Below are 42,841 nucleotides of genomic sequence, written 5' to 3' on the forward strand. Positions count from 1 at the left end.
CGGGGCGCCGACCTAGGGGTGGTCTTCTTTTTGGCTACTTTTTCTTGGCCACGCAAGAAAAAGTACGCCCGCGCGTCAGGCGCGGAACACAGCGCTCAAACAACCAAAGCCGCCCGCATCAAACCAAATACACACCCGTAAAAAAACCAACAAATCCTCAGGAGACAAACCAAAAATGCCCTTCCAAGCCCTGGAAATCGAACTAACCGGCCCGGTCGCCACGATCTGGATGAACCGGCCCGACCTGCACAATGCCTTCGACGAAACCCTGATCGCCGAACTGACCGCCGCCTGCATCGCGCTGGATGAAGACCAGGACGTCCGCATCGTCGTCCTCGCCGGGCGCGGCAAGAGCTTCTCGGCCGGCGCCGACCTCAACTGGATGCGCCGCGCCGCCAACAACGGCATCGATGACAACCTCAACGACGCCCGCGCCCTGGCCGGCATGCTGCGCACGCTGGCCGAGATGCAGAAGCCGACCATCGCCCGCGTGCAGGGCGCCGCGCTCGGCGGCGGCATGGGGCTGGCGGCGGCCTGCGACATCGCCGTGGCCTCGACCAAGGCGGTGTTCGCCACCTCCGAGGTCAAGTTCGGCATCATCCCCTCGGCAATTTCGCCCTACGTGCTGCGCGCCATCGGCGCCCGCCAGGCGACGCGCTATTTCCAGACCGCCGAGCGCATAGCCGCCGACCGCGCCCGCGAGATCGGGCTGGTGCATGAAGTCGCCGAGCCGGAAGCACTGGACGACAAGGTCGCCGAGATCGTCGCTGCACTGCTCGCCGGCGGCCCCAACGCGCAGGCCGCCGCCAAGGACCTGATCCGCGCCGTCGATCACCAGCCGGTCAACCACACGCTGGTCGAGGAAACCGCCCACCGCATTGCCCATTTGCGGGCGACGCCGGAGGCGCGCGAGGGTATTGCGGCGTTTCTCGAAAAGCGCCAACCGAACTGGATGGGGGAATAAGCGATGTTCACCAAGATTCTGATCGCCAACCGCGGGGAAATCGCCTGCCGCGTCATCAAGACCGCCCGCCGCATGGGCATCCGTACCGTCGCCGTCTATTCCGAGGCCGACGCTAATGCCCGCCACGTGCGTCTGGCCGATGAAGCCGTGCTGCTCGGGCCGGCGGCGGCGCGCGAGTCCTACCTGGTCGCCGACAAGATCATCGAGGCCTGCCAGCGTACCGGCGCCCAGGCGGTGCATCCGGGCTATGGTTTTCTCTCTGAAAACGAGGAATTTGCCGAGGCGCTGACCGCCGCCGGCCTGGTGTTCATCGGCCCGCCGGCGTCGGCGATCCGCGCCATGGGCTCGAAGTCAGAAGCCAAGAAGCTGATGGGCACCGCGAACGTACCGCTGACGCCGGGCTACCACGGCGACGACCAGCGCCCGACGCTGCTGCATGCCGAGGCCGAGAAGATCGGCTACCCGGTGCTGATCAAGGCGGCAGCCGGCGGTGGCGGCAAGGGCATGCGCCTGGTCGAGAAGTCCGAGGATTTCCCCGACGCGCTGGCTTCCTGCAAGCGCGAGGCGCTGTCGAGCTTCGGCGACGACCACGTGCTGATCGAGAAATACATCACCAAGCCGCGCCACGTCGAAATCCAGGTCTTCGCCGACACGCTGGGCAACTGCGTCTATCTGTTCGAGCGCGACTGCTCGGTGCAGCGCCGCCACCAGAAGGTGCTGGAAGAAGCCCCGGCGCCGGGCATGAGCGAGGCGCGCCGCCGCGAGATGGGCGAGGCCGCCGTGGCCGCCGCCAAGGCCGTCGGCTACGTCGGCGCCGGCACCGTCGAGTTCATCGCCAACCAGGACGGCAGCTTCTTCTTCATGGAGATGAACACCCGCCTGCAGGTCGAGCACCCGGTCACCGAAATGATCACCGGCCAGGATCTGGTCGAATGGCAGTTGCGCGTCGCCGCCGGCCAGCCGTTGCCGTTGAAGCAGGAACAACTGGAAATCCGCGGTCACGCGCTGGAAGCTCGCATCTACGCCGAGGACGCCAGCAAGGGCTTCCTGCCCGCCACCGGCAAGCTGGTGCGCCTGGTGCCGCCGGCCGAATCCATCAACGTCCGCGTCGATACCGGCGTCGAGGAGGGCGACGAGATCACGCCCTTCTACGATCCGATGATCGCCAAGCTGATCGTCTGGGACGAAACCCGCGACGGCGCGCTGGCGCGCATGCGCAAGGCGCTGGCCGACTACCGCGTCGCCGGCCTGACCACCAACATCGACTTTCTCTCCCGCTTGGTCGCCTGTCCGGCCTTCGCCAAGGCCGACCTCGACACCGGCCTGATCGAGCGACAGAAGGACTTCCTCTTCCCCGCCGCTCAGCCGGTGCCGCGCGACGCGCTGCTCGTCGCCACGGTCGGCGAACTGCTCTGGGAGCAGCACGCCGCCAAACAGGCCGCGCAGACCGGCGGCGACCCCTGGTCGCCCTGGCACGCCCGCGACGGTTGGCGCATGAACCTCTCGGCGGCGCGCACGATCAGCTTCCGGGATGGCGAAACGCTGGTCGACGTGCAGGTGCGTTATCACGGTCAACGCTGGGAAATTGCCCTTTTTGGCGAGTCGACCGTCGCATCCGGCAAGAAGCTCGACGGCGACCGCTTTGCCGTCGAACTCGACGACCGCCGGCTGATCGCCAGCGTTGTGGCGGTCGACGACAAGCGCACGGTATTCCTGCAGGGGAGCACGTACTCACTCCTGCGCGACGACCCGTTGCACCGCGTCGATGCTGGCGACAGCCACGGCGGCGGCCTGACCGCGCCGATGCCCGGCAAGGTCGTCGCCCTGCTCGCCCAGCCCGGCCAGAAGGTGGACAAGGGCACGCCGCTGCTGATCCTCGAAGCCATGAAAATGGAACACACCATCACCGCCCCCGCCGCCGGCACCCTCAAGGCCTTCTGCTACGCGGCCGGTGAACAGGTAAGTGACGGCGCGGCACTGGTCGAGTTTGAAGGAGATTAACCTCCTAAAAATAACCGAAAGGAATAAATAACTTCGCATTTTGTCCAAATAGCATCCGCCCCTACACTGAAACCTCTGTTTCGCTGTACCCAATTTCACAGGAGATTCAGATGGACGACAGGTATATGCAATTTGGCGGGCAATTTGCAGTTCCACCATCAAGCTTTCAGCGCTATCACGTCTATTCATTTCACCATTTGGACGATCTAGCATTTATGAGATTTTGCAACGAAGCGTTTTCCTACTTTCCTGATCTGCAAAATTATCTCGACTCAATTAGGTCGTTATTTCGGAATCATGGCTGGGAAGGAGACGGAAGAATTCAGCTATTTTGGCTGCCACCATTTGTCGTCAATTCCCACGATACTCACGGAATTTATTGTTTTCACGTAAAGCAAAACAACAATGGCACCTCTTGGATCGCATCCCCTATTGCGCTGCGTTTCAAAGGTTTGAATCACCTATCAGAAGAAATCTATCCATGATTCTCCCAGCTCGCGTCAAGATCGTCGAAGTCGGCCCGCGCGACGGCCTGCAGAACGAAAAACAGGTCGTCCCGACCGGGATCAAGATCGAACTGATCGAGCGCCTGGCCGAGGCCGGCTTGTCGGTGATCGAGGCGACTTCCTTCGTCTCGCCGAAGTGGGTGCCGCAGATGGGCGACAACGCCGCCGTGCTGGCCGGCATCAAGCGTCGGCCGGGCGTCACCTACACCGCGCTGACGCCCAACCTGCAAGGTTTTGACGGTGCGGTCGCGGCCCAGGCCGATGAAGTGGCGATCTTCGCCGCTGCCTCCGAAGCCTTTTCGCAGAAGAACATCAACTGTTCGATCGCCGAGAGCCTGAAGCGCTTCGAGCCGGTGGTTTCCGCCGCCTCGGCGCTGGAGATCCCGGTGCGCGGCTATGTTTCCTGCGTCGTCGGCTGCCCCTACTCGGGCACGGTCGACCCGCAAAAAACCGCAGAAATCGCCGCCGCGCTCTACGCCATGGGCTGCTACGAAGTCTCGCTCGGCGACACCATCGGCGTCGGTACCCCGGCCTCGGTCGGCCGCATGATCGAAGCCTGCACCCGTGTCGTGCCGATCGCCAAGCTGGCCGGCCACTATCACGACACCTACGGCATGGCCATCGCCAACATCCACGCCTCGCTGCAAGCCGGAATGACGGTGTTCGATGCCTCGGTCGCCGGGCTGGGCGGCTGTCCGTACGCCAAAGGCGCATCCGGCAACGTCGCCAGCGAGGACGTGGTCTACCTGCTCGACGGGCTGGGCATTGAAAGCGGCATCGATCTGGCTAAACTGGCGCAAGTCGGACACTGGATCTCCAGCGTCCTCGACCGCCCGAACGGCGCCAAGGCCGGCCGGGCAATCTGCGCCGGAACCGCCACTTGAGCCTGCTCGCCACCCTCGCCGAACTACTGAAACCCCAGGCCCCGCCCGATCCCGCCGTCGCCGCCGCGCTCGAGCGGGTGGTCGGGATGGTCGATCCGCTGGTCCGCGCCGCCCCGCGCCTGGAAAAGCACCTGCTCGGCGCCGTCGACCACGCCCTCGGCTACTGCCAGGGTCTGGTCGCCGCGCTGCCCGGGCCGATCGAGATCAACCGCCACAGCTTCGCCAGCGACATGCTGGTGCATGCGCTGTTCGCGACGCCGGCCGACATCGACGAGATGCTCGGTCGCAGCCAGGCCGTGCGCGATTTTCTCGAGCGCAGCGAATCCTGGGCCTGCGACAGCTTCTGCGCACTGCTGGCGGCCCGTCGGCAGCAGAAACGGCAGTTCGGGATGGCCCAGCAGGGCAACATCATCCGCGCCGATGTGCCGCAGGAAATCCTCTATTTTTCCGACCAGACGCTGATCGAACCGAGCTGCGATCCGGCGATGACCCGTCAGCGACTGCAGGCGCGGGCGCTGGAAAGCCTGCTGCAAAGCTTCAACGCCCACGTCGAGGCGCTGCGCCACGAGCGCCAGGCCTTGCGCGCCGATCTCTCGGTCGAGCAGGCGCAACTCGCGCAACGCCAGCAACGGCACGATCCCGACGGCGAAGCCGAGCACAGCCGGCACCTGATCGAACTCGACATGCGCCTGCGCGCCAACGGCGAATCGCTGATGCCGGAAAACCTGGTCGAACTGCTCGCCGATTTCCTGCGCCATCCGGAAAGTGCGCTCAGCCTGACGCCGGTCAGCATCCGCATCGACCGCCTCGGCATCGTGCACCAGGCCGGCGACGGCGACGATGACGCCGAGCTCATCCGTTTTCCGGAACTTTCCAGCCGCGACCGGCGTCAGCACGTAGCGACCCTGGTCCGCATCTCCCGCGCGGAGGCGCGCGCCGCCGTCGAACAAGCCCGCGACCGCCAGCAACGCTACATCCTCATCTAATGAACGAACTGCCCGCTTCCCCCTGCATCAAAGTCTGCCGCATGGAGCCGGACAGCGGCCTGTGCGCCGGCTGCCTGCGCAGCCTGCCCGAAATTGCCGGCTGGTCAGCCGCCGATGCCGCGACCCGCAACGCGATCCTGGCCGCCGTCGCCCGCCGCCGCCAGGCCCGGCCCGCGCAGGACAAGCCATGAACGAAAACCAGGAAAGCCGTTACCAATGTGTCGGCATCTGCATGACCGACCCCGATTCGGGCTACTGCCTCGGCTGCGGCCGGCCGCCCGAGGACAGTCCGACGGTGGTTGCCGAAATCGCCGTGCCCACCCCGGAAGCACCGCACCCCGGGCGTGACCCGGACACGCCGGCATGACACCGGCGCTGCCCGCCGGCCTGCAGGTACTCGAGCGCGGCTGGCTATCGGCCAACAACATCCTGGCCTTCGATGGCGACACGGCAACGCTGATCGACAGCGGCTACGTCACCCACGCCACGCAGACCGTCGCCCTGGTCGGCGAAGCCCTCGCCGGCCGCCGCCTGGAGCGCCTGATCAACACCCATGCGCACTCCGACCACATCGGCGGCAATGCCGCGCTGCAAGCCACCTTTGGTTGCGACGTGGTGGTCCCGGCCGGACTGCACGCAACCATCGCCGACTGGGACGAAGCGGCCCTGCTGCTCTCGCCGCTCGGCCAGCAGGCTGCGCGTTTCCAGCACGACCGGACGCTGGCCGCCGGCGACCAGTTCGCGATGGCCGGCCTCAACTGGCAGGCGCTGGCGGTCCCCGGCCACGACATGGAAGCACTCGCCTACTACAACCCGGAACGACGCCTGCTGATTTCCGGCGACGCCCTGTGGGAAAACGGCTTCGGCGTGGTCTTCCCGGAATTGCTGGGCGAGGCCGACGGTCTGGCGGCCACCAGGGCAACGCTGGAGATGCTCGCCCGGCTGCCGATCGACCTGGTCATTCCCGGCCACGGCGCTCCATTCGCCACGGTAGACCGGGCCCTGACGCTGGCCTTCTCCCGCCTCGACGCCTTCGCCGCCAACATCGAGCGGCTGGCCTGGCACGCGATCAAGGTTGTCGTCGCCTTCGCGGTGATGGAGAGACAACCGCTGCCGGCTGCAGATTTCGACGACTTCGTCCGCGCGCTGCCCTTCGCCATCGACCTCAACCAGCGCTACCTCGGGCTCGCCGACGACGAACTGTTGCGCCGGCTGCACGACGATTTCCGGCGCAGCGGTGCGTTGCGCATCGATGCCGGGGTGATGACGGCGCGCTGACAAAAGTCATAACTCCCTTATAGAATGAAATACTGATAAAAAGAGGGGGAGTCCATGAGTTTCCGCAATCGACTATTGCTCGGCATGACGCTGATCATCGCCGCCTTCATCGCCGCCGTGGTCATCGCCTACAGCGGTCTGCGCGCGACATCGAACAGCTTCGGCGAGTTTCTCGACGGCACCGGCGCCCTGCGCCAGGACTATGGCGAAATGTATGCCCAGGGCTTGCAGATGGGCCAGGCGCTGCGCAACATCACGCTCGACCCGGACAATCCGAAGGCCTACCAGAACCTGGAAAAGGCTCGCGAGGATTTCGCCGCGGCGCGTCAGTCGGCGCTTTCCCACGCGACCACGGTGGACGGCTTCGCCGCCTCGCTGAAAACCCTGGAAACGCTGGCCGCGGCACAGTCCGCTGCCCAGCAGGAAGTGCTCGCGGCGCTCAAGGAAGGACGCCTCGAAGATGCCAAGAAGCTGATCAACGCCAAGGAAACGCCGGCCTGGCGCAAGCTCAAGCAGGCGCTGCTCGACGACCTGACGAACCTCACCGAAAGGACCCAGGCCGAGCGCCATAGGGTGATCGAGGCGGCCGAACGCCGGCAGTTGATCACCCTGCTGCTGACCTTGCTGGCGATCGTCATCAGCGCCATCAGCGCCTTCACCACCCTCGCCTACGTCCGCCGCGAACTCGGCGGCGAACCGGCCTACGCGCGCGCAGTCGCCAACGCGATCGCTACCGGCGATCTCGGCCGGCCGATCGAGGCCGGCGACGGCAACAGCCTGCTCGGCGCGCTGGCCAGCATGCAGCAACAACTGCGGCAACTGGTCGGCACCCTGGCCGAACATGCCCGTGCCGTCGAACAGGCGGCCGCGCTGGTCGACAGCGCCACCCGCCAGGTTGCCGACGGCAGCCGGCAGCAACTCGGCTACGCCCAGGAAATGGTCGGCAACGTGCACCAGGTGTCGAGCGGGCTGCGCGACGTCATGCAGGCGGTGCATGACGCCGAGCGCATCGTCGGCGAATCGAGTGCCACTTCCGGCAGCGGTGCCGCGCTGGCCAGCCGGGCGGCCGGCGAAACGGCGGCAATGGCGGATTCGGTCAAGGCCACCGCCGCGCATATCGAAGCCCTTGGCGAGCAGTCGGCGAAGATCAGTTCGATTCTCGGCGTCATTTCCGACATCGCCGGCCAGACCAACCTGCTCGCCCTCAACGCCGCCATCGAGGCGGCCCGGGCCGGCGAGCAGGGACGCGGCTTCGCCGTCGTCGCCGACGAGGTGCGCAAGCTGGCCGAGCGGACCGCGCACTCGACCGCCGAAATCTCGGCGATGGTCGAAAGCATCCAGTCGGGTACCCAGCGCGCCGTCGACGGCATGGAATCAGGCTTGCGCCAGGTCGCCGACAGTGTCGAGCTCTCGAACCAGTCGCGTCAGGCCTTCGACCGGATGAACGAGAGTTCGCAGCAGGTGCATGCGGTAGTCCGCCAGATCGCCCAGGCGATCAGCACCGAGAACGACAATGAACAGGCGATCGAGGCGCACGTCGAGCAGGTACGCAACCTGATCGAGCAGAACGACCGGAGCCTGAACGAGGTCGTGGCCAACGCCGGCCGGCTGAACACGGTTTCCGCCGCGCTCAACCAGGCGATCGCCCGCTTCCGGCTCTAGGCGGCGCTGGGCAGGGCGCGGCGGACCAGCTGCGCCCAGTAGGCAACGCCCAGCGTCAGCAGTTCGTCGTTGAAATCGTAGTGCGGGTTGTGCAGCGTGCAGCCGCCGGTGCCCGGGCCGTTGCCCAACCAGACGTAGCAACCGGGCTTCTCGCGCAGCATGTAGGCGAAATCCTCGGCACCCATCGACGGCAGGATGTCGGTCAACACCCGCTCGGCACCGAAAACCTCGGCAGCGACCTGCTGGCAGAATTTTGCCTCGGCCGGGCTGTTGACCGTCGGCGGATAGCGGTGATCGAAGCTCACCGAGATCTGCGCCCCGTTGGCGGCGGCGATGCCGCTGCACAGCCGCTCGATGGCGCGCTCGATGCTCTCCTGGACCTCCGGCTTGAAGCTGCGGATGGTGCCGCGCATCACCACCTCTTCCGGGATGATGTTCCAGGCCTCGCCGGCGTGGAACTGGGTGACGCTGACCACCGCGGCATCGCAGGGATGCAAGGTGCGGCTGACCACCGTCTGCAGCGCCTGCACCAGCTGCGCGCCGGTGACGATGGCGTCGATGCCCTGATGCGGCATTGCCGCGTGGCAGCCGTGGCCGCGTACATGAATCTCGAAGCCGCAGGTGCCGGCCATCACCGGCCCCGGCATCGCCATCATCTCGCCGACCGGGATGCCCGGCCAGTTGTGCAGGCCGAACACCGCCTCGACCGGAAATTTCTCGAACAGGCCGTCCTCGATCATCACCGCGGCGCCGCCTTCCGACTCCTCGGCCGGCTGGAAGATGAAGACCACCGTGCCGTCGAAATCGGGGTTTTCCGCCAGGTAGCGGGCGGCGCCGAGCAGCATCGCGGTATGGCCGTCGTGGCCACAGGCATGCATCTTCCCCGGATGCTTCGAGTGATGCGGGAATTCGTTCAGCTCGGCGAGCGGCAAGGCATCCATGTCGGCGCGCAGACCGATCATGCGCGGCGAACTGCCGGCCTTGAGGACGCCGACGACACCGGTTCTGGCCAGGCCGCGATGGACCTGCAGGCCGTAGCGTTCAAGCTCGCGGGCGACGATGTCGGATGTCCGCTTTTCGTCGAAAGCCAGTTCCGGATGGGCGTGGATATCGCGCCGCAGCGCGGTCAGCTCGGCCAGAAAAGGCAATTCTGGGCGCGGAATCGTCGGGGTCATGGCTTGTCTCCTTTTTTCCTATTATGCCGTGGCTTGCGGCGGGGCTGACCCTTGATTATGCTCCGTCCACATGGAACTCGTTCTCATCAGCGGCCTCTCCGGCTCAGGCAAGTCCGTCGCCCTGCACCTTCTCGAAGACGCCGGCTACTACTGCGTGGACAACCTGCCGGTGGTGATGCTGACGGTCCTCGTCGGCATGCTCGCGGAAGAAAAAGTGCGCAAGGTCGCCGTCGCCATCGACGCCCGCTCCGGCGGCGGCATCGAGTTGCTGCCGGAAAAGCTCAAGCGCCTCGCCGACGAGGGCGTCCGTCACAACTTCCTGTTCCTGCATGCCAGCGCGGAAACCCTGCTCAAGCGCTATTCGGAAACCCGCCGGCGGCATCCGCTGGGCGGCGACGAGCGCACGCTGGCCGAGGCCATCGAACTGGAAAATGCGCTGCTGGCGCCGATTTCCGACCTCGGCCACCGGATCGACACGAGCAACCTGAAAGCCAACGCCCTGCGCGAGTGGATTCGCCAGTTCATTGCCGACGAACCCGGCCAGGGGCTGACGCTGATGTTCCAGTCCTTCGGCTTCAAGCACGGCATCCCGCTCGACGCCGACCTCGTCTTCGACGTCCGCTGCCTGCCCAATCCGCACTACGAGCCGGCACTACGACCGCTGACCGGGCGCGACCGGCCGGTTGCCGAGTTTCTCGAGGGCGAGCCGGAAGTCCTGCGCATGCGCGAGGATATCGCCCGTTTCGTCGCCGACTGGCTGCCCAGCTACGTGCGCGACAACCGCAATTACCTGACGGTGGCGATCGGCTGCACCGGCGGCCAGCATCGCTCGGTGTACCTGGCCGAGGCGCTCGGCCGCCGCTTCGCCGGCCAGGCCCGCGTGCTCGTCCGCCACCGCACGCTGGCCGGCTGACATGCGCTGGCTGGCGCTGCTGCGGCCAGGCGACTGGCTGACCCTCGCCGCCGGCGCGGCACTGGTCGGCGCCAGCGTACCGATGTTCTGGCAAGGCGGCCTCGCCGACCGCGCGATCGTCCGCCAGGAAGGCCGGGTTTTCGCCGAACTCGACCTCCGGGCGCGCAAGCAGCTGGAAGTCCCCGGGCCGCTCGGCATCACGCTGATCGCCGTCGAACCCGGGCGCGCCCGCGTCGTCTCCGACCCCGGGCCGCGCCAGTACTGCGTCCGCCAGGGCTGGCTGATGCGCCCCGGCGAGATCGCGATCTGCGCCCCCAACCGTGTCAGCCTGCAGATCGCCGGCCGGACCAAGGTCTATGACTCGATCAGCTACTGAACTGGCAATCACCGCCGAGGACCGCCGCGTCGCCTGGCTGGCGACCGCCGCCGTCGGCCTGTCGCTGGTCGATGCGGCGATCCCCTCGCCGCTGCCCGGGGTCAAGCCGGGGCTGGCCAACATCGTCACCCTGGTCGTGCTCCTGCGCTACGGCTGGGCTACGGCGGTCTGGGTCAGCGTCCTGCGCGTGCTGGCCGGCAGCCTGCTGCTCGGCTACTTCCTCGCGCCCGGCTTCTTCCTGTCGCTGACCGGGACCACCCTCAGCCTGCTCACCCTCGGCCTGGCCCGGCACCTGCCGGCACGCTGGTTCGGCCCGGTCAGCCTGTCCATCCTCGCCGCCTTCGCCCACATCGGCGGCCAGTTGCTGCTCGCCCGCGCCTGGCTGATCCCGCACGACGGCGTTTTCCTGCTGACCCCGGTGTTTGCCGGCGCGGCCCTGGTCTTCGGCACCATCAACGGGCTGATCGCGGCTAAACTTCTGGCTGACACGCCCGCCACGGATTCCCCTCGATGAGCAAAACCGTCTGCCTCGCCCTGACCGGCGCCTCCGGCATGCCTTACGGCCTGCGCCTGCTCGAATGCCTGCTCGGCGCAGGCTGCCGCGTGCAGTTGCTGTACTCGCAGGCGGCGCAGATCGTCGCCCGTCAGGAAATGGATTTCGAACTGCCGTCGCGACCGGCTGATGCCAGGGCCGCCCTGATTTCGCGTTATCCGACGGTCGACCGTGAAAATCTGCAGGTTTTCGGCCGCGAGGAATGGTTCGCGCCGGTTGCCTCCGGCTCCAATCCGCCCGACGCGATGATCATCTGCCCCTGTTCGATGGGCACGCTGGCGGCGATCGCCCAGGGGCTTTCCGACAACCTGATCGAGCGCGCCGCCGACGTCGTCCTCAAGGAAGGCCGCAAGCTGGTGCTGGTTCCACGTGAAACCCCGTTTTCGGCGATTCACCTCGAAAACATGCTGCGCCTGGCGCGCGCCGGCGCCGTCATCCTGCCGCCCAGCCCCGGCTTCTACCAGCATCCGCAGAGCGTCCAGGACATCGTCGATTTCGTCGTCGCCCGCGTCCTCGACCAGGTCGGGGTCAGCCACAGCCTGATGCAACGCTGGGGCGAGGCGCGCTGAGATGGGCTGGTTCGACTTCATCCGGGCGCCGGCCGGCGGCGGTGTCGAAACCCTGACGATTCCGCTGTTTCCGCTCAACACCGTGCTCTTTCCCGGCGGCGTGCAGCCGCTGAAGATCTTCGAGCAGCGCTACCTGGACATGGCTGCCGCCTGCCTCAAGGCCGACACGCCCTTCGGCATCTGCCTGATCGACGCCGGCGGCGAAGTCGGCGAGGCGGCGGTACCGCACACCGTCGGTACGCTGGCCAGCATCGCCAACTGGGAAATGGAGCAGCTCGGCATCCTGATGATCGACGCCGTCGGCGGTCGCCGCTTCCGCATCCTCGACCACGAGGTCGGCGCCGACAAGCTGCTGCTCGCCACCGTCGAGCTGATCGCCGAGCCGGAAGTGCCGCTGCCGCAGCACCGCGAACGCCTGCTGCCGCTGTTGCAGAAGGTCATCGGCGACCTCGGCCCGCAACGCATGCCGGAACCGCATCGCTACGCCGACGCAGCCTGGGTCGGCTACCGCCTGACCGAGGTGCTGCCGGTGCAGAACCTGGCCAAGCAGAAGCTCCTCGAACTCGAGGACCCGCTGGCCCGGCTCGACATCCTCGAGCGCTTCCTCGACCAGCGCAAGCTGCTCGGCTAGAACTTCTCCGCCCGCAGCACCTGGACGTCGGAGAGGAAGACGACCAGCTGGTAGCTGCTGAAATACTGCGCTTCGAGGTGGCGGACGACGGCTTCGGCGACCGCCTCGTCGCACAGCACCTCGACCCGGATGTTGGCGCTCGCCGGCCAGGCCGCGTCGCGGCGGCCATGGGCGCCGCTGCCGCGGGCATCGGAAATCGTGTAGCCGTGCGCGCCGAAGCCTGGCAATTCCTTTTCCAGGCGCTTTTCCAACGCCGCCTCGCAGACGATGGTCAGCAGCTTGCGGGTTTGCAGCGGGCGATTCATGCGAAGACTCCATGCAGGGTGACGGCCGCCCAATGATAGGCCGGAATGCCGAGCAGCAGGTTGAACGGGAAGGTGATGCCGAGCGCGGCGCCGATCGACAGGCCGGGATTGGCTTCCGGCACGGCGATGCGCATCGCCGCCGGGGCCGCGATGTAGGAAGCGCTGGCGTAGAGCGTCGCGAGCAGCGTCATGCCGCCGACCGACAGGCCGAGCAGCAGACCGGTGGCAATGCCGAGGGCGGCACCGACCAGCGGCATGGCGACGGCGAAGCCGGCGAGGAACCAGCCGGCCCGGCGCAGGTCGCCGATGCGGCTGGCGGCAACCAGGCCCATCTCGAGCAGGAAGATCGCCAGCATCCCCTTGAACAGGTCGAAGAACAGCTTGTCGAGCGGCTTCAGCCCCTCGCTGCCGGCAATCCAGCCGATCGCCAGGCCGCCGAGCAGGAGCACGATGCTCTTGCCGGCGAAGACCTCGTGCAGGACCTTGCTCCAGTCGCCCGAACCGGCGCCGCGGCGGGCCAGCCAGATGCCGATCATCAGCGCCGGGAATTCGAGCAGGACGAGGAAGACGGTCATGTAGCCCTCGGCGCTTTCGCCGCGGCCGAGCAGGAAGGTCGAGGCGACGGCGAAGGTGACCACGCTGACCGAGCCGTAGTGGGCGGCGATCGACGCCGCGTCGGCGCGCGGCAGTTTGCCCAGGCGAGCCAGCACCGGAAAGGCGATCAGCGGGATCAAGGCACCGGCAGCGACGACAACGCCGGCGGCAAACAGCAATTCGCCGACCGGGTAGCGCGCCAGTTCGACGCCGCCCTTGAGACCGATGGCGAGCAGCAGGAAGATGCTCAGCGATTCGTAGAGGACGGCAGGGATGCGCAGGTCGGAACGGATCAGCCCGGCCAGCGCGCCGAGCAGGAAGAAGAGGATGACGGGTTCGAAGGGCATGAAGGCAATCCGGCAGGCGGCAAGGCCGCGACGGCGTGACTATCCCTTTTGCCATCGATTAAATCCAATTAAACTTTCACAAAAATCCATTTGCTTCAACTTATATGAATCGCCGCCACATCACCCAGCGCCAGCTCGAGACCTTTGCCACGGTCGCCCGTCTCGGCAGCTTCTCGCGTGCTGCCGAGACGCTGCACCTGACGCAGCCGGCGGTGTCGATCCAGATCAAGCAGCTGAGCGAGACGATCGGCCTGCCGCTGTTCGAACAGATCGGCCGCGACATCCGCCTGACCGCCGCCGGCGAGGAACTGCAGGCGACCGTGCGCGCCCTTGACGACGAATGGGCGCGCTTCGACTCGGCGATCGGCGCCCTCTGGGGCATGCACAGCGGCCGCCTGCGGGTGGCGCTGGTGACTACTGCCAAGTACTTCCTGCCGCGCATGCTCGGTGCCTTCTGCCGACGCTACCCGCACATCGACGTGCAACTCGAGATCACCAACCGCGCCGGCGTCGTCGCCCGCATGCGCGGCAACGAGGACGATCTCTACATCATGTCGCTGCCGCCGGCCGACATGGACATCGTCGTCCGCCCCTTCCTCGACAACCCGCTGGTCGTCGTCGCCCCCCTTGGGCATGCGGCGGCCGGCCGCCGCTGCACGCTCGACGAACTGGCCGGCGAATCCTTTCTGCTGCGCGAACCCGGTTCCGGGTCGCGGGCGGCCGTCGACCGTCACCTGCAGAAGCTGGAAAAATCGCTGCGGGTACGGTTGACCGTGGCCAGCAACGAAGCCATCCGCGACCTCGTCGCCAGCGGCCTCGGCCTGTCCATCCTCTCGCGCCACTCACTGGCCGCCGACCCGGCCGACGACGGCATCTGCATCCTCGACGTCGAGCATTTCCCGATCCAGCAGCCATGGTCGATCGTTCATCTCAAGGGCAAGGTACTGTCGCTGCCGGCCCAGGCCTTCATCGGCGAACTGGTGCAGACCAGCCAGGCCTGAGCGCGGGTTTATTTGTCGCCGATCGCCCCGCCGCTGCCGATTCGGCACTAAACTCCCGGCCGCGGGCCGGCGTTGCCATGCCCGCCCATCCACCCACGGCAAAGGCACACCATGTCCCCACTGCACGACGTCGACGTCCTCCTCCTGCTCGCCACCTCGCTGGCGGCCAAGCGCCGCCCGGCCGAAACCGGCGAAATCGTCGCCGCCATCGACCTGGTCAACGGCAACGTCCCGGGCGAGGAAAAACTGGCCGAAGCCTTCGCCCGCCTCGGCACGGCCGGCCTGCTGGTGGCTGCCGCCGGCGGCATCGGGCTCAGCCCGGCTGCCGAAGGGCTGATCGAGATCCTGCCGCGCAAGGGCGATCACGCCCAGCGCCTGTTCGAATTGCGCGGCCTGCTCGGTGCCTACCGGCCAGCCGAGGAAGCCCCGGCGATCTCCGTCGCCGCCGCCGACCTGCGTGCCGCCATCCTCGCCCACCGGGCCGCGGCGGCCGGACCGGCCAAGAACCTGCTGGTCCCGAAGCCGAAGCCGGAAACCAGCCAGGCCCGCCCCGGACAACGTCAGCGCAAGCCGCTGGCCAAGGGCAAGCCCCGCCCGCGCTGAAAACCGGCCGGCGAAAAAGCGAAAGCCAACCCGAGCGGTTGGCTTTTTTACTGGCAAATCGGGGACGGCCGAAATTTCTGGAGCGGGCGAAGGGAATCGAACCCTCCTCATGAGCTTGGGAAGCTCAGGTAATGCCACTATACGACGCCCGCCCGGGCGGCAAGGACGCGATTCTATGCCGAGTCGACCGGCAATTCAATGTCGGCCTGAGGATTGCGCGCGCATCTTTCGGTTGCGCTTTGTAACACTGCTGGCCCAGCGCGTAGCAGTCGGTATCAGCCGGGAACCCCTGGTGGCAGCGGCGGACCAACGCCTTGCCAGCCCCGCCGGGGCGGTCATCGACAACCACTGGAACAGGAGTCCGGAATGCGCCCTTACCCGCCCAACAGCCCCCGCGCGATTGCCCGCGTCGTCGCCCTCGGCATGCTCATCGACGGCGTCGCCGACCAGGCCGAATACGCACTGATCGAGCAGGATGACTGCCTGCAGGCACTGGGCATCGACAGCACGCTGATCGATGCGGTGATTCACGAGCTTTACCAGGATCTCGACCTAGGCGGTTCGATGACGCGGACGCTCGACCAGCGGCTGACCGCCGGCGACCTGGCCAAGGTGCTCGCCGAGATCAGCCTGCCTTTCCTGCAGCAGACGCTGCTGCGCGGCATGATGCGGGTCGTCCTGGCCAACGATGAACTGAGTACCGGCGAAGCGCGCCTGATCCGCGAGGCGCTGGTGCAATGGACCAGCGACGAAGGCGTCGGGCATCACCCGATTCCGGCCAATCCACCGCGTCGCCGCGCTGCGGACCGGGCGGCACAAGTCGCCTGAGCGGCCGGCGTCAGGCGTCGGCGAGCGTGCGGTACTGGCCGCCGTGGAAGAGCAACGGGGCCAGCGCCGGCGCTTCGGCGAACTGCTCGACGCGACCGACGAAAATCGTGTGATCGCCGCCGGCCAGGGCGCTTTCGTTGGCCACCTGGAAGCTGGCGCAGCAACCGGGGAAGACCGGCGCGCCGCCGACGCCCGGCTGCCACGGCAGGCCGGCGAAGCGGTCGGTCGGCCAGGTGGCGAAGCGGTTGGAGAGATCCTGCTGGTCGGCGGCGAGGATGTTGATCGCGTGGTGGCTGGCCTTGCGGAAGGCCTCGAGATTGTGCGAGCCGTTGTCGAGGCACCAGAGCACCAGCGCCGGCTGCAGCGAAACCGCCGAGAAGGAATTGACCGTCAGCCCGACCGGGTGGCCATCGGGATCGATCGCCGTGACGATGGCGATGCCGGTGGCGAAGCGGCCAAGGGCATTGCGCAGGGCGCGGGTATCGGTTTGCGGCTGGGTCATGGCATTCACTACGGAAAAAACGCCGTATTATCCCGGCTCCCGCTTCCCGCGTCGAGACGAAATTTGCCGAAAGAACAAAGCTTTGCCCAACGCCTGATTGCCTGGCAGCAGGCCGCCGGCCGCCACGACCTGCCCTGGCAGGGCAGCCGCGACCCCTACCGGGTCTGGCTGTCGGAAATCATGCTGCAGCAGACCCAGGTGGCGACGGTGATTCCCTACTACCAGCGCTTCCTGGCCAGTTTCCCCGATGTCGGTGCGCTGGCGGCGGCGCCGATCGAGCGCGTCGTCGAACACTGGGCCGGCCTCGGCTACTACGCCCGGGCGCGCAACCTGCATCGCTGCGCCCAGCAGATTGTCACGGTCCACGGCGGTTTTTTCCCGAAAACCGCGGCCGGCCTCACCGAACTTCCCGGCATCGGCCGCTCGACCGCCGCCGCCATCGCCGCCTTCAGCTTCGGCGAGCGGGCGGCGATCCTCGACGGCAACGTCAAGCGCGTGCTCTGCCGGGTCTTCGGCATCGCCGGTTTTCCCGGCGCCACGGCAGTCGACCGTAAACTCTGGCAACTCGCCGAAAGCCTGCTCCCGGAAACCGGCATCGAAGCCTACACGCAAGGCCTGATGGACCTCGGCGCCACCCTGTGCACGCGCGGCACGCCGCACTGCCCGGCCTGTCCCTTCGCCGACAGCTGCGTCGCGCGCCGCGAAGGACGCCAGAAGGAGTTGCCGGAAGCCCGGCCGCGCGCCCCCGTGCCCGAGCGCCGCTCGACCTTCGTGCTGATCACCGACGGCACTCGCCTGCTGCTCGAGCGGCGACCGCCGAGCGGCCTCTGGGGCGGCCTGCTGGTACCGCCGGAAGGCGAGCCGGACGAGGTCCTGGCGGCACGCGGACTGGTCACGGTCGACTGCCGGAAACTGCCGGATTTGCAGCACGCCTTCACCCATTTCCGGCTCACCCTGGCGCCGGTGCTGTGCCGCGTGGCAGCGCCGTCGGCGCTGGCCGAAGCCGGCCGCGAGTGGCTGCCACTGGCAACCGCCGCGAGCGCCGGAGTGCCGACGCCGATCGCCCGGCTGATCAGGCAGGTTGCCAGCGCTCCGGACTAAGCCCCCAGCGCTGGAAGCTTTCGGCACGGACGATCTGGCCGTAGTGATTACCCACTTTACGGGCCAGGTCCACCTGTACCGGCGCGCAGTACTGGCGCCGGCCGGCGTGGTAGATGACATTGACCACCGGCTGCAGCGGCTGCGCCGGATGCTCCTGCTCGACCACCGCCAGGTGACCGCTTTCGAGCAGTACCAGCGTACCCACCGGATAGATGCCGAGCGTGCGCACCAGCCCGGCGACCAGGGCCGGATCGAAATGGCTGCCGCCCTGCTCGTAGAGCTGGCGTAGCGCCACCGTCGGCGACAGCGCGGCGCGATAGGGGCGGTCCGAGGTCATCGCGTCGTAGGTATCGACGATCGCGGCCAGCCGGCCTGCCAGGGAAATCTCGTCGCCGGCCATGCGGTAGGGATAGCCGGCGCCGTTGTAGCGTTCATGGTGTTCGAGGACGACGGCAACGGTGGTCTCGGGCAGGCTGGAGGTCGCCTCGAGCACGGCCAGGCCTTCCTCCACATGGCTCTGCACGATTGCGTACTCGGCATGCGACAGGTGCCCCTGCTTGCCGATCACCCGGGCGTCGATGGCCGCCAGCCCGATGTCCTTGAGCAGTGCGCCGATCGCCATCTTCTCGACCTCCGGCGCGGCAACGCCCTGCTGGCGGCCGAGGGCGACGATCAGCGCCGCCGTCGCCAGGGCATGGCCGTTGTCGTAGGCATCGTGGCGCTTGATCCGGGCCAGCGGCACCAGCGCATCCGGGTTGCGGGCGATCGACTCGATCATCCGCGTGACCAGCGGTTCGAGCCGGCCGGCTTCGACCCGCTGGCCGCCCCGGGCCGCCTGGTTGAGCTCGTCGAGCATGCGGCAGCCTTCCTGGAGCAGCCGTGCCGAACGCCGTCGTTCCTCGCCGAGCGAGACGCTGTCCGGGGCGCCGAAACGCGGCGGCAGGCGAACCATGCCCTCGGCCGGCAAGGGCCGCGGTGGCGGCGCCGGGAGATCGAGGCCGCGTGTCGTGTCGATGCTGACTTCGCTGATGCCTTCGTCGATCAGATGGTCGATCTGCTCGCTGTCGCGAACGCGGAAGCGGGTCCGCCAGAAACGGTGCGCCAGCCAGGGACGATGCACGTCGACGACGAACATCCCGGGAACCAGCTGGGCGATGGCTATCTTGCGGATCACCGGACGCCCGCCCGCGGCCTCAGTCGCCGCCGCTGCGCGCCGCGGCGCGGGCCTTCTTCCCGGCGACCCGGGCTTCGTGATCGGCGACCTTGCGCCGATGCGCCTCGGCCTGCTCGGCCTTGCGCCGGGCGCCGGCGGCAGCCTTCTCGGCCTTGGCCGCGGCCGCCTCCTGGCGGGCCTGCTCGGCCGCGGCACGTTCGCCGGCAATGCGCCGCTCGCGCTCGGCCAGGTCGCGCTCGCGCACCTCGGCCGCGGCAGCGCGTTCCTGCTCGCGTACCTTGACCTGTTCGCGCTTGACCTCGCGCTCGAGGGCATCGGCGTCGATGCGCAGCTGCCGGGTTTCGCGGGTGACCGCGATGTGCGCCTTGCGGGCATCGTCCACGCAGCCGCTGACCATGAACTTCGACTGGCAGGCCAGGCTGCGCTGCTCGAACTCGGCGTCGGCCGCCTTCTGCCGTTGCTGCGCCTCGTCCTGCATCGACCTGGCGCGCTCCAGGCGGCGCTGCCAGTCGGCCTCGTCGGCCAGTGCCGGCACCGCCAGCAGGGCGAGGATCAGCCCGGCAACCACTGTTGAGGGTCGATATTCCATTTTTCGTAACTTTCGAAACTGGCCACGCGATCCTGCTGGAACTTCGACAGGTCGATGATTTCCGGCGGGATGTAGTGCTTCTGCCCGGCATGGTAGAAAACCCGGACCACCGGCTCGAGCAGGTTGCCCTCGTTCTGCTCTAGGACGATGCCGAGCCGCTTGCTCTCGAGCATCACCAGCGAACCGCTGGGATAGATGCCGATCGCCCGGATGAAGGCCTGCACCAGTTGCGGGTCGAAATGGTGGCTGCTCCACTCGAGCAGTTTCTTCAGCGCCTGCGTCGGTGCCATGCCCTTGTGGTAGACGCGCTCCGAGGTGATCGCGTCGTAAACATCGACGATCGAGGCCATCTGGCCGTACAGCGACAGCCCCTGGCCGGCCAGGCCGCCGGGATAGCCCGAACCGTCGAAGCGTTCGTGATGCTGGGCGGTGACCTGCAGCGCGATCTCGCTGACACCGCCCGATTCGCGCAGCAACTGCACGCCCTCGTCGACGTGGTGCTGCATGTGCTCGAACTCGTCGACGTTGAGCTTGCCCGGCTTGTTCAGGATGCGGTCGGGAATGCGCGCCTTGCCGACATCGTGCAGCAGGCCGCCGAGTGCCAGCTCGCGGATCACCGCCTTGTCCAGCTTCATGCCCCGGCCGAAGGCGGCGAGCAGCGCGCAGACGCTGACCGAATGCTGGAAGGTGTAGTCGTCGTGGTTCTTCAGCCGGGCCAGCGGCAGCAGCGCGTCCTGGTTGCGGAAGATCGAATCGACGACGCCCTCGACCAGCGGCTCGACACGCTCGACATTGACCTGCTGGCCGAGGCGGACATCGTCCATCATGTTGCGCACGATCTTGTTGGCCTCGCCCTGCAGCCGGCGGGCGCGCGCCGCCTCGTCCTTGACGTCGACCTCGATCGGGCGCTCGGAGCGCTTCTCGGCGATTTCCTGCAGGCGGCGCTCGAGTTCGGCGTTGACCTCGCCCTGGGTGCGCGCTTCCCAGACATCGGCGCCCTTGACGGTATCGATGTAGAGCTCGCGGATTCCCAGCTTGACGATCTTGTCGACGGTCGCCATGTCACGCACATGAAATGCGTTGGTCAGGAAGGGGTGATCGAGCCAGCCGCAATTGAGGTCATGGATGAACATGCCCGGTTTCAGCTGGTCGACGCGAATCTGCTTGATCATGCGGGAATTCTAGCAGCCCGCCGCTATAATTCGGCCCCTGATGATCGCCCTGCGCCAACTCACCTTCGCCCGCGCCGCCCGCCCCCTGGTGGTCGACGCCAACCTGCAGATCCATCCCGGCTGGAAGGTCGGCGTGGTCGGCGCCAACGGCTGCGGCAAATCCAGCCTGTTCGCGCTGCTCGCCGGCGAACTGCACGCCGAAGCCGGCGACTGCGAAATCCCGGCCAGCTGGCAGATCGCCCGCGTCACCCAGGAAACCCCGGCGCTGCCCGACGCCGCGCTCGATTTCGTGCTCGACGGCGACCTCGAACTGCGCCGCGTCGAACGCGAACTGGCCGAGGCCGAGGCGCGCGGCGACGGCGAGGCGATCGGCCACCTGCACACCCGCTACGCCGACATCGACGGCTATTCGGCCAAGGCCCGCGCCGCCGAGGTGCTGCACGGACTCGGCTTCACCGACGCCGACTTCGCCCGGCCGGTTGCCGATTTCTCCGGCGGCTGGCGGGTCCGCCTCAACCTCGCCCGCGCCCTCTCCTGCCGCGCCGACCTGCTGCTGCTCGACGAGCCGACCAACCACCTCGACCTCGACGCCGTGCTCTGGCTCGAACAGTGGCTGAAGACGACGCCGGCAACGCTGCTGCTGATCTCGCACGACCGCGACTTCCTCGACGCCGTGGTCGGCCAGATCATCGCCATCGACCAGCAGAAGCTGACGCTGACCAGCGGCGGCTACTCCGACTACGAACGCGCCAAGGCCGCCCGCCTGGCCGCCCAGCAATCGGCCTTCGCCGCGCAGCAGCGCGAGATCGCCAAGCTGACCCGCTTCGTCGAGCGCTTCAAGGCCAAGGCGACCAAGGCGCGCCAGGCGCAGAGCCGGGTCAAGATGCTCGAACGCATGGAAATCGTCGCCGCCGCGCACGTCGACTCGCCCTTCCACTTCAGCTTCCGCGAGCCGGAAAGCCTGCCCGATCCGCTGCTGGTCATCGAGAATGCCGGTGCCGGCTACGTCGACCGCAGGATTCTGGACAACATCACGCTGACGCTGCGCCCGGGTTGCCGCATCGGCCTGCTCGGCCGCAACGGCGCCGGCAAGTCGACGCTGATCAAATTGCTGGCTGGTGCCGTCGCGCAACAAGGCGGCGAGCGCAAGGAAGCCAAGGCGCTCAACATCGGCTACTTCGCCCAGCACCAGCTCGAACAACTGCGCCCCGACGAATCGCCGCTGCAGCACCTGCAACGCCTCGAACCGCTGACGCCGGAACAGGAGCTGCGCGACTACCTGGGCGGTTTCGACTTCCGCGGCGAGATGGCGACACGTGCCATCGAACCCTTCTCCGGCGGTGAGAAATCACGGCTGGCGCTGGCCCTGCTGATCCGTACCAGGCCCAACCTGCTGCTGCTCGACGAGCCGACCAACCACCTCGACCTGGAAATGCGCGAAGCACTGACCTTCGCCATGCAGGAATTCGAGGGCGGCATGGTCGTCGTTTCGCACGACCGCCACCTGCTGCGCACCTGCGCCGATGAATTGCTGCTCGTTGATAACGGCCGGGCGACGCCCTTCGACGGCGACCTCGACGACTACGCCGCCTGGCTGGCGGCACAGCGCAGTGCCGAAAAGACCGCAGCACCGGAGGTCGCTGCCGAGAAGAGCGAGCGCCTGCAGCAACGCGCCGACGCCAAGGCCAGCCGGCAGGCCTTGCTCGCCCAGCGGCGCACGCTAAGCAAGGAAATCGAGCAGATCGACCGCAAGCTGGCCAAATGGCAGGCGGAGAAGGCAGCACTCGACGCGCAATTCGCCGATCCCGACTTCTATGTCACGGTCGACCGGGCAAAAAGCGAAGAAATGCACCGCCAGGCCAGCACGCTTGGCGAGCAGATCGACGCCGCCGAACTGCGCTGGCTCGAACTGCACGAAGCCCTCGAGGCGCTGCCGTCGCCGGACGGCCAATAACCGCACCCGGGATGCGGTTATATAATTGCCGCCCATGACCCCCGCCCGCCGCCGCTTCCTCAGCCACCTCAGCCTCGCCCCGGCGCTGCTGCTGGCCGGCGCCCCGGCGCTGGCGAAAAACGGCAGCGGCGAGGCGTTGACCGTCGGACTGATGCCCTACCTGAGCACGCGCACCCTGCTGCACACGCACGAGGCGCTGGCGCACAGCCTCGAGCAGACGCTGCAGCGGCCGGTCCAGCTACGCACCGCGACCGATTACCAGGACTTCTTCCAGCACCTGCGCAACGGCAGCTACGACCTGGTCATCAGCCCGCCGCACTATGCCTGGCTGGCGATCAGCGATTACGGCTACCAGCCGTTGCTGGTGCACAAGGAACCGATCCGCGGCGTCATCGTCAGCGCCAGCAACAAGCCGCTGCACAGCAGCCGCGACCTGCGTGGCGGCAGCATCGCGATCAACGACCGCAGCGCGCTGCTGGCCATCATCGGCAGCCAGGTGCTGGCCGCCGAAGGCCTGCAGGAAGGCCGCGACTACCACTTCATCAATACCGTCTCGCACTCGAGCGCGCTCCAGAACGCGGTCATCGGCAAGACCCGCGCGGCGCTGGTCAACGCCACCAGCCTGCGCCTGGCGCCCCCCGACATCCGCGAGCGGACGCTGGTCTGGCGGGAAATCGCGGTGATTCCCGGGCAGTTCTACATCGCCCGCCCGGGCCTCGCCGCAGCAACCGTCGACGCCGTACGCAAGGCATTGCTGGTCTTCGAGGCCAGCGCCGCCGGCCGCGAGTTCTTCAGCAGCACCGGCCAGGGCGGTTACCGGCCGGTCAATGCCGACGACCGGGCGCTGCTCGAGCGGGCGCTGCCGGAAACCCGTCGCCTGCTGCACGCCGCCACGCCCGGATGATCGCCCGCCTGCCCGGCTCGCTGCGCAGCCGCCTGATCATCCTGACGGTCATCGTCGAGGTCGTGATGATCACGGCCATCCTGTGGAACAGCCAGCGCCTGGCCGAAAGCCACCTGCTCCAGCAATTCGAACTGCGGCGCACCGAGGCCAGCCGCCTGCTGCGCGCCGCGCTGGCGCCGGCGATGGCCCAGCACGATTTCGCCGCGGTCGGCGAGATCCTCGAGGATGCACGCCAGATGCAGGGCATGGATTACCTGGTGATGTTCGACGAGGAAGGCCGCCGGATCGCCTCGGCCTCGGCGACGCCACTGGCCGGCGACAGTCCGCACGCCTTCCTGCAGGCGCTGGCAGCCGACCCGGAACGACTCGACTTCCACATCGCGATGCAGATCGGCGAGCGCGAATACGGCGAACTGCTGATTGGCCTCGACCTGCAATTCATCAACCAGGCCCGCCACCAGATCCTGACCCAGAACATCCTGCTGGCGCTGCTCGGCATCCTGTTGACGACGCTCGTCCTCGGCGGCGTCGCGCTCTGGCTGACCCGCCACCTGACCGCGCTCTCGGCGGCCAGCCGGGCACTGGCCAGCGGCCGCCGCTTCCATCCGCTGCAGGGCGGCGGCGACGACGACATCGGCCGCGTCGTCGCCGCCTTCAACAGCATGGGCAGCGCCCTCGACGCACGCATGGAAGAACTCGAGGCCGCCGAACTGACCCAGCGCGAACTGGCCGAACGCCTGCTGTTCATGGCCGAACGCGACCCGCTCACCGGCCTGGCCAACCGCGCCCGCTTCGAGGCGGCACTGGACAAGACGCTCGGCCAGGGCGGCCGCGGCGGCGAACAACTCGGCGCCCTGCTTTATTTCGACATCGACGAGTTCAAGACGATCAACGACAGCTTCGGTCATCGCGCCGGCGACAGCGTGCTCGTCCAGACGGCGCTGACGGTCGGTCGCCTGGTCCGCGCCGACGAACTGTTCGCCCGGCTCGGCGGCGACGAGTTCGTCATCCTGGCCCCCGGCGCCGACCGCAATGCCGCACAGGCATTGGCCGAACGCATCGTCGGCGGCATCCGCGGCCTCGGTTTCGACTTCGACGGCCGCCGCCTGGGCCTGACCATCAGCCTGGGCATCGCGCTCTACCCGGAGCACGGCGGCGAGCGCGAAAGCCTAGTATCCCACGCCGACGCGGCGATGTACCAGGCCAAGGCCGGCGGCAAGAACTGCTGGCGCACCTACCGGCCGGAACTCGACGACCCCGAACGGATGCTCCACCAGCTCGGCTGGAACGAACGCATCCAGCGGGCGCTCGACGAACAGCGCCTGGTCCTGCATTACCAGGGCGTGCATTCGGTGCAGACCGGGAAAATCGTCCATCACGAGGCGCTGGTGCGCATGATCGACCCGGAAGACCCGAGCCAGCTGTTGATGCCCGGCGCCTTCATCCCCGCCGCCGAGAAGAACGGGCGCATCGTCGACATCGACCGCTGGGTAATCGGCCACGCGATCCGCAAGCTGGCCGCCGCTGACGCCCCGGCGGCGCTGGCGATCAACATCTCCGCCCGTTCCTTCGACGAACCCGGACTGGCCGCCTCGATCCGGGCGACACTGGCCGCGTTCCACGTGGAACCGGCGCGCCTGCTGATCGAGCTGACCGAGACGGCGGCACTCGCCAACATCGCCGATTCCGAGCTCTTCATCCGCGAATTGCGGGCACTCGGCTGCACCGTCTGCCTCGACGACTTCGGCGTCGGCTTCTCGTCCTTCGCTTATCTCAAGCAGCTCTCGGCCGACGTGCTCAAGATCGACGGCATGTTCATCCGTCACCTGGCCAGCGACCCCAACGACCAGGTCTTCGTCCGCGCCATCGTCGAGGTGGCGCGCGGCCTCGGCAAGAAGACCGTCGCCGAGTTCGTCGGCGATGCGGCAACGCTGGCGATCCTGCGCGAACTCGGCGTCGACTACGCCCAGGGCTATTACCTTTCGCGGCCGGAAGCGGAAATAAGCCCGGCATAATCGGGTAAAATCGCGCTTTTTTCGCCGCCACAGGGAGTTGACCGTGAAAATCGTCTGTCTTGACCTCGAAGGGGTCCTGGTTCCGGAAATCTGGATCGAATTCGCCGAGCGTACCGGCATCCCCGAACTGAAGCGGACGACGCGCGACGAGCCGAACTACGACACGCTGATGACCTACCGGCTGAACATCCTGCGCGAAAAGAAGCTTGGTCTGCCGGACATCCAGAAGGTGATCTCCGAAATGGGCCCGATGCAGGGCGCCCGCGCCTTCCTCGACCAGCTGCGCGAGGACTACCAGGTGATCATCCTCTCCGACACCTTCTACGAATTCGCCCATCCGCTGATGCGCCAGCTGGGCTGGCCGACGCTGTTCTGCCATTCGCTGGAAGCCGACGCCGCCGGCATGCTGGTCAACTACCACCTGCGCATGCCGAACCAGAAGCAGGAAGCGGTCAAGCGCTTCAAGGAACTGAACTTCACCATCGTCGCTGCCGGCGATTCGTACAACGACACGGCAATGCTCGGCGAAGCCCACGGCGGCATCCTCTTCCATCCGCCGGAAAACGTCGTCCGCGAATTCCCGCAGTTCCCGGTGGTGCGCGACTACGACGCGCTGCGCGCCGAAATCGACAAAGCTTTCGCCAAGGCCGCCTGACCGCCATGCATCGCGACCGGTTCTACACCCTCTCCGCTTCCTGCCCCGACCAGGTCGGGATCATCGCCCGCGTTTCCGGCTTCATCGCCGAGCATGGCGGCTGGATTCTCGAATCGAGCTTCCATGCGGACGACCTGACCGGTCGCTATTTCATGCGCATCGAGATCAAGGCCGATTCGCTACCCTTCCTGCTCGCCGAGTTCCGCGACCGCTTCCGCCGCGAAATCGCCGAACCGCTGGCGATGGACTGGCGGATCAACGACAGCGCGGTGAAGAAGCGCGTCGTCGTCCTCGTTTCCAAGCAGGAGCACTGCCTCTACGACCTGCTCGCGCGCTGGCAGTCGAAGGAGCTCGATATCGAGATCCCGTGCGTCATCTCCAACCACGACACCTTCAAGGGTTTCGTCGAATGGCACGGCATTCCCTTCATCCACGTGCCGGTCAACGCCGACAACAAGGCCGCCGCCTACGCCGAGATCCAGCGCATCTTCGAGGATGTGCGCGGCGACACCATGGTCCTCGCCCGCTACATGCAGATCCTCTCGCCGGAACTGTGCGACGCACTGAACGGCCGGATCATCAACATCCACCACAGCTTCCTGCCCAGCTTCGTCGGCGCCAAGCCCTACCACCAGGCTTACCAGCGCGGCGTCAAGCTGATCGGCGCGACCTGCCACTACGTCACCAGCGAACTCGACGCCGGTCCGATCATCGAGCAGGACGTGATCCGCATCGACCATTCGGATTCGCCGGAAGACATGGTCCGCTACGGCAAGGACATCGAGAAGACGGTGCTCGCCCGCGGCCTGCGCTACCATCTCGAGGACCGCGTGCTGGTGCACGGCAACAAGACGGTGGTCTTCCGCTGATGCTGATTTCCCGCAACGATTCGCTGCTGCTCGTCGTCGACATCCAGGAGAAGCTCGCTCCGGCGATCTTCGAGGCCGACGAGATCACCCGCAACAGCGTCCGGCTGCTCGACGGTGCCCGCCGCCTCGGCATCCCGGCCTTCGTTTCGGAACACTACGTGCAGGGCCTCGGCCCCAGCGTCGCGGCAATCCGCGATGCCGCGGTCGACGCCCGGATTTTCGCAAAAACGCATTTTTCCTGTGCCGCCGAACCCGGTGTCCTCGACCTGTTGCAGGCCTGCGGTCGCCGCCAGGTCATCCTGACCGGCGCGGAAACCCATGTCTGCGTGCTGCAGACCGCGCTCGGCCTGATCGCTGCCGGCTTCGCCGTCTGCCTGGTCGCCGACGCTGCCTCGTCGCGCACCCCGGCCAACCGCCAGCTTGCCTGCGAGCGCGTGCGTGCGGCCGGCGGCCAGGTGGTCAGCACCGAGATGGTCCTCTTCGAGTGGCTCGAACGCGGCGGCACCGACGAATTCCGCGCGCTGCTGCCGCTGATCAAGTAAGACGGCCGCCTCGACCAATGAAAAAACCGCCGGAAGGCGGTTTTTTTCTGGCCGGTCCGCCTCCCGAAAAAAGCGGGCACCCGAGGGTGCCCGTAAGGGAGAGAGACTACGAATCCGATCAGTGGTGGTAGGCGCTTTCGCCGTGCGAGGTCAGGTCCAGGCCTTCGCGTTCGTCTTCTTCCGGCACGCGCAGACCGATGACGATATCGACCAGCTTGTAGGCGATGAAGGAGACCACGCCGGACCAGACGATGCAGGTCACGACACCCTTGGTCTGGGCAATCACCTGAGCGGTCATGTCGTACGGGGCGACGGCGTTGGCGACGTAGTCGTAGACACCGGTACCGCCGAGGGCCGGATCGGCGAAGACGCCGGTCAGGATCGCACCGAGGATGCCGCCGACGCCATGGACGCCGAAGACGTCGAGCGAGTCATCGGCACCGAGCAGGCGCTTCAGGCCATTGACACCCCACAGGCAGATCACGCCGGCCAGCAGGCCGAGGACGATGGCACCCATGACGCCGACGAAACCGGCGGCCGGGGTGATCGCGACCAGGCCGGAGACGGCACCGGAAGCAGCACCCAGCATCGAGGGCTTGCCCTTGAAGATCCACTCGGCAAACATCCAGGACAGTGCGGCAGCAGCCGTCGCCACCCAGGTGTTGACCATCGCCAGGGCCGAACCGCCGGAGGCTTCGAGCGCCGAACCGGCGTTGAAACCGAACCAGCCGAACCACAGCAGCGAAGCGCCGATCATCGTGAAGGTCAGCGAGTGCGGAGCCATGGCCACGCTACCCAGGCCGGTACGCTTGCCGATCATGTAGGCACCGACCAGGCCGGCGATTGCGGCATTGATATGGACGACGGTACCGCCGGCGAAGTCGAGCGCGCCGTGCTGGAACAGGAAGCCTGCGGTGGCACCGGCGGCTTCGGCCGCGGCGGCATCGATGTAGGCATCCGGACCGGCCCAGTACCAGACCATGTGCGCCATCGGGATGTAGGAGAAGGTGAACCAGATGACCATGAAGACCAGGATCGCCGCGAACTTGGCGCGCTCGGCGAAGGCACCGACGATCAGGCCGCAGGTGATGGCCGCGAAGGCGCCCTGGAAGACGACGAAGATCAGCTCGGAAATCACCACGCCCTTGGAGAAGGTGGCACCGACCGATTCGACCGTCACCCCGCTGAGGAACAGCTTGTCGAGCGTGCCGAAGAAGGCGTTGCCTTCGGTGAAGGCCAGCGAGTAGCCGTAGATGACCCAGAGCACGGTGATCAGCGAGAAGACGGTGAACACCTGCATCAGCACCGAGAGCATGTTCTTGGCGCGGACCAGGCCGCCGTAGAACAGCGCCAGGCCGGGGATCGACATCAGGATGACGAGTGCGGCGCAGACCATGATCCAGGCGTTGTCGCCCTTGTTCGGCACCGGGGCCGGCGCGGCGGCCGGTTCGACGGCGGCGACCGCTGCTTCGGCGACCGCGGCAACGGCTTCGACGACCGCCGTGGTGGCGGCCGGCTCTTCGGCCCAGGCCGGCGCCCCGAAGGACACCGCGCCGATCAGGGCGAGCACGGAAAGAAGGTATTTCATGTCAGGGCTCCTTACAGGGCATCGCCACCGGTTTCGCCGGTGCGGATGCGAACGACTTGTTCGAGGTCGAAGACGAAAATCTTGCCGTCACCGATCTTGCCGGTGCTGGCAGACTTCTCGATGGCTTCGATGACCTGGTCGATCTGCTCGGCCTTGACGGCGGCCTCGAGCTTGACCTTGGGCAGGAAGTCGACGACGTACTCGGCACCGCGATACAGCTCGGTATGGCCTTTCTGACGGCCAAAACCCTTGACCTCGGTCACCGTGATGCCCTGCACGCCGATGGCGGACAGCGCCTCACGCACTTCGTCAAGCTTGAACGGCTTGATGATGGCAGTAACGAACTTCATGAGTGTTCCCCTATCTGGTTAAAACCTGTCGCTGCTCCCGCCGCCGAACAGCCTGGCGACGGGAACGCTATCGTTGGATCAGAAGGACTTGGTGACCGAGAGGACGGCGATACCGCGACCGGCGTCCTTGGTCTTGTCACCGACGTCCAGGGCACCGGCTTCCGCGGAGTTGGAATTCGTGAAGCAGTAGAACTCGCCCTTGGTGCAGCTGCCGGCGGCGTTGGTATCGATATACGACAGGCCGAACACCCAGCCGCTGACATCCTTGGTCACGCCGACCTTCCAGTCGGTGTAGCTGCCCTTGCGGATGTTCTTGGCGCTCAGGTGGCCGATGTGACCATTGACGCCCCAGCCATCGCCCAGGTCGTAGTTCAGGTTGGTTTCGAGGTAGCTGGTGCCCTTGGTGCTCTTGCCGGCGTTGTTGGCAGTGCCGCGCAGCGAGAAGTAGTCGTCGATCGAGTACGAGTACTTGACCGAGATGAACTTCCAGGAAGCGCCCAGATAGATTTCCTTGTTGGTCACCGAGTCGTCATCGGCGCGGGCATCGAGGACGCCGCCTTCCGAACCCGGGTAGTAGTAGAGGATCGCGCCGAGGTCGAGGCCGAAGTCGCCGAAGGTCGTGCGGTAGCCGCCGTAGAAGTCCATTTCCAGGTTGCCGTCAGGGAAACCGGCACCCGACGAGACGTTGGAGTTCCAGTTGCCGGCGTAGAAGCCGCTGGCGTGCGAGTAATCGATGCCACCCTGGAGAGCCGGCTTGCCGAAGGTCTGGTCGATGCCGCGGAAACGGTAGCTGCTGGCCAGCGTGACGTTGCCGGTGATCGTGTGCGGGCTGGCTTCTTCGGCGGCAGCGGCGACCTGAACGGCCGACGGAGCGGCAAAGGCGCCAACCAGGGCCAGGGCGATCAAGGATTTCTTCATGGTGTCTCTCCTGTGAGAAAAGTGGATAAAACGAAAACGATCTTTTGTGCAGCACAGCAGAGCAGGAGCCGTGCCAACATCTTTTTATTGATCAAAATCAAACAATTGGCCAATTATTCTCAAGCCACGCACCGACATCGGGCACCAATGCGGTGCAGTTACAGAACGTCACGCACCAGCGGCGAGCGAAGCGGAAAATGGCGGGAAATACCGCTGTGCTAGACTCCCGCACCCACGGAGGAAATCATGCTCGATCCCAAGACCCTCGAAGAATTCGGCGCCAAGATGAGCGCCCTGCTCGCCAACTCGCCGGCCCGCGACATCGAGAAGAACGCCAAGGCAATGCTTGGCGGCCTGCTCGGCAAGCTCGACCTGGTCACCCGCGAGGAGTTCGACATCCAGGCGCAGCTGCTGGCGCGTACCCGCGAACGCCTGCAGGCCCTCGAGGCCCGCGTCGAGGCGCTGGAAAAAACCCGCAGCGGCCAGTAAGCGGCCATGGCGCTGGCCGTCGCGCTGAGCCGGGGACTCGACGGCCTCGCCGCGCCGCCGGTCACGGTCGAAGTGCATCTGGCCAACGGCCTGCCCGGCGTCACCCTGGTCGGCCTGCCCGATACCGAGGTGCGCGAGGCGCGCGACCGCGTGCGCGCGGCAATCATCAATTCCGGCTTCGAGTTCCCCGCCCGGCGGCTGACGATCAACCTCGCCCCGGCCGACCTGCCCAAGGAGTCGGGGCGCTTCGACCTGCCCATCGCCCTCGGCATCCTCGCCGCCAGCGGCCAGATTCCGGCCGGCGCGCTGGCCGCACATGAATTCGCCGGCGAGCTGTCGCTGTCCGGCGAATTGCGCCCGGTCCGCGGGGCCCTGGCGATGGCATTGCAGGCTGCCGGCGACGGCCGCCGCTTCGTGCTCCCCGGCGCCAGCGCCAGCGAGGCGGCACTGAGCGGCAGCAGCGGCATCCTGGCCGCCGACTCCCTGCTCGCCGTCTGCGCCCACCTCGCCGGGACGACGCATTTATCGCCGCCAGCGACGGTCGACCGTCAGATTCCGGCAATTTTCCCCGATCTCGCCGATGTCCGCGGCCAGAGCCAGGCCCGCCGCGCCCTTGAAATCGCCGCTGCCGGGCGCCATTCGCTGCTGATGGTCGGCCCGCCCGGCGCCGGCAAGTCGATGCTCGCCGCCCGCCTGCCCGGCCTGTTGCCGCCGCTGACCGACCAGGAGGCCCGGGAGTCGGCGGCGGTACTGTCGCTGGTCGGCCAGTTCGACCCCGCGCGCTACGCCGAACGCCCATGGCGCAGCCCGCACCATACCGCTTCGGCGGCGGCCCTGGTCGGCGGCGGCAATCCGCCGCGGCCTGGCGAAATCAGCCTGGCCCACCACGGCGTGCTGTTTCTCGACGAGCTGCCCGAATTCGACCGCAAGGTCCTGGAAACCCTGCGCGAACCGCTCGAGAGCGGCCGCATCCACATCGCCCGCGCCGCCCGCCAGGCCGAGTTTCCGGCCGGCTTCCAGCTGGTCGCGGCGATGAATCCCTGCCCCTGTGGCTACCACGGCGAGGCCCGCTGCCAATGCACGCCCGACCAGGTCGCCCGCTACCGCGGCAAGCTCTCCGGGCCGCTGGTCGATCGCATCGACCTGGTCATCGAGGTACCGGCACTGCCAACCGAAGCGCTGGCCGGCAAGGCCGACGGCGAGAGTTCGGCGGCGGTGCGCTGGCGCGTCGAGGCGGCCTGGGCCCGCCAGCTGGCACGGCAGGGCAAGGCCAACGCCCGCCTGACGACGCAGGAAATCGATGCCGGCTGCCAGCCCGACGCCGCCGGCGCCGCGCTGCTGCACCAGGCGGCGGCACGCCTCGGCCTGTCGGCGCGGGCCTGGCACCGCCTGCTCAAGGTGGCGCGCAGCATCGCCGATCTCGGCGCAAGCGATATCATCGGCGCCCCGCACATTGCCGAAGCGATCCACTACCGGCGTTTCGCCCGCGACTGAACCGATGTCCTCACCCGCCCCCTCCTCGCGCGGCCTCGCGCTACTGCTGGCCTGCCTTTCGGCGCTCGGCCCGTTCTCGATCGACACCTACCTGCCGTCCTTCGAGGACATTTCGCACCGTCTTGGTGCAACGCCGCTCGAAGTCCAGCAGACGCTCTCCGCCTACCTCTTCTCGTTCGCCGCGATGACGCTGTGGCACGGCGCCATCGCCGATCGCTTCGGACGGCGCCGGGTGATCCTCTGGGCGCTGGCGCTGTTCGGTGTCGCCTCGCTCGGCTGCATGCTCGCCGGCAGCATCGGCCAGCTGTGGTTCTGGCGGGCGATGCAGGGCGTCACTGCCGGCGCCGGCATCGTCGTCAGCCGGGCGATCGTCCGCGATCTCTACGACGGCGCCCAGGCGCAGCGGCTGATGGCGCAGATCACGATGATGTTCGCGCTGGCGCCGGCCATCGCCCCGGTGATCGGCGGCTGGCTGCAGACCTGGTTCGGCTGGCGCTCGATTTTTGCCTTCCTGGTGCTGTCGACCGTGGTCCTCTGGCTGACCTGCCTGCGCCTGCTGCCCGAGAGCCTGCCGCCGGAGCGCCGGCAGTCGCTGCGCCCGGGCTACCTGGCCGGCGCCTACCGGCAGGTCTTCAGCTCGCCGCGCTTCCTCTGCGCCTGCCTGGCGCTGGCCCTCAACTTCGGCGGGTTCTTCATCTACGTGCTGTCGGCGCCGGTATTCCTGATGCGCCACCTGGCGCTGCCGGAAACCGCCTTCCTCTGGCTGTTCGGCCCGGCGATGCTCGGCCTGATGAGCGGTTCCTGGCTGTCCGGCCGGCTTGCCGGGCGGATCTCGCCGGGGCGCACGGTCGCCCTTGGCTACGTAGCGATGAGCTGCGCCGCGCTGCTCAACCTCGGGATCAACCTGAGCCTGCCGCCGGGGCTGCCGTGGAGCGTCGCGCCGCTGTTCGTGTACACCATCGGCATGTCGCTGGCGATGCCCAGCCTGACGCTCTTCGCGCTCGATCCTTTCGCCCGCCAGCGCGGCCTGGCGGCGTCCTGTCAGACCTTCTTCCAGTCGGGCTTCAACGGCATAGCGGCGGCGCTGATCGCGCCGGCGCTATGGGGTTCGACGCTCAGCCTGGCGGCCGGCATGGCCGGGCTGATGCTGGCCGGCGGCCTGGCCGCGCTGGCCCACCGCCAACTACGTCTGCTGCCAGGGTAGCCCGCGGAAGCGCCAGCCGCCCTGGGTGCCGCGGTGGAAATCTTCGTCAAGCGGCCCTTCGAAACCTTCGACGACGTTGATGACCTGCGTAAAGCCGGCGCTTTCCAGCGCCTCGCCGGCGAAGATCGAACGGCTGCCGCTGCGGCAGATGAGCAGCACCGGCCGGCTCAGGTCGCCCTTGACCAGGCGGCCGACCTTGCGCGCGAAATCCGGGTCGATCTCCCAGTCCGGCGCTTCCTGCCAGGCGACATGCTCGGCGCCGACAGGATGGCCGACGTACATGTGCTCGATCTCGGTCCGGCAATCGACCAGGACGGCCTCCGGCGTCTGCTGCAGGAAGGCGTGAGCGGCGTTGGGATCGAGATGCTGCATCGGCGTATGGGAAAATTTGAATGGACCGATATTATGAAAGCAGCGCGCGCAAAAGCGTAAACTCGTCGCTCAGCCCCACCCTGGAGCCCGCATGAAACTCCCCGCCTGGATCGCCACCCTGTTTTCCGCCCTTGCCGCCGCGCTGCTGCCGGCCTGCGATGTGGTCAATCTGCCCAGGCTCGAACCGGGCGTCACCACCCAGGCCGAAGTCCGCAGCCGCATGGGCGAACCCGGTTTCGTGCATCACGACCCGGACGGCAGCGTCACCTGGGAATACAGCCGCCAGCCGGCCGGCAAGGTCTGCTACATGATCCGCTTCGACAGCCGCGACATCGTCGCCGCCGTCGACCAGGTGCTGACCCCGGCCGGTTTCGCCCGCGCCCTGCCCGGGCTGAGCCAAGACGAAGTGCGCCGGCTTTACGGTCAACCGGCGAAAAAGCAGGTTTTCCGCAATCTCGGCGAAGAAATCTGGGAATGGCATGTCGAGGGTGAAATCGCCACCGAGGAAACCTACTTCTCGGTCCATTTCGGCCTCGCCGACGGCCGGCTGCGCAAGGCCGGCCTGCGCGTCGAACCGGGCGGCCGTTAGGCGCCGGAAAAACGCGCCAGTTCTGCGCGCGTGTTGATGTTCTCGAAAGCCGCCGGCTGGTCGTCGAAAGCCACCTCGACCGCGGCCAGCGTCGCCGTCCAGCCGCCGAAGCGGCGCTCGCCGGCCTGCAGATAAGCCGCCAGCGACGGCAACAGTTCGCGCCGGCACAGGCAGAACACCGGGTGCACCTGGTCGCCGGTACGGGCAACGGCGATCTGCGCGGCATTCACGGTCAACGCCGCAAACAGGCGAAAAACCAGATCTTCCGGCAGGAAGGGCGAATCGCAGGGCGCCGTCGCCACCAGGGGTGTCGTCGCCGCCGCCAGCGCTGCGTGCAGCCCGGCCAGCGGCCCGGCGAAGCCGTCGATGGCGTCGGCGACGACCGGATGACCGAAAGCGGCGTAAGACTCGCGATTGCGGTTGGCGTTGATCAGCAGGCTGCCGACCTGCGGCGCCAGCCGGCCGATCACGTGCGCCACCAGCGGCCGCCCGTCGAGTTCCTGCAGGCCCTTGTCGACACCGCCCATGCGCCGGCCGAGACCGCCGGCCAGGACGACGCCGGTGACCAGTTGGCGATCCATCAGTACACCAGCGTCCGCCACGCCGGATCGAGCGTTCGGGCGACAAAGGCAGTGGCGCCGGCGGCGCCGGCATCGGCGCGCAGCGTTTCTGCGGCGCCGACCCAGGCGGCGCGGGCCATGCCGCAGGCGTAGAAGCGGACGCCGGCGGCGGCGGCTTCGTCGAGGAAGGCGGCGATGGACTTTTCCCGTGCCGGCGTCGGCCAGGCGGCCTCGGCGACATCGGCGACCAGCCAGCGCACCGCCGGCCCGGCGAAGTGGATTTCGACCTCGGCATCCAGCGCGCGCGCGGCCAGCGCATGCACCAGCGGCGTCACCGCCTGTTCCGGCTGCGCCGAGCCGATCAGCAGGGCCAGCCGCTCAGTCAAGTCGGGCCTCCGGATCGAGCTTCAGCACCTGCGCCCGGTAGGCGGCGGCATCGACCAGCAGGCCGCGCTCGCCGGCCCAGTCGGTCGGCCGCACGCGGGCCATCCAGCCGTCGCCGTAGGGATCGCGGTTGATCCGCCCGGGCCGCTCCTCGGCCGCCTCGTTGCCTTCAAGCAGCACGAAGGACAGCGGCGCATGCAGCGCAAGCAGCGTCTTGCGGCACTCGACCGTGCCCATCCCGCGCCCGCGCGCCACCTCGGCGCCGTTCGGCTTGCTGGTGAAGGCGATGATCTCACCGGCCAGGTGAATACCGAAGGCGGTCGCGCCGATCAACAGCTCGCCACCCAGCAACTCGCGCACCCACATGTCGTGCTCGGGGTAATAAAGAAGATCGTCGGGGATGGTGCCGGTGAAGGGTGTGGTGGGCATGGCGACGGAAAAGGGGCGGAGGAAAGCAGGAGTCGAACCTACCAAGGCTTGTCTGACAAGCCCTGCCGGTTTTGAAGACCGGCCGTCCCACCGGGGAACGATTTCCTCCAGATTGAAGCTATCCGAATTGCTCCGGCGTGCCGCGCAACACATGGGTGTCGCGCACCCGGCGAGTGTAGCCGATGCGGTCGAAGAATTCGAGAATGTGGATGGCCACCTTGCGGCCGCCGCCGATCACGTCGCGCAGCGGCGCGGCGCGGGCGCAGCCGTCGCGTTCGTTGAGGGCGGCGACATGGCGGGCCAGCGCGCCGACGGCCTCGGCGGTGAAGTAGTGATCGTGCGCCACCGGCCAGGCTTCGCCGTGCCGGGCGATGCGCTTGAACAGCGCACGCACGGTGTCCTCGGCGATGCCGGTGGCTTTGGCGACATCGCGCACGCGCGGCGGGTTGTAGGGCTCGGCGGCGAGCAGCGGCAGCAGTGTCTGCCACAGGTCGCGGTCGGCGGCGGCGAGTTCGACGCGATGGCCGGGCAGGTGCAGCCAGGCGTTGCTCTGGGCGACCTCGCCGCTGGCCAGGCGTTCGCCGAGCAGCGCGTCGAAGGCGGGCCTAGCCAATGTCGGCAGCGTCAGCCGGCGCAGGCGGTCGCGCTCGACGCCGGTGAGGTCGGATGCGCGCTCGTGTTCCGCGGCCAGCGCCGCGAGCAAGCGCTCACCCAGGGCCTGCCAGCCGGCAGCGGCGAAGGCGGTGTCGCCGACCGTGCGCAGGCCCAGCCGCTGGCAGATTTCAGCCAGCGTCGGTGCGTCGAGGTTGCGGTTGAGCGCGTACGCCGCCAGGTCGACGCCGGCCGGCTGCTGTTGCGCGGCCAAGGCCAGCGCCACCGCCGGATCGGGATCGGCCAGCGCCGCCAGCATTGCCAGACGCTCCGGGCTCGATTTGCGCCGTGTCGGCGGCGCGCTGTCGAGCACCGTGCCGCCGGCAATGGTGTGGCGGGCAGCGGCGTCGCGCAGGATGAAGCGGTCGCCGGCGAGCGCGCCGATGTCACGGTCGACGTGGAGTTGCGCCCAGTTTTCGCCGCCGGGCGGGATCTCGTCGGCGCCGAGCAGCGCCACCCGCGCCGGCACATCGCTGGCGCCGAGGTGCAGGTGCACCTGCGTCCAGTGCTTCAAGGCCGGCTGCCCGGCGAGCACCCGCAGCTTCGCGTCGAAACGGCGCAACGGCCGGTGCAGCGGCGGCGCCAGCAGCCACTGGCCGCGCTCGACTTCGCCTTTCTCGATACCAGCCAGTGCCAGCGCGATGCGCTGCCCGGCCTGGCCGGACTCGGCCGGCGCATCCTGGGCGCGCAGGCTGCGCACGCGCACGGGCTTGCCGCTCGGCGACAACAGCAGCTGATCGCCAACCCGGACGCGGCCGGCGAAGGCCGTACCGGTGACGACGGTACCGGCGCCGGCGAGCGTGAAGCAGCGGTCGACCGCCAGCCGGAAACCGCCGGCCACCTCGCGCCCGATCTGGGCAGCAGCGACGGCCTCAAGATGCGCGCGCAGTTCGGCAATGCCGGCGCCGCTGACCGCAGCGACCGTAAACACCGGCGCCCCGGCGAACGCGGTATCCGCGAGCAGCGCTTCGATTTCGGTTTTTGCCGTTTCGACGCGGTCGACCGTGACACAGTCGGTCTTGGTCAGCGCCACCGCCCCCCGGCGAATACCGAGCAGTTCGACGATTTCCAGATGCTCGCGGGTCTGCGGCATCGGCCCGTCGTCGGCGGCAATGACCAGCAGCGCGAAGTCGATGCCGGTGGCGCCGGCGAGCATGTTGTGCACCAGCTTCTCGTGCCCCGGCACGTCGATGAAGCCGAGCGTGGGCGTGTAGGCGTAGCCGAGATCGACGGTGATGCCGCGCGCCTTCTCTTCCTTCAGGCGGTCGCAGTCGACGCCGGTCAGCGCCTTGACCAGCGTCGTCTTGCCGTGGTCGATGTGACCGGCAGTGCCGACGATCATGCGGCGAAGAAGCTCTGGGCGGCGGCCAGCGCTTCAGTATCGGCGAGGACCGCGCCGGGCGCCCCGCCCTTGCCCCACAGCGGCGGCCGGAACTCCATGGCGAGGAATTCGGCACACAGCCGGTAGCTGTCGAACATCGGCTGCGCCTTCTCGCGGCTGCCGCTGGTGGCGATCACCCAGAGCCGCTTGCCGGCCATGGCTGCCTTGAAATCGACGCCGGGCACGCGCAGCCAGGCGCTCCAGTGGTCGAGGTAGGTCTTCAGCGGCGACGGCACCGAGAACCAGTAGACCGGCGAGACGAAAACGAGATCGGTGGCGGCCAGGGTCGCGTCGAGCAGCGTCTTCAGGTCGCCGGTCGGCGGCGGATAGCTGCCGGCAGTGTGGCGCAGGTCGACGAAGGGCGGCAGGTCGAGCTCGGCCAGCTTCAGCCAGCGTTGTTCGGCGGCGGCCGGCAGGCTGGCCGCGGCGTGCCGGGCGAGCGTCTCGCTGTTGCCGGTGTGGCCGGGTTCGCGGGTGGTGGCATCAAGGAAGAGGAAACGGGACATGTTGCGATGTCGGTTGGTTTGGAAAGAAGCCCATTCTGGCACGGCGGTTCCACGTGAAACCGCCGTGCTGCGGAAACGCCGGCGCTCAGCCGAACATGTCCTCGACCTTGCCGGCGAACCACTGGAAGTCCTCGGTCACCAGTTCGGGACGGCGCAGGTTGTCGTCGTCCTGGTCCTGGACGATCAGGCCCTTGTCGTTGACCCAGTACTTGAAGCGCACGGCAATCGCCTCCTGCGGCTGCGTCTTGACCATCATGAAGCAGAGGTTGTCGGGCAGCGCCGGCTTCAGTTCGCGGCCCTTGATGCGGTCGGTGATGTACTTGGCGACGATCTTCGCATGGGCGTTGGCGACGTGGCCGGCCTTCGGGTAGTACTTGAACAGCGGCGAGACGACGCCGACGGCGTCGCCGATCACGTAGGTATCCGGATCGTCCTTGAGGTTGAGGAAGAAGGGATCGACGCCGGCCCAGCCGGTCAGCTTGCCTTCGGCATCGCGGCCGATGACGCCGGCCTTCCAGGCCATGTCGCCGGCCTGGTGCGGGGCCATCAGGATCGAATGGTCGAACTTGAAGTCGCCGGCCGTAGTCTTGATCCGTTTGTTGAAGGGATCGACTTCCTGGATCTGCGCCTTGGGCACGTAGACGATCTGGTCCTTGTACAGCTCCTCGAAGGCGTCCTTGTAACCGCCGCCGATCGGCATGATGCTCGGCTTGGGATCGAGAATGGTGATCTTGCCCTTGATCTTGCGCTGCTTGAACAGGTCGGCGATCAGGCAGGCGCGCTCGTAGGGCGACGGCGGGCAGCGGTGCGGTGGCGGTGGCAGCGTCATCACCAGGTCGCCGCCCTGGAAGTTCTGGATGCCCTGCTTGAGCTTGAAGTGCTCGGCGGTCGGGATGTAGGCGGCGGGGAACATCGCCTTGGTGTAGTCGGCCGCCTTGCGGTCGTTGCCGAACCAGGCCTCATAGTTGTAACGGATGCCGGCGCCGACGATCAGGTAGTCGTAGTCGATCCAGCCCTGGGCGGTGACGACGCGCTTCTTGTCGCGCTCGAAGGCGGTGACCTCGGTCTGGATGAACTGGTAGCCGTACTTCTGGGCGACGTCGAGGTAGCTGAAGGTGAGGAACTGGGCATCGACGACGTCGACCAGCCACTTGTTGCTCATCGGGCAGGCGAAGAAGACCGGGTTGCGCTCGAGCAGCACGACGTCGAGGCTGGGATCGAGCACTTTCAGGTGCTTGGCCGCGGACACCCCGCCCCAGCCGCCACCGCAGATGACCACGCGCTTGCCGGTGGCCTTGGGCAGCAGCGGGTCGGACTGCATCTGGATCAGGAAAGGCAGCGGGCTGCTCGGTGCGGCGATGGCGCCGGTGGCCCCGAGCGCCGCCCCGGCGGCAAGGAATTGTCGTCTGTTGAAGTTCATCTTGTCGTCTCCATGATGTTAACCACCCGGGCACGGAGATGCCCGGATTTACGGGGTGGCGCCGAACGACGCCGGGGGTCGGGAATGGCGGGCGGTACGCGGACCGCCACACGTGGCCATTTCCGGAAAAACTACCGTTGCAATGCCGCCAGCTGGGCGACGAAGCGCGCCTCGTCCCTGGCTTCCAGGCAGCGCAGGTCGAGCCGGAAAGCATCGTCGCGGATAGCGCCGATCACCGGCTGCGGCAGCCCGCGGAAAGCGGCTTCGACGGTCGACAATGCTTTTCCCGGTTTTTTCGCGGTCGACCGCAAGACCAGCGCGGTCGACGCCAGCCGTTCGACCGGCAAGGCACCGCTACCGATCTGGCTGGCACAGTCCTCGAGCGCGACGACGAAGCCGCCACCGACCGCCGCCTGTACCGCCGGCAGCAGCCGTTCGCCAAGGGCCGCGATCTCGCTCGTCGGCCGGGTCAGCAGGCGCAGCGTCGGCAGTCGCTGACACAGGCGGTCGGGGTCGCGATACAGGCGCAGCGTCGCTTCCAGTGCGGCCAGCGTCGTCTTGCCGACGCGCAGCGCACGTTTCAGCGGGTTCTTCTTGATCCTGGCGATCAGGTCCTTGCGGCCGACGATCAGCCCGGCCTGCGGCCCGCCGAGCAGCTTGTCGCCGGAGAAGGTGACGATGTCGGCACCGGCGGCCAGCGCCTGCTGCGGCGTCGGTTCGGCGGGCAGGCCGAGCGCCGCGAAATCGGTCAGCGTGCCGCTGCCGAGGTCGACGACGAACGGCAGGCCGGCGTCGTGGGCGATTTTTGCCACGTTTTTCTCGTCGACCGTCGCCGTGAAGCCGGTGACGACGTAGTTGCTGGTATGCACCTTCATCAGCAGCGCGGTCTTCGCGCCGATGGCATCAAAGTAGTCCTTGGCGTGCGTGCGGTTGGTGGTGCCGATCTCGACCAGCTTCACCTGCGCCCGGCGCATCACGTCGGGAACGCGGAAGGCGCCGCCGATCTCGACCAGCTCACCGCGCGAAACAACCGCCTCCTTGCCCTGGGCCAGCGCGTTCAGCGTCAGCAGCACGGCGGCGGCGTTGTTGTTGACGATGGTCGCGGCAATGTCGGGCGAGCCGCCGGCGACCAGTTCGGCGAGCAGGCCGGAGACCAGGTCGTCGCGATCGCCGCGGCCGCCGGATTCGAGGTCGTATTCGAGCGCACAGGGTGAACGCGCAGCTTCGACCATCAGCGCGATGGCCTCTTCGGAGAGCAGCGCGCGACCGAGGTTGGTATGCAGCACGGTGCCGGTCAGGTTGAACACCGGCCGCAAGTTGGCGCGGGCAGCATCGGCAGCGCGGCGGCGGATGGCGTCAAGCAGCGTTCCCTCGTCGGGCAACGGCAGGCCGTGCTTCGCCCCCTCGCGGGCAGCGGCCAGCTCGGCGCGAACGCAGGCGGTCACCGGCTGGCGACCGTGCGCCTCGATCAGCTCGGGGAGTTGCTTGAGGACACGGTCGACTGCAGGAAGTCTTGAATTTTCGTTCATGGCTTTCACCCGGACCGGGCAGAAAGGTGGCGGGGAAGCCGCCGATCAGCCGCCATGCGCGCCAATCAGCAGCAAGTTGGGACCGGCCCGCTGGTAGCCGGCTTCGTCGACCAGCAGGTCGAGGGCGAGCGTCGCCAGATCGTCGGCGACCGGGTCCACGTTCGGGTCCTTGTCCTGATAGACGATCTTCAGGTAGCTCTGGCAGGCATCGCAGGTCTCGGCACGCACCGCGCCCTTGCTGCCTTCGAGCTCCTGGAGCGCAACCTGCTGGTCGGTATCGCAGGTGGTGCAGGTGGCGCGGGCAACGTTCCATTCGCTGTTGCACAGGCTGCAATGCAGGTAGCGCAGGTTGTTGATGGCGGCGCCAAGGCGGACGACACTGGCCACCGCCGGACTGCCGCAGCAGGGGCAGACATTGTGGGCGTCGAGCTTCTGCAGGTCGGCAACGTCGAGGCGGCTGGCCAGCACGGTATAGGCAACCTGCAGCGCGGCGGCGACAAAGGGCAGCGCGGCCGCATCGGCGGCCTCGATCTCGCCGTCGAGCAGCACATCGGCCATTTTTTCCAGTCGGGCATCGTCGACCGTCAGCAAGCCGGTCAGTGCCGCCCGCGCCGCCGGCGGTGCCTCGGCTTCGAGCTGGCCGGCGAGATGGCGCAGGATGGCGCGCCAGCCGGCCGGCCGGCGAGCCGGATCGAGCGGCGGCATGCCGTGCGTGCGCGCCTGCTGGCGCGCCGCCGCATCGGGCAACGGCAAGCCGGGGAGTGCTTTCAGCGCATCATGCTGGGCCTGGCTGAGGCGGCCGAGAAAGGCGAGCCAGTCGCCCAGGCTGTGTTCGCGCGCCAGCGCGGCGAAGCGGTCGGCACGGTCGACGAACAGCGTGCCGAGAGCCGGCAACAGGAAAGGCGCGGCATCTTCTGTCGGGGGATGGAAATCGATCGGTTGGCTTTGCATGTCAACTCAGAAAAAACGGGGGATGCGGGATGTTCTCCGCAGCGCCCCCTAAACGCAAGGTAAAGCAAATCGGAACCGCCGGAGTCCGGACGCTGCGGCAAACCGTGCGTCCGGACATCGGCTTACTTGCCGGTGACCTGACGGTACCAGCCGCGGTGATGCTGCTTGGCCCAGGCGCGGGTGACCGTGCCGTACCACATGGCGCGGATCGTTCCCTTGACCCAGATCGCGGCATAGACGTGCACCATGATCAGGCCGATCATCACCGCCCCGACAGCAGCGTGAACCACCGCCCCCAGCCGTACCAGCGTGATGTCGAAACCGAACCAGGCGCGCCAGATGAGCAGACCCGACACCGTCATCAGCAGCATGC

At 67.4% G+C, this 42,841-nt stretch carries 48 protein-coding genes and 2 tRNA genes; 28 read left to right on the forward strand and 22 right to left on the reverse strand.

Annotated elements, in window-relative coordinates; genetic code table 11:
• Positions 1-175 precede the first annotated feature (175 nt).
• The 9 genes from DFR40_RS11035 to DFR40_RS11070 all read left to right on the forward strand — a co-directional run bounded on the left by DFR40_RS11035 (position 176) and on the right by DFR40_RS11070 (position 8,281).
• A complete protein-coding gene (locus DFR40_RS11035; RefSeq protein ID WP_121458562.1) occupies positions 176-964 on the forward strand; it encodes an enoyl-CoA hydratase/isomerase family protein in 789 nt (262 codons plus the stop codon).
• Between the two features lie 3 nt (positions 965-967).
• Positions 968-2,965 (forward strand): acetyl/propionyl/methylcrotonyl-CoA carboxylase subunit alpha, encoded by a 1,998-nt coding sequence (locus DFR40_RS11040; protein ID WP_121458563.1) that lies wholly within the window; start codon positions 968-970, stop codon positions 2,963-2,965.
• 110 nt (positions 2,966-3,075) lie between these two features.
• The gene (locus DFR40_RS17020; protein WP_147431321.1) at positions 3,076-3,450 is read left to right on the forward strand and encodes a hypothetical protein; all 375 of its coding nucleotides are present in this window, start codon (positions 3,076-3,078) and stop codon (positions 3,448-3,450) included.
• Positions 3,447-4,355 (forward strand): hydroxymethylglutaryl-CoA lyase, encoded by a 909-nt coding sequence (locus tag DFR40_RS11045; protein ID WP_121458564.1) that lies wholly within the window; start codon positions 3,447-3,449, stop codon positions 4,353-4,355. The genes DFR40_RS17020 and DFR40_RS11045 overlap by 4 nt, the downstream gene beginning before the upstream one ends.
• Positions 4,352-5,341: a hypothetical protein gene (locus tag DFR40_RS11050; RefSeq protein ID WP_121458565.1), complete on the forward strand. Its 990-nt coding sequence runs from the start codon at positions 4,352-4,354 to the stop codon at positions 5,339-5,341. Before DFR40_RS11045 ends, DFR40_RS11050 begins: the two co-directional genes overlap by 4 nt.
• Positions 5,341-5,532 (forward strand): DUF1289 domain-containing protein, encoded by a 192-nt coding sequence (locus tag DFR40_RS11055; RefSeq protein ID WP_121458566.1) that lies wholly within the window; start codon positions 5,341-5,343, stop codon positions 5,530-5,532. Before DFR40_RS11050 ends, DFR40_RS11055 begins: the two co-directional genes overlap by 1 nt.
• Entirely contained in the window at positions 5,529-5,708 is a 180-nt protein-coding gene (locus DFR40_RS11060; protein ID WP_121458567.1) for a DUF1289 domain-containing protein, read from the forward strand. Before DFR40_RS11055 ends, DFR40_RS11060 begins: the two co-directional genes overlap by 4 nt.
• Positions 5,705-6,619 carry an MBL fold metallo-hydrolase gene (locus DFR40_RS11065; protein ID WP_121458568.1) on the forward strand — a complete coding sequence of 305 codons (915 nt, stop codon included), beginning with the start codon at positions 5,705-5,707 and terminating at the stop codon, positions 6,617-6,619. The genes DFR40_RS11060 and DFR40_RS11065 overlap by 4 nt, the downstream gene beginning before the upstream one ends.
• A 54-nt stretch (positions 6,620-6,673) precedes the next feature.
• On the forward strand, positions 6,674-8,281 hold the full coding sequence (locus DFR40_RS11070) for a methyl-accepting chemotaxis protein (protein ID WP_147431322.1): 1,608 nt from the start codon (positions 6,674-6,676) through the stop codon (positions 8,279-8,281).
• Here the strand turns inward: DFR40_RS11070 and DFR40_RS11075 are convergent.
• The gene (locus tag DFR40_RS11075; RefSeq protein ID WP_121458570.1) at positions 8,278-9,456 is read right to left on the reverse strand and encodes a M20 aminoacylase family protein; all 1,179 of its coding nucleotides are present in this window, start codon (positions 9,454-9,456) and stop codon (positions 8,278-8,280) included. The two genes, DFR40_RS11070 and DFR40_RS11075, sit on opposite strands and share 4 nt — an antisense overlap.
• 70 nt (positions 9,457-9,526) lie before the next feature.
• Between DFR40_RS11075 and rapZ the strand changes: the two genes are divergently transcribed.
• From rapZ to DFR40_RS11100, 5 genes are read left to right on the forward strand one after another with little or no spacing between them, the layout of a single operon-like run.
• On the forward strand, positions 9,527-10,369 hold the full coding sequence (gene rapZ, locus DFR40_RS11080; RefSeq protein ID WP_121458571.1) for an RNase adapter RapZ: 843 nt from the start codon (positions 9,527-9,529) through the stop codon (positions 10,367-10,369).
• A gap of 1 nt (position 10,370) precedes the next feature.
• Positions 10,371-10,745, forward strand: coding sequence for a NusG domain II-containing protein (locus DFR40_RS11085; protein ID WP_121458572.1), 375 nt, complete (start codon positions 10,371-10,373; stop codon positions 10,743-10,745).
• Entirely contained in the window at positions 10,726-11,259 is a 534-nt protein-coding gene (locus tag DFR40_RS11090) for a Gx transporter family protein (protein WP_121458573.1), read from the forward strand. Before DFR40_RS11085 ends, DFR40_RS11090 begins: the two co-directional genes overlap by 20 nt.
• Positions 11,256-11,867: a flavin prenyltransferase UbiX gene (locus DFR40_RS11095; protein ID WP_121458574.1), complete on the forward strand. Its 612-nt coding sequence runs from the start codon at positions 11,256-11,258 to the stop codon at positions 11,865-11,867. Before DFR40_RS11090 ends, DFR40_RS11095 begins: the two co-directional genes overlap by 4 nt.
• 1 nt (position 11,868) lies before the next feature.
• Positions 11,869-12,498 (forward strand): LON peptidase substrate-binding domain-containing protein, encoded by a 630-nt coding sequence (locus DFR40_RS11100; RefSeq protein ID WP_121458575.1) that lies wholly within the window; start codon positions 11,869-11,871, stop codon positions 12,496-12,498.
• On the opposite strand, the gene DFR40_RS11105 is transcribed toward DFR40_RS11100, so the two are convergent.
• Together DFR40_RS11105 and DFR40_RS11110 are read right to left on the reverse strand one after the other, a co-directional pair.
• Positions 12,495-12,803 (reverse strand): P-II family nitrogen regulator, encoded by a 309-nt coding sequence (locus DFR40_RS11105; protein ID WP_121458576.1) that lies wholly within the window; start codon positions 12,801-12,803, stop codon positions 12,495-12,497. The genes DFR40_RS11100 and DFR40_RS11105 overlap by 4 nt on opposite strands.
• On the reverse strand, positions 12,800-13,744 hold the full coding sequence (locus tag DFR40_RS11110) for a sodium-dependent bicarbonate transport family permease (RefSeq protein WP_121458577.1): 945 nt from the start codon (positions 13,742-13,744) through the stop codon (positions 12,800-12,802). Before DFR40_RS11110 ends, DFR40_RS11105 begins: the two co-directional genes overlap by 4 nt.
• Positions 13,745-13,848: 104 nt before the next feature.
• Between DFR40_RS11110 and DFR40_RS11115 the strand changes: the two genes are divergently transcribed.
• Both DFR40_RS11115 and DFR40_RS11120 read left to right on the forward strand, forming a co-directional pair.
• Complete coding sequence (locus DFR40_RS11115) at positions 13,849-14,745, forward strand: LysR family transcriptional regulator (protein ID WP_121458578.1); 897 nt, start codon at positions 13,849-13,851, stop codon at positions 14,743-14,745.
• Positions 14,746-14,856: 111 nt separating this feature from the next.
• Positions 14,857-15,348 carry a hypothetical protein gene (locus DFR40_RS11120; protein WP_121458579.1) on the forward strand — a complete coding sequence of 164 codons (492 nt, stop codon included), beginning with the start codon at positions 14,857-14,859 and terminating at the stop codon, positions 15,346-15,348.
• 78 nt (positions 15,349-15,426) lie between these two features.
• On the opposite strand, the gene DFR40_RS11125 is transcribed toward DFR40_RS11120, so the two are convergent.
• Positions 15,427-15,500 (reverse strand) — tRNA-Gly (locus DFR40_RS11125).
• 214 nt (positions 15,501-15,714) lie between these two features.
• On the opposite strand from DFR40_RS11125, the gene DFR40_RS11130 reads away from it, so the two are divergent.
• Positions 15,715-16,176: a hypothetical protein gene (locus DFR40_RS11130; RefSeq protein ID WP_121458580.1), complete on the forward strand. Its 462-nt coding sequence runs from the start codon at positions 15,715-15,717 to the stop codon at positions 16,174-16,176.
• Positions 16,177-16,186: 10 nt separating this feature from the next.
• Here DFR40_RS11130 and DFR40_RS11135 read toward each other — a convergent pair whose 3' ends face one another.
• Positions 16,187-16,678, reverse strand: a complete 492-nt coding sequence (locus DFR40_RS11135) for a flavin reductase family protein (protein ID WP_121458581.1) — start codon at positions 16,676-16,678, stop codon at positions 16,187-16,189.
• Between the two features lie 63 nt (positions 16,679-16,741).
• On the opposite strand from DFR40_RS11135, the gene mutY reads away from it, so the two are divergent.
• Positions 16,742-17,779 carry an A/G-specific adenine glycosylase gene (gene mutY, locus DFR40_RS11140; RefSeq protein ID WP_121458582.1) on the forward strand — a complete coding sequence of 346 codons (1,038 nt, stop codon included), beginning with the start codon at positions 16,742-16,744 and terminating at the stop codon, positions 17,777-17,779.
• On the opposite strand, the gene DFR40_RS11145 is transcribed toward mutY, so the two are convergent.
• From DFR40_RS11145 to DFR40_RS11155, 3 genes are read right to left on the reverse strand one after another with little or no spacing between them, the layout of a single operon-like run.
• The gene (locus DFR40_RS11145) at positions 17,751-18,953 is read right to left on the reverse strand and encodes an HD-GYP domain-containing protein (protein ID WP_170160208.1); all 1,203 of its coding nucleotides are present in this window, start codon (positions 18,951-18,953) and stop codon (positions 17,751-17,753) included. The two genes, mutY and DFR40_RS11145, sit on opposite strands and share 29 nt — an antisense overlap.
• 19 nt (positions 18,954-18,972) lie before the next feature.
• Positions 18,973-19,542, reverse strand: a complete 570-nt coding sequence (locus DFR40_RS17160; protein WP_170160209.1) for a hypothetical protein — start codon at positions 19,540-19,542, stop codon at positions 18,973-18,975.
• Positions 19,506-20,714 carry an HD-GYP domain-containing protein gene (locus DFR40_RS11155; RefSeq protein ID WP_121458585.1) on the reverse strand — a complete coding sequence of 403 codons (1,209 nt, stop codon included), beginning with the start codon at positions 20,712-20,714 and terminating at the stop codon, positions 19,506-19,508. Before DFR40_RS11155 ends, DFR40_RS17160 begins: the two co-directional genes overlap by 37 nt.
• A 40-nt stretch (positions 20,715-20,754) precedes the next feature.
• Here DFR40_RS11155 and DFR40_RS11160 point away from each other — a divergent pair, with 40 nt between their 5' ends.
• Genes DFR40_RS11160 through DFR40_RS11185 form a run of 6 tightly spaced genes read left to right on the forward strand, consistent with a single transcriptional unit; the run spans position 20,755 to position 27,653 of the window.
• Complete coding sequence (locus DFR40_RS11160; RefSeq protein WP_121458586.1) at positions 20,755-22,668, forward strand: ATP-binding cassette domain-containing protein; 1,914 nt, start codon at positions 20,755-20,757, stop codon at positions 22,666-22,668.
• 34 nt (positions 22,669-22,702) lie between these two features.
• Positions 22,703-23,572, forward strand: a complete 870-nt coding sequence (locus tag DFR40_RS11165) for a phosphate/phosphite/phosphonate ABC transporter substrate-binding protein (protein ID WP_121458587.1) — start codon at positions 22,703-22,705, stop codon at positions 23,570-23,572.
• Positions 23,569-25,587 (forward strand): putative bifunctional diguanylate cyclase/phosphodiesterase, encoded by a 2,019-nt coding sequence (locus DFR40_RS11170; RefSeq protein ID WP_121458588.1) that lies wholly within the window; start codon positions 23,569-23,571, stop codon positions 25,585-25,587. Before DFR40_RS11165 ends, DFR40_RS11170 begins: the two co-directional genes overlap by 4 nt.
• 43 nt (positions 25,588-25,630) lie before the next feature.
• Positions 25,631-26,242, forward strand: a complete 612-nt coding sequence (gene thrH / locus DFR40_RS11175; protein ID WP_121458845.1) for a bifunctional phosphoserine phosphatase/homoserine phosphotransferase ThrH — start codon at positions 25,631-25,633, stop codon at positions 26,240-26,242.
• A gap of 5 nt (positions 26,243-26,247) precedes the next feature.
• Complete coding sequence (gene purU, locus DFR40_RS11180) at positions 26,248-27,111, forward strand: formyltetrahydrofolate deformylase (protein ID WP_121458589.1); 864 nt, start codon at positions 26,248-26,250, stop codon at positions 27,109-27,111.
• Positions 27,111-27,653, forward strand: coding sequence for a hydrolase (locus DFR40_RS11185; protein WP_121458590.1), 543 nt, complete (start codon positions 27,111-27,113; stop codon positions 27,651-27,653). The genes purU and DFR40_RS11185 overlap by 1 nt, the downstream gene beginning before the upstream one ends.
• Before the next feature lie 118 nt (positions 27,654-27,771).
• Here the strand turns inward: DFR40_RS11185 and DFR40_RS11190 are convergent, their stop codons facing one another.
• The 3 genes from DFR40_RS11190 to DFR40_RS11200 form a co-directional block, all read right to left on the reverse strand.
• Positions 27,772-29,241 carry an ammonium transporter gene (locus tag DFR40_RS11190; protein WP_121458591.1) on the reverse strand — a complete coding sequence of 490 codons (1,470 nt, stop codon included), beginning with the start codon at positions 29,239-29,241 and terminating at the stop codon, positions 27,772-27,774.
• An 11-nt stretch (positions 29,242-29,252) separates the two neighbouring features.
• Entirely contained in the window at positions 29,253-29,591 is a 339-nt protein-coding gene (glnK, locus tag DFR40_RS11195) for a P-II family nitrogen regulator (protein WP_076091116.1), read from the reverse strand.
• A gap of 78 nt (positions 29,592-29,669) precedes the next feature.
• Positions 29,670-30,509 (reverse strand): TorF family putative porin, encoded by an 840-nt coding sequence (locus DFR40_RS11200; RefSeq protein WP_121458592.1) that lies wholly within the window; start codon positions 30,507-30,509, stop codon positions 29,670-29,672.
• A gap of 246 nt (positions 30,510-30,755) precedes the next feature.
• Between DFR40_RS11200 and DFR40_RS11205 the strand changes: the two genes are divergently transcribed.
• Genes DFR40_RS11205 through DFR40_RS11215 form a run of 3 tightly spaced genes read left to right on the forward strand, consistent with a single transcriptional unit; the run spans position 30,756 to position 33,696 of the window.
• Positions 30,756-30,998, forward strand: a complete 243-nt coding sequence (locus DFR40_RS11205) for an accessory factor UbiK family protein (protein ID WP_121458593.1) — start codon at positions 30,756-30,758, stop codon at positions 30,996-30,998.
• A 6-nt stretch (positions 30,999-31,004) separates the two neighbouring features.
• Positions 31,005-32,492, forward strand: coding sequence for a YifB family Mg chelatase-like AAA ATPase (locus DFR40_RS11210; protein WP_121458594.1), 1,488 nt, complete (start codon positions 31,005-31,007; stop codon positions 32,490-32,492).
• Positions 32,493-32,496: 4 nt separating this feature from the next.
• On the forward strand, positions 32,497-33,696 hold the full coding sequence (locus DFR40_RS11215) for a multidrug effflux MFS transporter (RefSeq protein ID WP_121458595.1): 1,200 nt from the start codon (positions 32,497-32,499) through the stop codon (positions 33,694-33,696).
• Here DFR40_RS11215 and DFR40_RS11220 read toward each other — a convergent pair.
• Positions 33,676-34,068: a rhodanese-like domain-containing protein gene (locus tag DFR40_RS11220; RefSeq protein WP_121458596.1), complete on the reverse strand. Its 393-nt coding sequence runs from the start codon at positions 34,066-34,068 to the stop codon at positions 33,676-33,678. The two genes, DFR40_RS11215 and DFR40_RS11220, sit on opposite strands and share 21 nt — an antisense overlap.
• 91 nt (positions 34,069-34,159) lie before the next feature.
• Between DFR40_RS11220 and DFR40_RS11225 the strand changes: the two genes are divergently transcribed.
• The gene (locus DFR40_RS11225) at positions 34,160-34,657 is read left to right on the forward strand and encodes a hypothetical protein (RefSeq protein ID WP_121458597.1); all 498 of its coding nucleotides are present in this window, start codon (positions 34,160-34,162) and stop codon (positions 34,655-34,657) included.
• Here DFR40_RS11225 and mobA read toward each other — a convergent pair.
• From mobA to DFR40_RS11270, 10 genes are all read right to left on the reverse strand, one after another.
• Positions 34,654-35,238 (reverse strand): molybdenum cofactor guanylyltransferase MobA, encoded by a 585-nt coding sequence (gene mobA / locus DFR40_RS11230; protein WP_121458598.1) that lies wholly within the window; start codon positions 35,236-35,238, stop codon positions 34,654-34,656. The genes DFR40_RS11225 and mobA overlap by 4 nt on opposite strands.
• Entirely contained in the window at positions 35,238-35,603 is a 366-nt protein-coding gene (locus tag DFR40_RS11235) for a DsrE family protein (protein ID WP_170160210.1), read from the reverse strand. Before DFR40_RS11235 ends, mobA begins: the two co-directional genes overlap by 1 nt.
• The gene (locus DFR40_RS11240) at positions 35,596-36,030 is read right to left on the reverse strand and encodes a glycine cleavage system protein H (protein WP_170160211.1); all 435 of its coding nucleotides are present in this window, start codon (positions 36,028-36,030) and stop codon (positions 35,596-35,598) included. Before DFR40_RS11240 ends, DFR40_RS11235 begins: the two co-directional genes overlap by 8 nt.
• Before the next feature lie 16 nt (positions 36,031-36,046).
• A tRNA-Sec gene (locus tag DFR40_RS17165) sits at positions 36,047-36,139 on the reverse strand.
• A gap of 9 nt (positions 36,140-36,148) precedes the next feature.
• Positions 36,149-38,023, reverse strand: coding sequence for a selenocysteine-specific translation elongation factor (gene selB / locus DFR40_RS11245; protein WP_121458601.1), 1,875 nt, complete (start codon positions 38,021-38,023; stop codon positions 36,149-36,151).
• Positions 38,020-38,568 carry a flavodoxin family protein gene (locus tag DFR40_RS11250; RefSeq protein ID WP_121458602.1) on the reverse strand — a complete coding sequence of 183 codons (549 nt, stop codon included), beginning with the start codon at positions 38,566-38,568 and terminating at the stop codon, positions 38,020-38,022. Before DFR40_RS11250 ends, selB begins: the two co-directional genes overlap by 4 nt.
• A gap of 85 nt (positions 38,569-38,653) precedes the next feature.
• Complete coding sequence (locus DFR40_RS11255; protein ID WP_121458603.1) at positions 38,654-39,988, reverse strand: NAD(P)/FAD-dependent oxidoreductase; 1,335 nt, start codon at positions 39,986-39,988, stop codon at positions 38,654-38,656.
• Between the two features lie 131 nt (positions 39,989-40,119).
• Positions 40,120-41,517: an L-seryl-tRNA(Sec) selenium transferase gene (gene selA / locus DFR40_RS11260; RefSeq protein ID WP_121458604.1), complete on the reverse strand. Its 1,398-nt coding sequence runs from the start codon at positions 41,515-41,517 to the stop codon at positions 40,120-40,122.
• A gap of 45 nt (positions 41,518-41,562) precedes the next feature.
• Complete coding sequence (gene fdhE / locus DFR40_RS11265; protein ID WP_121458605.1) at positions 41,563-42,468, reverse strand: formate dehydrogenase accessory protein FdhE; 906 nt, start codon at positions 42,466-42,468, stop codon at positions 41,563-41,565.
• Between the two features lie 122 nt (positions 42,469-42,590).
• The coding region (locus tag DFR40_RS11270; protein WP_483964160.1) for a cytochrome b family protein at positions 42,591-42,841 on the reverse strand (251 nt) is incomplete at its 5' end.

This window comes from Azonexus fungiphilus (assembly GCF_003634965.1).
Classification (GTDB): domain Bacteria; phylum Pseudomonadota; class Gammaproteobacteria; order Burkholderiales; family Rhodocyclaceae; genus Azonexus; species Azonexus fungiphilus.

Coding starts and splice junctions, on each gene's coding strand:
- DFR40_RS11045 (WP_121458564.1), top strand. CDS start 3,447: ATGATTCTCCCAGCTCGCGTCAAGATCGTCGAAGTCGGCCCGCGCGAC.
- mobA (WP_121458598.1), bottom strand. CDS start 35,238: ATGGATCGCCAACTGGTCACCGGCGTCGTCCTGGCCGGCGGTCTCGGC.
- rapZ (WP_121458571.1), top strand. CDS start 9,527: ATGGAACTCGTTCTCATCAGCGGCCTCTCCGGCTCAGGCAAGTCCGTC.
- selB (WP_121458601.1), bottom strand. CDS start 38,023: ATGATCGTCGGCACTGCCGGTCACATCGACCACGGCAAGACGACGCTG.
- DFR40_RS11065 (WP_121458568.1), top strand. CDS start 5,705: ATGACACCGGCGCTGCCCGCCGGCCTGCAGGTACTCGAGCGCGGCTGG.
- DFR40_RS11185 (WP_121458590.1), top strand. CDS start 27,111: ATGCTGATTTCCCGCAACGATTCGCTGCTGCTCGTCGTCGACATCCAG.
- DFR40_RS11135 (WP_121458581.1), bottom strand. CDS start 16,678: ATGACCCAGCCGCAAACCGATACCCGCGCCCTGCGCAATGCCCTTGGC.
- DFR40_RS11170 (WP_121458588.1), top strand. CDS start 23,569: ATGATCGCCCGCCTGCCCGGCTCGCTGCGCAGCCGCCTGATCATCCTG.
- DFR40_RS11165 (WP_121458587.1), top strand. CDS start 22,703: ATGACCCCCGCCCGCCGCCGCTTCCTCAGCCACCTCAGCCTCGCCCCG.
- DFR40_RS11040 (WP_121458563.1), top strand. CDS start 968: ATGTTCACCAAGATTCTGATCGCCAACCGCGGGGAAATCGCCTGCCGC.
- DFR40_RS11105 (WP_121458576.1), bottom strand. CDS start 12,803: ATGAATCGCCCGCTGCAAACCCGCAAGCTGCTGACCATCGTCTGCGAG.
- DFR40_RS17160 (WP_170160209.1), bottom strand. CDS start 19,542: ATGGAATATCGACCCTCAACAGTGGTTGCCGGGCTGATCCTCGCCCTG.
- DFR40_RS11255 (WP_121458603.1), bottom strand. CDS start 39,988: ATGAACTTCAACAGACGACAATTCCTTGCCGCCGGGGCGGCGCTCGGG.
- DFR40_RS11070 (WP_147431322.1), top strand. CDS start 6,674: ATGAGTTTCCGCAATCGACTATTGCTCGGCATGACGCTGATCATCGCC.
- DFR40_RS11215 (WP_121458595.1), top strand. CDS start 32,497: ATGTCCTCACCCGCCCCCTCCTCGCGCGGCCTCGCGCTACTGCTGGCC.
- DFR40_RS11190 (WP_121458591.1), bottom strand. CDS start 29,241: ATGAAATACCTTCTTTCCGTGCTCGCCCTGATCGGCGCGGTGTCCTTC.
- DFR40_RS17020 (WP_147431321.1), top strand. CDS start 3,076: ATGGACGACAGGTATATGCAATTTGGCGGGCAATTTGCAGTTCCACCA.
- DFR40_RS11085 (WP_121458572.1), top strand. CDS start 10,371: ATGCGCTGGCTGGCGCTGCTGCGGCCAGGCGACTGGCTGACCCTCGCC.
- DFR40_RS11240 (WP_170160211.1), bottom strand. CDS start 36,030: ATGCCCACCACACCCTTCACCGGCACCATCCCCGACGATCTTCTTTAT.
- DFR40_RS11160 (WP_121458586.1), top strand. CDS start 20,755: ATGATCGCCCTGCGCCAACTCACCTTCGCCCGCGCCGCCCGCCCCCTG.
- DFR40_RS11100 (WP_121458575.1), top strand. CDS start 11,869: ATGGGCTGGTTCGACTTCATCCGGGCGCCGGCCGGCGGCGGTGTCGAA.
- glnK (WP_076091116.1), bottom strand. CDS start 29,591: ATGAAGTTCGTTACTGCCATCATCAAGCCGTTCAAGCTTGACGAAGTG.
- selA (WP_121458604.1), bottom strand. CDS start 41,517: ATGAACGAAAATTCAAGACTTCCTGCAGTCGACCGTGTCCTCAAGCAA.
- DFR40_RS11220 (WP_121458596.1), bottom strand. CDS start 34,068: ATGCAGCATCTCGATCCCAACGCCGCTCACGCCTTCCTGCAGCAGACG.
- fdhE (WP_121458605.1), bottom strand. CDS start 42,468: ATGCAAAGCCAACCGATCGATTTCCATCCCCCGACAGAAGATGCCGCG.
- DFR40_RS11075 (WP_121458570.1), bottom strand. CDS start 9,456: ATGACCCCGACGATTCCGCGCCCAGAATTGCCTTTTCTGGCCGAGCTG.
- DFR40_RS11205 (WP_121458593.1), top strand. CDS start 30,756: ATGCTCGATCCCAAGACCCTCGAAGAATTCGGCGCCAAGATGAGCGCC.
- DFR40_RS11090 (WP_121458573.1), top strand. CDS start 10,726: ATGACTCGATCAGCTACTGAACTGGCAATCACCGCCGAGGACCGCCGC.
- DFR40_RS11120 (WP_121458579.1), top strand. CDS start 14,857: ATGTCCCCACTGCACGACGTCGACGTCCTCCTCCTGCTCGCCACCTCG.
- DFR40_RS11055 (WP_121458566.1), top strand. CDS start 5,341: ATGAACGAACTGCCCGCTTCCCCCTGCATCAAAGTCTGCCGCATGGAG.
- DFR40_RS11035 (WP_121458562.1), top strand. CDS start 176: ATGCCCTTCCAAGCCCTGGAAATCGAACTAACCGGCCCGGTCGCCACG.
- DFR40_RS11130 (WP_121458580.1), top strand. CDS start 15,715: ATGCGCCCTTACCCGCCCAACAGCCCCCGCGCGATTGCCCGCGTCGTC.
- DFR40_RS11110 (WP_121458577.1), bottom strand. CDS start 13,744: ATGCCCTTCGAACCCGTCATCCTCTTCTTCCTGCTCGGCGCGCTGGCC.
- DFR40_RS11200 (WP_121458592.1), bottom strand. CDS start 30,509: ATGAAGAAATCCTTGATCGCCCTGGCCCTGGTTGGCGCCTTTGCCGCT.
- DFR40_RS11155 (WP_121458585.1), bottom strand. CDS start 20,714: ATGATCAAGCAGATTCGCGTCGACCAGCTGAAACCGGGCATGTTCATC.
- DFR40_RS11250 (WP_121458602.1), bottom strand. CDS start 38,568: ATGTCCCGTTTCCTCTTCCTTGATGCCACCACCCGCGAACCCGGCCAC.
- DFR40_RS11095 (WP_121458574.1), top strand. CDS start 11,256: ATGAGCAAAACCGTCTGCCTCGCCCTGACCGGCGCCTCCGGCATGCCT.
- purU (WP_121458589.1), top strand. CDS start 26,248: ATGCATCGCGACCGGTTCTACACCCTCTCCGCTTCCTGCCCCGACCAG.
- DFR40_RS11060 (WP_121458567.1), top strand. CDS start 5,529: ATGAACGAAAACCAGGAAAGCCGTTACCAATGTGTCGGCATCTGCATG.
- DFR40_RS11115 (WP_121458578.1), top strand. CDS start 13,849: ATGAATCGCCGCCACATCACCCAGCGCCAGCTCGAGACCTTTGCCACG.
- DFR40_RS11210 (WP_121458594.1), top strand. CDS start 31,005: ATGGCGCTGGCCGTCGCGCTGAGCCGGGGACTCGACGGCCTCGCCGCG.
- DFR40_RS11225 (WP_121458597.1), top strand. CDS start 34,160: ATGAAACTCCCCGCCTGGATCGCCACCCTGTTTTCCGCCCTTGCCGCC.